A 57671-nucleotide genomic window follows, 5' to 3' on the forward strand; every position below is an offset into this window, starting at 1 on the left:
CAAAAGAAAAGCTGAAACAGGCAGGGCTTGTGAGTTGCTACGATTATTACATGGAACGTCATGCTTTGAAGTTATGTTGAACCGCCGTATGCCGAACGGCATGTACGGTGGTGTGAGAGGGGAGATTTAATCTCCCCTACTCGATTGTTTACGGTAATAAGATGTACACTCTGAAAGCTGCAAAAAACGGAAGCCAGATCAGCTGTTTTCATTTTCCAACAAATTTAACAAGACAATTCCAGCTCAGAATGTCCGGAGGAAAAGGGGAAAAGGCAGATACGGAGAATTCGACAAAGAAAGCTATTTCCAGAATGCATATTTGCTGCAGAATAAAGAAGAACTGAATCATCTGATCGAAGCATTGATGAACAGAAGAAGAAATGGCTTTTGGATCTGCAGAGTTAAGAAGTATATGAATTGAATAGTAAAAAACCTTCGGCTGCGGCAGAGAAAAAGCTGTTTCCGAAGGTTTTTATATTGTTTATGCGGAATGGGCCAAAGCTTGGCAGAGGAACAGGAATGTTTTATTCTTCTTCATCATCCTCGTCGTCTAAAATAGCATCAAAAGCAGCAGAAACCATCTCATATTCCTCGTCATCCTCAATATTGTCCAGCTGAACCTCATCATCCGGCAATTCTTTATAGCGGTAAAGAAGCAGTTCACTTTCTTCCTCATCGTTCTCAAGGTCTTTTACGGGAACCAGGGCGATATAATCCTGTTCTTCGATGCCGAAGATACAGATCACGGCGCAGTCGAGCTGGACACCATCCTCCATTTCCAGATGGATGATTGGATTTTCTTCTTCAAATACGTCGGCTTCTACGTTGATATCTTCACTCATAAGACTACCTCTTTTCTTAGAATCCGGCTTTGTGAGCACAGAAATTCTACTAATTTTATTTGCATTTTTGGGCTGTTCTTAATATACTAAATAATAAAGGAAAAAGCAAGGGGACAAAGAGATTGTTACAGGTTTGACAAGTGTTTTCCTGTGTGATACGATACCATCGAATATTGGCAGCGGAGGCTATTATTATGGAAGAATACAGATATTTATTGGATATAGCGGTGATACTGGTTTTGACAAAGTCTTTCAGCCTGTTCTCGAGAAAAGTAAACATGCCTCCTGTAGTCGGAGCGTTGATTGCGGGCATTATACTGGGACCGGTGATGCTGAACGTGATCAAACCGTCTGATACTATCCTGAGTCTGGCAGAGATCGGTGTTATTGTCCTGATGTTTCAGGCAGGGCTGGAGACCGACATCAGGGAACTGAAACGGAGCGGAAAAGCAGCCATGGTGATCGCGCTGTGCGGAGTTGTCGTGCCCCTGGCGGTCGGAGCGGTCATCTCTTTTATGTTTGAAAAGAATTTAATGGAAAATATTTTTGTGGGGGTTATTCTGACTGCCACGTCTGTTAGTATAACGGTAGAAACTCTTCAGGATATGGGAAAGCTTAAGGGCCGTGTCGGAACGGCAATACTCGGTGCGGCCATCATTGACGATATCCTGGGTATTATACTGCTTTCTGTGATGACAAGCATCGGCAGGGCCGGAACGGTTGAGGTCACAGGAGTTCTTATGATAATCGGCAAGATGGCTCTGTTTTTTGTGCTCTCAGGTGCCGGCGGAATTGTTGTGTACAAGTTTTTCCGCAGGATGTCCACGATGAAAGTAAACAACGAACAGGTCCACAGAAGACGGGTTCCGGTGCTTGCACTGGCATTCTGCCTGTTTCTGGCATTTTTGGCCGAATTATTTGGAATTGCAGACATCACCGGGGCATATCTGGCGGGGATCATCCTGTGCAGAATACCGGAGACTTACTATATTCACCGGAAGGTGGAGTGTATCTCATACATGCTGATCACCCCGATCTTCTTTGCCAGCATCGGCCTCAAAGTCGAAGTGGCGGGAATGACTCAGACGATGATCATCTTCACTGTACTTATCAGTATTGCCGCTGTCCTGACGAAGATCATCGGCTGCGGCATCGGGGCCAAGGTCTGCAGGTATTCCTATAAGGAGTCCCTAAAGATCGGAGCCGGCATGGTTTGCAGGGGAGAGGTAGCACTGATCGTTGCACAAAAAGGAATCCATGTCGGGCTGCTCAGGGAAGAGATGTTTGCACCTATGGTCATTATGGTGTTGGTGACAACCCTTTTGGCGCCGATTCTTCTCAAGCTGTTTTTTTCAGAGTGGTTCAGCGGATTGACGTACAGGACAGGAAAGAGATAACAGGATGATTGAGACAGTAGTATCAGTAAAGCTCCCGGTGCGGGAGACATTAAGGATTAAGAAGAATTCCCTGCATCCGGACGTGATGACGGGAAGAGAAAAGAGAATATGCCTCGTTTCAGGTTTATATGGAGATGAGCTTGGAGGGCAGTATATATGCGGAGAAATCATAAAGAGGATCAAAGAGGACTATGATTCCCTGTCAGGAATCGTGGACGTATATCCGTCGGTCAACCCTTTGGGGCTGGATGCCAGGAGCCGGAGCATCCCAGTTACACAGGAGGATTACAGCGCGGTTTTTCCGGGAGACTTAAAAGGGGAACTCGGGGAATATACAGCGGCCAAGCTGCTGGAGGATATGGAGAGTGCAGACTGTGTAATCGACATTCATTCCAGCAATATTTTCCTTCAGGAGATCCCCCAGGTGAGATTAAACAGCGATGCGGGCGAGGGCCTGCTCCGCCTCGCAGGATATATGAATACTGATCTGATTTGGATACATCCGTCTACGACAGTGAATGAGGGAAGCCTTTCCTATGCCCTGAATGAACGGGGAGTGCCTTGTATGGTCACAGAATCAGGGGCTGCATTCAGGATTAAATATGACTTCTGCAGACAGATCATAGAGGGAGTGTTTGCCATCATGAAGGAACTGGGCATCTGGAAGGGAACGTGTGCAGAACCGAAAAGGGCCCCGGTTGTCCATGATGACGGGATTCATTATCTGAACTGCGAGACGAACGGTCTGTTTGTCACTCACAAGAAGGTGAAAGATTATGTGAAAAAGGGTGAGATCATCGGCAGCATCACCAGTCCCATCCTGGGAGCGGTGGAGGAAGAAATCATTGCGCCGGTGGACGGTATCTTAATGACTGTCAGAGAACACCCGGGCGTGACGGAGGGGTCTCTGATCGCCAGAGTCGTGGGAGGTGCCCTGGTATGATCAAAGAGACATTGTATACGACAGATTCTTACCTCAGGGAAGAATTTAAAATAAAAGGATTTCGGTTCGGCAGTACAGGCGAAGACTCAGAACCGTCTGCCTGCATTGTCGGCTCCATGAGAGGCAATGAATTTCAGCAGCTTTTTATCTGCTCTCTGCTGGTAAAAAGACTGAAGGAGCTGGAAGCATCCGGCTCGATTGTGGGAAATCATGAGATCCTGGTCATCCCTTCAATGAATAATTCATCAATGAATGTAGGGATGCGGTATTGGGTATCGGACAACAGTGACATCAACCGGGAGTTTCCGGGGAATCCGCAGGGAGAGCCAACCAGCCGTCTGGCGGCCAATATATTTGAGAAAGTAAAGGGCTACCGCTATGGAATCCAGTTTCCTTCATTTTACCGGAAGGGAGATTTTATACCCCATGTGCGGATGCAGACTACGGGAAAGGAAAGTGCAAGTCTGGCAAATTTATTCGGACTGCCTTATGTGATCACAAGCAAGCCGAGAAGCTTTGATGTGAAGACGTTAAATTATAACTGGCAGATCAACGGGACAGATGCATTTTCAGTCTATTCCGGTGATACGGGACATATCAATGAGTTTTCGGCGAAACAGGCTGTATCTGCTGTTTTGCGGTTTTTAACCAGAATGGGAATTTTAAAATATAATTGCCATAACGGCTATATTGCAAGTATTATAGAAGAAGAGGACATGGCGGAAGTTAAGACGGAGGCACCGGGATTTTTCCGGCGTCTTGTCAATGTCGGAGAGGAAGTGCACCGGGGACAGCTCTTAGGAGAGATCCTGGACCCTTACGAGGGAGATATTATTTCTGCGGTGCATTCCACCGTGGATGGAATCGTTTTTTACGCGAAGAAAGATCCAATGATCTTGGAGAATGCTTCTGCGTTTCAAATCATAAAGAAGCTGCACGAATAGAGGAGGACCATATGGGACAAGTAAAGAGAGTTTATGTGGAAAAGAAACAGGACTATGCCATCAAAGCAAAGGAACTGCTGGAGGAAGTGAGGCAGTACTTGGGATTGGATGTGGAAAACATCCGCGTACTGATCCGCTATGATGTGGAAAATGTTTCTGAGGAAAGCTATCAAAAGGCGCTGGGCACCGTGTTCAGTGAGCCTCCTGTGGATGAAGTTTATGAGGAAGCGTTCCCTGCGGAAGAAGGGGAAACGGCTTTCAGCGTGGAATTCCTCCCGGGGCAGTTTGACCAGAGGGCAGACTCTGCCCAGCAGTGTCTGAAGCTGTTAAATGAAAGTGAAGAACCGGTCATCCGGAGCGCCACTACATATGTAGTAAAGGGAGCATTATCTGAGGATGAGATGGGTCAGATCAAAGATTACTGCATCAATCCGGTGGATTCCAGAGAGTCCTCTGAAGAAAAACCGGATACCCTTGTGATGGAGTTTGAAGAGCCGGAAGATGTAAAGATTGTGGAAGGATTCAGGGATATGGACGAACAGCCGTTTAAGGAACTTTATGATTCCCTGAACCTGGCTATGACCTTTAAGGATTTCCTGCACATCCAGAAGCATTTTAAAGAAGAGGAACAGAGAGACCCGTCCATGACCGAGATCCGTGTTCTGGACACATATTGGTCTGATCACTGCCGTCACACGACCTTTTCAACGGAACTTAAAAATATTAAGTTCCAGGAAGGCTTTTACCGTGCGCCTTTGGAGGCGACCTATGAGCAGTATATGCTGGATCACAAGAGCATTTTCCAGGGAAGGAAAGACAAATTTGTCTGCCTGATGGACCTTGCGCTGATGGCTATGCGCCGGCTCAAACGGGAAGGTGCCTTAAATGACATGGAAGAGAGTGAAGAGATCAACGCGTGCAGTATCGTAGTGCCTGTCTCCATAGACGGAGAAGAGGAGGAGTGGCTCGTAAGCTTTAAGAATGAGACGCATAACCATCCTACTGAGATCGAGCCGTTCGGTGGTGCGGCTACCTGCCTCGGCGGAGCGATCAGAGATCCGCTTTCCGGGCGTTCTTATGTGTATCAGGCTATGCGTGTGACCGGAGCCGGCGATCCTACTGTACCATTAAAAGATACTTTAAAAGGAAAACTTCCGCAGAGGAAGATCGTGACCGGAGCTGCTCATGGATATAGTTCTTACGGCAACCAGATCGGATTGGCCACTGGATTTGTAGATGAGATCTATCATCCGGATTATGTGGCAAAACGTATGGAGATCGGGGCTGTCATGGGTGCTGCGCCGAGAAAGAACGTCGTAAGGGAAAGCTCAGATCCCGGAGATATCATCGTTCTGCTCGGCGGAAGAACCGGACGTGACGGCTGCGGAGGAGCTACCGGATCTTCTAAGGTCCACACAGAAGAGTCCATCGAGACATGCGGCGCGGAAGTACAGAAAGGTAATCCTCCGACAGAGAGAAAGATCCAGAGACTGTTTAGAAGGAAAGAAGTCAGCAGGCTGATCAAAAAGTGCAATGATTTCGGTGCAGGCGGTGTTTCTGTGGCGATCGGAGAACTCGCAGACGGACTTACGATCGATCTTGACAAGGTGCCGAAAAAGTATGCGGGACTTGATGGAACAGAGCTTGCCATCTCTGAATCCCAGGAACGTATGGCGGTTGTCCTGGACCCAAAAGATGTGGATCAGTTCTTAGCCTTTTCCGAGGAAGAAAACCTGGAAGCAGTGGCGGTTGCCGTTGTAACCGAGGAGCCAAGATTAGTTCTCTCCTGGAGAGGAAAAGAGATCGTAAATCTGTCCCGTGCATTTTTGGACACGAACGGAGCCCATCAGGAAAATGATGTATATGTAGAGATTCCGCACCGCGTCAGCAGCTTCTTTGATAAGGAGATTCCAAAGAGTTTTACGGAAGCATGTATTAATACACTGAAAGATCTGAATGTATGCTCCAAGAAAGGACTTGTAGAGATGTTTGACAGCACCATTGGTGCAGGCAGCGTCACTCTGCCTTACGGCGGAAAATATCAGATGACACCGGTCCAGACGATGGTAGCCAAGCTTCCGGTGCTTCACGGAAAGACAGATACCGTGACCATGATGAGTTATGGATTTGACCCATACTTGTCCAAATGGAGTCCATTCCACGGAGCAGTTTATGCGATCACTCATTCCATCGCAAAAATCGTGGCAGCTGGCGGTGACTACAAGAAGATCCGTCTGACCTTCCAGGAGTACTTCAAACGCCTTGGAGAAGATCCGGAGCGCTGGGGACAGCCATTCGCGGCACTGCTCGGTGCATACCACGCACAGATCGGATTTGGACTTGCATCTATCGGAGGAAAGGACAGTATGTCCGGAACCTTCAACGACATTGATGTGCCTCCGACGCTCGTATCCTTTGCTGTAGATGTGGCAGACGGAAAACACGTGATCACTCCGGAACTGAAACGCGCAGGCAACCGTCTCGTGCGGATCTGTATTCCGAGGGATGTCTATAACCTTCCGGTTTACAGTGAGGCGAAAAAGGTTTACAAACGTATCCACAGGCTCATAGAAGAAGGTGCGATCAAATCCTGCTATGCCATCGGATTCGGAGGAACCATTGAAGCGGTTGCCAAGATGGCCTTCGGAAATGGCCTTGGAGTTATTTTTGACCAGGAAGTTGAAATCAAAGATCTTGTTGAGAACCATTACGGATCTTTCGTGGTGGAAATGGATACGAGGGATATCAGAAAACTTGCGATCCCAAGCCTTCTCCTCGGTGAGATCACCACAACACCGGAACTTGTATTAGGAAATGAAGTGGTTCCGCTGAAAGAGGCCGCAGATGCGTGGACCAAGCCTTTGGAAGAAGTCTTCCCGACCCGCTCTGAAGGAAGCCAGGATGTAGTAGAGACAAGAAACTACACCAAAGGCAAGGCGCATTTTGCCAAGAATAAAATAGCGAAACCAAAAGTATTTATTCCGGTATTCCCGGGTACAAACTGCGAATATGATTCTGCAAGGGCGTTTGAAGACGCAGGGGCAGAGGTCATTACTAAGGTATTTAAGAACCTGGACGCACAGGGAATCCGTGACTCTGTAGATGAGTTTGAAAAAGCAATCAAAGAGTCACAGATGATCATGTTCCCGGGAGGCTTCAGTGCAGGTGATGAGCCGGAAGGTTCTGCCAAATTCTTTGCAACAGCCTTCCGAAATGAAAAGCTCAAAGAGTCTGTCATGGACCTGCTGAACAATCGGGATGGTCTCGTGCTGGGAATCTGTAACGGGTTCCAGGCACTGATCAAACTTGGACTGGTACCGGAAGGAAAGATTGTGGAGCAGACAGAGCAGTCTCCGACGCTGACGATGAACCGGATTGGACGTCATATTTCAAAAGTAGCCTATACCAAAGTGACTTCAAACCTGTCACCATGGTTCCATGAAGTCAATGCGGGAGACATTTTCAGTATCCCTGTTTCACACGGAGAAGGACGTTTTGTGGCAAATGACGATGTGATCAAAAAGCTGTTTGAAAACGGCCAGGTGGCAACCCAGTATGTGGACTTGAATGGAGATCCTACTATGAATGAGGACTTTAATCCGAATGGTTCCTATTATGCCATCGAGGGTATCACAAGCCCGGACGGAAGGGTTTTGGGAAAGATGGGCCATTCAGAACGTATGGGACGTTTTGTTTCCAATAACATTGCAGGAAACAAAAACCAGAAGATTTTCCTTTCAGGAGTGAACTATTTTAAATAATCAGATCCCGGTATCATAATAAGAACCCCGCAGTGTACTCTGCGGGGTTCTTATATTTTAATGAAAAGAGAGGATTAAAAATATATATGAAAAACGATTGCCTCAGGGACATGCTGTGTTTCATGTCTTATGAGGTATGTTTTTAGTATAGCAGGATTACCGTAGGAAACAATGGATAGAAAATAAACAATTCTAAATGAAATATAAACAAATCTTATACCCAGAGGGCACCCCGTATTCTATACCCTTCGGGTGTAGAATTCTTGTGTTTCTGGAGAAAAAAAGGTTCATGTGAATGAGCTGATAATATTTTGGTTAAAATTCGGAATAAATATTGAAAATATTATCTAAATATACTAATATATAATCATTATGTAACCAACGACTTTCTCATGAAAGGAGTCTTCTTTATGTCAGATGCAAAAGGAAAACTGTTTGAAACTAATGAAAAATTCCCACAGACCGAATATTGGAACGATTCTTGTGCGGTAAAAGAACTGGAGTATGCCATCGACCGTGGAGCAACCGGGGCTACCACCAATCCTGTGATCGTAGGAAATGTATTAAATCAGGAGATGGATCTCTGGGAAGATACTCTTGTAAAGTGGATCGATGAAATGCCGGACGCAACAGAGGAGGAGGTTGCATGGCGCCTGATCGAACAGATGGCAGTGCGCGGAGCAAAACTTCTTAATCCGGTCTATGAAAAGACAAATCATAAAAAAGGGAAAATCTCCATCCAGACCAACGCAAAATTATACAGAAACGCAGACGCAATGGCAGAACAGGCAATCGGATTCGGGGACCTGGCACCGAATATCATGGTTAAAATGCCGACTTCCGCAGCGGGAATCAAGGCATTTGAGGAAGCTACCTTCGCCGGTATCAGCATCAACGCCACTGTATCCTTCACTGTGGCACAGGCCGTAGCAGTGGCAGAGGCAGTAGAGCGCGGATTAAAACGGAGAGAAGAAGCGGGACTTTCCAATGAGAATATAACACCGGTGTGCACCATCATGGTGGGACGCACCGATGACTGGATAAAAGAAGCTGTGAAACGGGACAATCTGTGTCTGGATCCATGCGCATTAGAGTATGCGGGAGTTGCAGCATTCAAGAATGCATATAAGATCTATCAGGAACGCGGATATAAGACAAGACTTCTGGCTGCCGCGTACAGGAATTATTTCCACTGGTCAGAGTTTATCGGCGGAGACGTGGTGCTCACCATCACACAGCCTTGGCAGGAGAAGATCAACGGAAGCGACGTGGAAGTAAAAGAGCGTATGAGCCGCCCGGTTCCCGAAAAATATCTAAATGAACTGAAGAAGATTCCTGATTTTATCATGGCATATGAGGAAGACGGCCTGAAACCAGAAGAATTTGTACATTACGGAGCCTTTGTAAAGACCATCAACCAGTTCCTGGGAGGATACGAAAGCCTTCTCGGGGTGATCAGAAAACTGATGGTGGGAGACCCTATTAGAAAATAAAATACATAGACAGCAAAACAGCAGGTATCCTATGGATCATACCTGCTGTTTTACTCTTTCATTGGTTCATTGGTTGTTTCATCGTTCTGCACGTGTACCTCACATTCTTTTCTTCGGCGGGATATAGTAATGACCGCCGTTCATTGCTGTGATCCCGGCGCTGATGATATCACAGTTATCAATAAAATATTTTTTCACTTTCTCCTTCAAGGACAGTTTTGCTGCATTCATCTGTACTGCTTTTGTATTTGTCATATCGGTTCCTCCTTTCTTAAATGATGTTTTTCTTTTACGGTTCCTATGATATCATTGTATACAAGGATTGATTAGATGATTTTTTGACCAGTTTTTAGGGCAATATTGACATGGAGGCTGGGTGATAGGAAAGGAAAGCGCTGACATATGTATGAAACACTCTACAGACTTGAAAAGACAGGTATAGATATCAAATATTGGACTAACAAGGGACAGTATACCCCTCCCCATTGGCATACGGCCATCGAGCTGATCTATGTGCTGAACGGCACGGGATCCGTGATCTTTGACGGGCAAGAGCATCTCACAAAAGCGGGGGATCTTCTGGTCATTGACTCCAATAAAATCCATGAGATGAAGTGTGCGGAAGTCTCCATGATGATCATAATCCAGTTTTCCAGGAAAAGAATGAAGAACTACGTCAAGGACATTGACAGCTTCCGCCTGTCCTGCAGCCGGGAGAGCGCGGAGCATGGAAAAGAAAAGGAATACCAGTCGGTCTGCGGGCTTTTGCGTAAGCTTCCCCTTTTGTATGTGAGGCAGCCCGTGGGATATGAGCTAAAAAGCCAGGCAGTCGCTATGGAGATCCTGTATGAGCTGCTGAATCATTTTGGGGAAGAAGATACCGGGAGGACCGCAGAGAAGGAAGGGGCTTTAAAGCGTCTGGGGGAGATCACGGACTATATTGAAGAACATTACAGAGATCCGATTCCGCTGGAGGAGATCGCTTCCCATTTTTATCTGAACCGTGAGTATTTCAGCCGCTTTTTTAAAAAGAATATGGGAGTGTCCTTCTCAAGATATGTCAACCAGGTCCGTCTGCTGCATATATACTATGATATCTGCAACACAGAAGAGGGGATCATGGATCTTATCGAGAAGCATGGATTTAAAAATTATAAACTGTTCATCAAAATGTTCCGGGAAATCTATGGGAGCACACCGAGGGAAGTCCGCAGTGAGAGAAAGGGACAGACATAAAACAAAAGCAAGCTTGCTTTTGTTTCTTTTATAGAAAACGTTTTTCCCATCGGTTATCTGTATACAAAGTCGGGAATTTGGAAAAGAGATAGACTTTTGGTAATGAAATGAGTATAATTAGAATATATATTTATAATATACTTGAATATTGTTAGGGAACTGTTGCGAATTATGAATATATTATGATAATTTTCTGAAACCGAGATTGGAAAGGAGAAACTATGGAAAAAACATTGATCACCATCAGCCGCCAGTACGGAAGCGATGGAACGAAGGTTGCGCAGGTTTTGGCGGACAAGCTGGATGTCTGGTACTATAACAGAGATATCCTGTATATGGCTGCTGAGAAGATCGGCGTGGATGATCTGGATGAGAAATCGCTGGAAGAGCTGAATTACAGAAAAAGCTCCCGATATGTGGAGGGACTGAGTGTCATGATGGGAACACCGGGACACATTCCGGTCTACAATCAGATGTTTAAGGAACAGTCCAAGATCATCCGCAAGCTTGCCGGATACGGCTCTGGAGTCTTTCTTGGAAGATGTGCAGATTACGTGCTGAAAGATATGGATAATGTTTATACAATATATCTCTATGCAGATGATGAATTCCGTATAGGTCATCTATCTGAGGCGGAAGGCCGCGAGGTCACAAAATCTGAACTGAAGAAGGAAGATAAGACAAGAGAATCATACTATAACTACTACACTGGACAGAAATGGGGCGATGTACAGAATTATGATCTGGCTGTTAATATGACGAAGATCAGTCCTGAAAACTGTGCGGAGTTAATTCTTGAGTACATTGAAAAGAGAAGAAAATAAGAATAATAAAAAGGCATCCTCAGAGTTTGTATTTAACTCTGAGGATGTGTTTGAATTTCTCTGGTGCTGTCATATATAAGAGTCACGGTTTTGTTTATGATACAAAAAACGTCTTACCTCCATAATTTTATTTGGGCTTTCATCGTCTATTACAACATAGTAAATCACAAAATTTTTAACATATATTCGATAATAAGGGTATCTTCTTTCCTTTAAAGAATGATAGACTTCAAAAGATTCTGCATTTGGAAGTCTTTCTATTATCTTTTTTTCCACCTCATCAAGTAAGTTGTTAGCAGCTTGAGGATTTTCTAATGTTGAAGAAATATAAGTCAGCTTTTCTTTCAGATCCTCATAAAATAATGGGAGATACCGCAAACTATATTTGCTATCAGTCATTTATTTTCCTTCTTAGCCCTTCAAAAACTTCTTCATGTGAATAACGCCTACTGTTATTTTGGGCGGCAGCATCAGCCTTATCCAGAGCAGTCTCTAAACCGTCTGTTAGATTGGAATATGCCTCCAGACTAAGAACTACCATAGAACCGTAACCATTTTTTGTAAGATACACAGGCTCCCCTTTGTTGACCAATTTTTCTATATCGGGAAACTTATTTCTTAAGTCAGAAACAGGTTTGATCTGTATCAAATCATCACTCCTTATCAATAATTTATCGTAATATTATCATTGTTTTTATTATAAGCTATCGACTCATAGATTACAAGTATTATAGAAAATATTTAATCATTATGGTAGATTAAAAGGAGAATACAAAAAATTATTTAGAAAAAGGAACATTGGACAGGAGATATCGCAAATGTTGGATAAAAAAAGAGACAAAAAGCAGGAACGGATTGAAAATTTTGAAAGTCAGAGAGAAAAAATGAAAAAGGCAGGGTACAAGGAATCCTCCGGGATCATTTCCGTGCTGAGGGCCAATGTTTTGGCGTTTGCTACTGCCGGACCAATCTGTATTGCAGCTTATATACTATATTTCATTCGCTGGGGAGAAAGTGGGTGGACCATGAATGGAAGAAATCTGATCTTCTTTTTTGCACTATTTTTTGCAGCCATATTTGTCCATGAACTGCTTCATGGTTTGGGGTGGAGTCTGAATTGTAAAGATGGATGGAAAAGTATTGCATTTGGTGTGATGGAGAGTTCGCTGACTCCATACTGCCACTGCAGAGAGCCGTTGAAGTTCGGCAGTTATTCGGTGGGCTTATATCTGCCTTTCTGTGTATTAGGTCTGGGCCTTTTTGCAGTTTCCATGATCGTTCCCAATAATACGGTTTTTTTGCTTGCAGTCCTGAATATGCTGTCTGCAGGCGGGGACCTTACCATCGGATGTTATCTTCTGAAGCATAAAAATGGGCTGATCCTGGATCACCCAACCAACTGCGGTTTTATTTCGTTTGAAAAATAAAGTATTGTATAAACCTGACAAGAGCCGGACTGATTTTTACATAAAGAATGATCAATTCACTAAAAATAAAATTTACTATAGTATTCTGGGGACTAATTGAGTATAATGAGAGCGAAAACAGAAAATCAAGAGCAATAATAGTGATAAGTCATAAATAAGCTGGGTATCTTATGGTATGCCCTTTCGGGTATACCCGCAAAAGTAAATCAGAAAGGAATCGAAAAATGAAAAAAACATTGATCACGATCAGCCGTCAGCATGGAAGCGGCGGAACCGAAGTAGCGCGGATTTTGGCAGACAGACTTGGGGTATGGTATTACAATAGAGAGATTTTATACATTGCGGCAGACAAGATTGGATTTGACTCCCTGGATGAGCAGGCCATGGAGGAGCTGAACTACAAGAAGAGCTCTAAGTATATGGAAGGCCTGAGTGTCATGATGGGAACTCCCGGTCATATTCCAGTGTATAACCAGATGTACAAAGAACAGGGAAAGATCATACAGAAGCTGGCAGGCTATGGATCCGGCGTCTTCCTCGGAAGATGCGCTGACTACATCCTAAAAGATTTTGATAATGTCACATCTGTTTATCTATATGCAGATGATGAATTCAGACAGAAGCGTCTTTCAGAAGCCGAGGAACGGGAAGTACCTATGGCTGACATCAAAAAGGAAGATAAGACTAGAGAATCCTACTACAATTATTACACGGGACAGAAGTGGGGCGATGTGACAAACTATGACCTTGCTTTGAACATGGGGAAGATCAGTTTTGAAGAAGCGGCAGATGTTATTTTGTCATATATTGAAAAACACAGATAATTATAAGTGATGTCTATTATGAAGACAGTATTTAGTTAAATTGACGAGCGAAGAGCAGGGAATATGGTCATTAGCCCTGCTCTTTTTCTGACATATCAATATTATGGTAATGACTGGGAAGGTATACCCAAAAGGGCATCCCGAATTTTATACCCTTCGGGTAGGCGCGCTTTGCGCGATAAGGTATACCCAAAAGGGCATCCCGCATTTTATATCCTTCGGGTGAACGCGCTTTGCGCGATAAGGTATAAGATGATCTACAACGCGGTTTATGATCTCTTCCAGACTATTTTTATTTGGTTGTTGATAGGAGAAATTATTTCTAACTATGATAAAAAAGGACAGAGCCGGTTTTGTCCGGCGCTGTCCTTGACTACTTGATACAGGACCTTTAATCAATGGTTTCCACTGTAATGGAATTGGAACGGCAGAAATCTGTATACTCTTCCTGGGGAAGCTGGTCCGTAAGGATATAATTGATCTTTTCCAGCGGGCAGTAAGTCATCAGAGAAAAGATGCCGAATTTTGAGTGGTCTGCCAGCACATATCGCTGCATGCTGTTGGAGACGACGGCTTCCTTTACCCGGTATTCCTCCTCAGACGCGTTTGTCAGGCCGTTTTCAATGGAAAGGCCGGTGCATGCCATAAAGGCTTTGCCGATATTAAAAGCCTTAAGATACTCAGAAATCTTTGTATCCACAAAGGAGAGGGTTTCCCTTTTTAAATAGCCTGGAAGGGAAATAACGGTCAGATTCTTATAAGGAAGGGCTTTCAGGGAAACCTGCAGGCTGTTGGTGATGATGGTGCAGCGTTTCTCTGAAATATAATCCACAATATTGTGGCAGGTTGTACCAGTGTCGATATAGATAATGTCATCATCTTCAATATGATCGGCTGCAAGGCGGCAGATGGCCTTCTTTTCTTCTACGAACTTTTCGTGGCGTTCTGCAAAAGGAAGCAGCTTTTTCGACGGAAGAGTGTCATTTAATGTGACTCCTCCGTACACTTTTTTTATTTTTCCTGCTTTTGCAAGCGTGTCAATGTCTCTTCGGATCGTATTTTTGGAGACCTGGAAAACCTCGCATAAGGTATCCAAGGAAACCGACTTTTCTTTTGTGATATACTGTTCTATTTCATCGATTCGTTTTGTACGCATATGAAAACTCCCTCTCGTTTATTCAAATTTAGGCCCAGTCTGGCCATAAAAATAAAAGCTTTGTTTTATTATAGTATATTATGAGTAAATTGAAAAGAAGCAAGTGGTAAGTTGTGATAAAGTTTAATGCTAATAACTTTAGTCCATACTTTTATCATCAAGGAGGTCTTTTCCTGACATTTTTTCTGAGGTATAATAAAGCAGAAACAAGCAACCTTAACGCGTGAAGTACAAGAATGTAAGGGTATAAAACATGCTGAAAGGAACAGTGGGGGACGGGATGAAAGAACAAGAAATTAAACTGATCGCCATGGATATGGACGGGACACTTCTGACCAGCCGGAAGGAAGTGACACAAAAGACAGTAAAAGTATTAGAAGCAGCAATGGACCGAGGGATCCAGATCGTCCCGGCAACCGGACGGTCAGTGAATGGGCTTCCGAAGGAGCTGACGGATCTTAAGAGATTAAGATACTGCATTCTGAGCAATGGGGCCAGGGTTTATGATTTACACGAACAGAGATCGATTTACAAAAACCAGTTTGACACAGATCAGATCCTCAAGCTTTTGGAAGCGGTCAAACCGTACCATGCTTTCCGGAGCATAGCAAAGGATGGAAAGGTATACTGTTATAAAGAAGAGCTGGACAGGCTGGAATCATTTCACCTGGGAGAGTATTCCGAGGAGATGATCCGTGCCTCCAGGACGCCGGTAGAGGATTTAAAAGAATTTATCCAAAAGGAAGGCGGAACTTCAGAAAAAATGACGCTGTTTTTTGAAGACCAGGAAGAACGGGCAAAGGCGAGGAAGGAGCTGACAGAATGTGGTTTATATGCTGTTGTGGCTTCCCTGAAGAATAACTTGGAGATTTCCCTTCATTCCTGCAATAAGGGTGATGCGCTGGCCCATCTGATGGAGCACCTGGACTTAAAGAAAGAAAATATTATGGCCTGCGGCGATGCGGAAAATGATTATCAGATGATCGAGGCGGCAGGGATCGGGGTTGTCATGGAAAACGGCAGTGATGAGATGAAAGAGATTGCCGATTATATAACTGACGATCACAACAGTGACGGAGTGGCCAAGGCAATTGAAGTCTTGGTTTTGAATAATTGAAGTGCGTTTCATGCTAATGAATGAGCCGGTTATAATCATTCCGGCAGTCGAGAATATATTCGTGTACACTGTATTAAGATATAAAAATACCTCTAAAGTAGTTTTGGCTGTCTGCCGTGTCCGCTTTAGAGGTATTTTATTGTGAGAGAAACCCTATTCCAGCTAGATTCGTTCAAAATCAGAAGCGCCGTGTTTGCAGATCGGACATATAAAATTGGCGGGGAGTTCTTCGCCCTCATAGATATATCCGCAGATTTTACAGCGCCAGCCGGTTTTCTTTGTTTCCTGCGGCTGGGGTTTGATATTCTTATGATAATATGCGTAAGTAACAGAAGGTACATTTGATAAGACTTCTCCGTCTGTGACATCGGCGATAAACATTGTGTGTGTGCCCAGATCAACCGTCTCTGCCACAGAAGCGCTGAGAAACGCGTTTGCATATTGGCTTAAATAAATGATGCCGCCTGATGAACGGTCATAGCCGGAGAAATCCTTCAGCTTGTCAACATCCCTGCCGCTCTGGAATCCGAAATGCTTAAAAATATCAAAGGGAACCTCCTCGGACAGGATGGATATATTAAAGGAACCGGTGTCCCGGATCATATCATGAGTGTAATTGCCTTTATTGACTGCTACGGAAATGCGGTTCGGTGTGGTCGTGACCTGCTGGACTGTGTTGACGATACAGCCGTTGTCCTTGTCTCCGTCTTTTGCTGACAGTACAAACAAACCGTAGCTCAGTTGAAACATTGCTGCTTGATTCATATAAAAACCCCTTTCTATACTTGATTATTATTGTCAATATACTCAAATTATAATCCCTTTATGACACATTTGCAATGCCCGAATGGGGATATTGCTTTACTTTTGAGAAATGCGCGGTTATAATAAAACAAATGCGTGCAATGTGTCAAATAAAAAGAAAAAGCGAGGAAAGCACATGGCAGGAACAATCAAAGAAATTGCAGAACGTGCCGGAGTCTCCCGTGGTACTGTGGACCGGGCGCTGAATAACAGGGGCAGGATTAAGCCGGAAGTGGCGGAGCGGATTCTGGCGATTGCCAAAGAACTGGACTACCATTCCAACAGAAAGTCTAAAAAGAACACGCAGAATCCGGACAAACATATAAAAATCGGAGTTATCACCCAGCTCTCCGAGGCTTCTTTTATGATTCCGGTCAAAGAGGGAATCCGGGATGCGGGGAGAGAACTTGAATATTTAGGAGTGGAACTTTTATTAAAGGATATAGAATCAGTAGATGAAGAGGCTCAGATGGAAGCGATTGATGAGTTGGAATCAAAAGGGATCGACGGCCTTGCGATCATGCCGGTGCAGTCAGAGTATGTGAGAGAACGGCTGAACCGCTTGATGGAAGAAAAAGAAATTCCGGTAGTAACATTCAACTCAGATATCGTTGGCACAAAACGATCTTGCTTTGTAGGCCTGGATAACAAAAAAAGCGGCCGTACTGCCGCGGGACTCATGGGAATGCTGACACGGGGAAAAGGGAAGGTCCTTGTGATCACAGGGTTTTTCACTAACAGTGTAAACAGCCTGCGTGTGGAGGGATTCGTACAGGAGATTAAGAATGCATATCCTGACATGGAACTGCTCGGAGTCCAGAGCAGTTTTGACGAGACGAGGGAAGTGCAGAAGATCATTGAGAATACGATGGCGATCGCCCCGGATCTTTCCGGTGTCTTTGTGGCATCCGGCGGGCAGGCCGGGGTGTGTCTGGCTTTCGAGAAACTGAAACTTGAGAAACGCCCTTATGTCATAGTGTATGACGCCACGCCGAAAAATACGAAAGCACTGAAAGAAGACCGGTATGATTTTTTGATTGATCAGGAAGGATACGAACAGGGATACCGGCCTCCGAATCTTCTGTATAACATGATCCAAAAAGGACAGATGCCGGAGACGGACCATATCTATACAGATATAAAGATAAAAAATAAATATAATGTATGACATTTTCCACATGATTTCCGTTCGGCTCTTAGAATGCCTCACTCCAATCATGTGGAAAATGGACTTAATATCTACTGGATAAGTATCCATTAAACAAACAGAACGATTCAACGACAGTTTTTTATTACTATTTTCGTCACGTTTTGAAATGGGCTCCTCCAATCGTGCTAAAAAATTTACGTTGGAATATGTGGAACATGGCCGCAGAGTCTGCTGAAGATGACAGCTTAACAAGAGAAGGTGTTATTTTGCCATAGTTGAATAAGGATTGAAACATAGAATCATAGTGTTTCAATCCTCTTTTTTTGTATTTTTGCGTGCTTATGCGTGCTATATAATTGTGCAATAATACTCAAGAAGCGTGTATACATTTGTGAAATGTAGCAAAAACAATCTTTTTTATAAAAAGTGCTTGCACACAAATAGCGTGCGTGATAATATAAACACATAAAGAAAAGCACACAAAACGCATTTTAAAAGAGTGAATAAAACAATAAAACACGCAAATAACACGCAGTGAGCGTGGAAAACAAAACTGAGGTGAAAGTTATGAAGTATGTTGAATTTGACCAGACAAGACCAATGGATTTAGTGCTTATCGGAAGGGTAGCCATCGACTTTAATCCGGTAGACTATTTCCATCCGTTATCCGAGTGCACCACATTTAAGAAGTATGTGGGAGGATCACCTGCAAACATCGCGGTGGGGATCACGAGACACGGAAAGAAAGCAGGATTTATCGGAAAAGTGTCCGACGACCAGTTCGGAGAGTACGTAGTAGATTTTTTTGATAAAGAAGGAATCGATACATCCCATATTTCAAAATGTACCAACGGAGAAAAACTTGGACTCACCTTTACAGAAATCCTCTCCAGAGAGGAAAGCAGTATCTTAATGTACCGCAACTGTATCGCAGACTTGCAGTTATCTGTGGATGACATCGACGAAGAATACATAAAGAACACGAAAGCAATCTTGGTTTCCGGAACTGCATTGGCGCAGAGCCCGTCCAGAGAAGCGGTGTTAAAAGCAGTGATGCTTGCTAAGAAAAATGATACAAAGATCATCTTCGATATTGACTATAGAGAATACAACTGGAAAAATTCTGATGAAATCTCAATCTACTACTCTTTAGTAGCCAGAGAGGCAGATATTATTATGGGATCCAGAGAAGAATTTGACCTGACAGAAAAACTGATAAAACCGGGCAGATCAGACAAAGAATCTGCACAGGCATGGAACAATGAGAATGCAAAGATCGTTGTCATCAAGCACGGTAAGAAGGGATCTACAGCATATACCAATGACGGAAATGACTATTCAATCAAACCGTTCCCGGTTGAGGCATTAAAAGGCTTCGGAGGCGGAGACGGCTATGCATCCGGATTCTTATATGGAGTCTTTGAAGGATGGGATATGATCGAGTGTCTGGAATTCGGAAGCGCGGAAGCGGCTATGATGGTGAGAAGCCATTCCTGTTCAGAAGAGCTTCCAAACCCTCAGGAAGTCAAAGATTTTATCCGAGAGACAAAAGAAAAATACGGCGAAATGATTGCGAGAGTATAGGAGGATATGAAAATGAGTACAGCCAGAATGACAGTAGCACAGGCTCTTGTGAAGTTCCTTGACAATCAGTATGTGGAATTTGACGGGGAAGAAACAAAATTTGTAGAAGGCATCTTTACCATCTTCGGACACGGCATTGCCGTTGGATTGGGAGAAGCCCTGGACACCAACCCGGGAAGTTTAAAAGTTCTCCAGGGGCGAAATGAGCAGGGAATGTGCCATGTTGCAACAGCTTATGCAAAACAGAACAATAGAAGAAAAATCATACCATGTGCGTCTTCCGTAGGACCTGGAGCAGCAAACATGGTGACAGCAGCGGCTACGGCAACCGTCAATAATATCCCGCTTTTGGTCCTGCCTGCCGATACATTCGCCACAAGACAGCCGGACCCGGTGCTTCAGCAGTTAGAGAAAAGCGACAGCCTTTCAATAACAACAAATGATGCATTCAAACCGGTCTGTAAATATTGGGACAGAATCATCCGTCCGGAACAGCTGATGACAGCTATGGTAAACGCAATGCGTGTTCTCACAGACCCGTCAGAGACAGGTGCCGTCTGCATCGCACTTTCCCAGGACGTAGAAGGAGAATCTTATGATTTCCCTGACTACCTGTTTGAAAAACGTGTACATAGGATCACAAGACCCTGCGCAGTAAAAGAAGAGATCGAGGACCTTGTTAATATTATTAAAGAAGCAAAGAATCCGTTAGTGATCGTAGGCGGAGGCGTGAAGTATTCTGAGGCAGGAGAAGCTGTAGAAAAATTCTGCGAAGACTTTAACATTCCGTTCGGAGAGAGCCAGGCAGGAAAAAGCGCCTGCAAGTCAAGCCACCCTTACTGCTTAGGAGGAATTGGTGTAACAGGAACCCTGGCTGCCAATACCATCGCTGATGAAGCTGATGTGGTCATTGCAGTGGGAACCAGGCTTTCAGACTTTACAACAGGATCCAAAGGACAGTTCAAAAATCCTGATGTGAAAATAGTGACGATCAACAACAATAAATACCATGCATATAAAATGGATGCAGTGAAAGCTGTCGGAGACGCGAAAGTGACAGTGGAAGCTCTTTCTGCCAGACTAAAAGAGGAAGGATACAAGTCTGCTTACACAACAGAGATCCAGGACGCAAAGGCAGCCTGGGATAAAGAAATGGACCGCCTTGCGAATATTGAGTATACAGGAGATAACTTTGAGCCGGAGATCAAAGCGAGAGATCCGCGTACGATTCCTGAATACGTAAAACTTACAGGGGGACTTATCACTCAGACTGCCGCACTGTGCAAAATCCGTGAGGTCATTGATGAAGACGCTAATATTGTGACAGCAGGGGGAAGTCTGCCGAGCTGTATGCAGAGGATCTGGACTACGGACAAACGGGGCGGATACCATGCTGAATATGGTTACTCCTGCATGGGATACGAAGTGGCAGGCGCTCTCGGAGTGAAGATGGCAGAGCCTGAGCACGAATCCTATGTGGTCGTCGGAGATGCCAGCTTCCAGATGCTGCACAGTGAGATCATGACGGCAATGCAGGAAAAACAGAAGATCAATATCCTCGTGTTTGACAACTGCGGATTCGGATGTATCAACAACCTTCAAATGAACCATGGTGTGGGAAGTCTTGCGACAGAGTTCAGATACCGCGACGAAAAAAATGAAATCAAAGGGGATCTGATCCCGGTTGACTATGCAAAAGTCGGAGAGGGATACGGACTCAAGACATACAGTGTAAGAACGATCAAAGAACTGGAAGAGGCGCTGATCGACGCAAAGAAACAGGATGTTGCGACTCTGATCGACTTAAAGGTAATCCCTAAGACGATGACAGATGGTTATAAATCCTGGTGGAATGTAGGCATTGCAACAACTTCTGAGAAAGAAAGCGTGCGAAAAGCATGTGAAGGAGTATTAGAAGGCCGTGCAAACGCAAGACAGTATTAGAAAAGAGGTATGATAATGGGAAAGGTATTCGGCTATCCTGAATTTGATGCAAACGGGGAAAAAGTTTTAACAACATACGATAATGAATATAAAGAAATGCTGATGGATATTCGCGTCTTCCGCTTAAATGCGGGGGATGTGAAGACCTTCTGCAGGGCAGGGGAAGAGACGGCGGTCCTCCTGCTGAAAGGAGATGTAGTTTTCTCATTTGATGAAACTTCCAAAGAAGTTACAAGAAAAGATGTGTTTACAGAAGGACCTTGGGCAGTTCATATCTGTACAGGAGCCAAAGTCATAGTGGAAGCAAAAGCAGACTCTGAAATCTTGGTACAGTCCACAATGAATGACCAGACATTTGAGAGTAAACTGTATGCGCCGGAAGATGCTCCTTGGGGATATTCCTGCGTAGGAAAGTTCGGAAATGTTGCGAAACGCCGTGTCAATACCATCTTTGACCATGACATTGCGCCATACTCTAACATGGTATTGGGTGAGGTTTTAAATGACCGCGGGAACTGGTCAGGATATCTTCCTCACAGACATCCGCAGCCGGAAACTTATTACTTCCTGTTTGACCATCCGGAAGGATTCGGGGCGAGCTTTGTGGGTGACCAGGTATTCAGGAGCACAGACGGAAGCTTTTCGGCGATTCCGGGAGGAGAACTCCATCCCCAGGCAGTTGCTCCGGGATACCAGATGTATACCTGCTGGATGATCCGCCATCTCGACGGAAATCCGTGGCTCCAGACAGACAGAAATGAAGATGAGCGCTACGTATGGCTTCATGATGCGGAATTTTAAACAGAAAAATATCAGAAAGCATAGGAGGATAAGAATATGGCAAGAGAATTTATCGCGCCGGGCCAGATTTATACTGGCGAAGGCGCACTCGATATGGCAGAAGGAAAATTAGGAACTCTCGGCAAAAAGGCGCTGATTGTTACAGATAAGGTGATGGTCGAGCTTGGAAACGCAGCAAAAGTAGAAACTGCTTTAAAAAACCAGAACATTGAATATGTGATCTACAGTGAGATCAACGGTGAGCCGACCGACACAATGATCGAAGAGGGCCTTAATCTTTATAAAGAAGAAGGATGTGACTTTATTGTCGCTCTTGGAGGCGGCAGCCCGATTGACTCTATGAAAGCGATCGGTGCACTGGTAACCAGCGGCGGACAGATTTCTGATTACATGGGAAAAGTGATCACAGAGGAAACACCGACACTTGTTGCCATTCCTACCACAGCGGGTACAGGTTCTGAGGCAACTCAGTTTACCATCATCACAGATACAAAAAATGATATCAAGATGCTGCTCAAAGGCGCTGTTTTAATGCCGGATCTTGCCATCATCGATCCTCAGTTTACAATGACTGCACCTCCTAAGATCACTGCGGCTACAGGACTTGACGCCCTGACTCATGCGGCAGAGGCTTATACATCAAAGCTGGCACAGCCATTATCCGATACATTTGCGCTTTCTGCGATCAAAAGAATTTTCAAGTATCTTCCTGCCGCATTCAAAGACGGAAAGAATGTTGAGGCGAGAGAGCAGATGTCCATTGCCGCGCTGGAAGCGGGAATTGCATTCAACAATGCGTCCGTTACTCTGGTTCACGGAATGAGCCGTCCGATCGGTGCTATGTTCCATGTTGCCCATGGACTGTCCAACGCAATGCTCTTGAAAGAATGTTTTGTTTATGCATTAGACGGTGCATATGACCGCTTCGGAGAGCTTGGAAAAGCCATAAATGCGGCAGAGGAGACAGACTCTGACAAGGCTGCCAGTGAGAAATTCCTTCAGGCGGTTGTGGATATCTGTGATGAATTAGAGACTCCTTCCTTAGAAGAATACGGAATCGACAAGGAAGAATTCTTTAACGTGATTGATAAGATGGCAAATGACGCCATGGACAGCGGAAGCCCGTCCAACACAAGAAAAGACATCACTGCAGAAGATGTCAAAGAAATTTACCGCAATCTGTGGTAAATTCCAACGCAGTAAGTACGTGCGTTTTACGTACTTAAATATAGATCAATGCAGATTTATGCCACTGAAACTCCTAAAAATAAAAACAATCAAAAGATATACTTAAAGCCAAACCCTCCAATACCTGGCTTAAAATGAATTGTTAAGTATTGATCTGCATAGTAAGAAGCATGGACCTTTCTTTCTCCTGGGTCCATGCTTCTTTTTAAAAAATCAATCTTTATCTAACCCTTTTTTGAGGACAAGGTTCTTATAGAGACAAAATTTATTTATTGCCCGAAAGAGCGCGCTGAAAGGCAATGGAAAGGATGAGAAAGAATGAAGAAACCATGGGAAAGACGGATCGTGGCGGCCGCACTGATTCTGGCTGTGGGAACCGGAGCCGGAACGATTTTGAGAGCAGAAGATCAGGAAATGTCTGGAAAATCCGGGAGGGGGTATTTACGGAACTGAAGTACATCAATTAACCCGGGAACCGGAACAGACAAAAACAAAAGAAGCAGCGAACACGGAGGAAATACCGGAGCTGAAGGAATCGTTTAAAGATGAATCCGAATTGAAAACTGAGGAGAAATCAGGAAAACAGAGAAAGCATGCAGTAAAGAAAGCAAAGGACGGGCAGGTTCTTCTGGATGTAAGCAGAGGGAATATCAGGATCACTGCCACCGGTGCTCTGGTAGGCGATACTCCGGCTGACAGCGGTGCCCTGAATCCGCAGGGATACCGGATCACCGGGAAGACTACAAAATACAATATTGTCGTTGAGCCTAAAGTGAAGACAGAGCTAACATTTGAAAATTCAGACATTTCCTGTGCCACAACGGATAGTCTGAATGTTTCTCATGCAGATGTGACTATTACGTTGGTTGGAAAAAACCGCCTATATTGTACAAAAGAACAGAGCAATGCGCTTACAAAGGACGGCATGGATGGAAGTCTTACACTGAGGTGTGTAAACAGCGGACAAAAAGGGCACAAATGCGATGCAGCCTGCGGAAGTATCACGGTACAAGGCGTAGGATATCATGTGGGAGCTTTGGGAAACAGCATAAAGAACCGAACGAATCCAAAGGAATCCGGTTTTTGTAATTTTACGATCGAGGGAGGTAATGTCACAGCTCTTGGAGGTGAACACTGCCCGGCGATCGGGGCTGCCTGCTGGACGGAACATTATGTTTCATCATGTTATGCCAAAGATATTTATATCAAGGGAGGAAATGTAGAAGCCATAGGGACAAGCCATGGTTCCGGCATCGGATCAGGATATGGGACCAAAGTCGATGGAGTTTACATCAGCGGAGGGGTTGTCAAAGCCCGGGGAGGAGAAAATGCCCCGGGAATCGGCGCTTCCATGGGAGATCCTGGTGATTCTATGATCACACGCAATATCCGTATCAGCGGAGGAGATACAGTTGTGACAGCCATCGGCGATTCTAAGTCAAAAATGCCTGGAATAGGATCTGCGGCAGGAAACGGAAAGGTATCAGGGATTACGGCTGCACCGGAAACCGGTTATCAGGGATACGTACAGGATGGGACATCTCTGACGGACTTTATATTTACAGAGAACACCCCGTTTGCAGCGGAGAGTTCTTTTTCGGTGGGAAACTTTTTCACACAAGTATATTTTGGACCATTCAGGGACAGCAACAGTATTGATTCTGCAACAAAAGAACAGATCGGCGCAAATCATGTCATCAGCAGGACAGGCGGAGAGGGATTCAGCCGGGAACAGATCACGACTCTGGCGAAAGTCACTGCAAAAGACAAAAACGGAAATACTATAGATGACCAGAAATTGCTTCTGGATGATGAAAGCCAGCTTAGTGCGGTCAATCAGGCTAAGAAGGAAGGAAATAATATAGAACTGAAAGATTTTCAGCTTGATCAGGAACAAGTGCAGAAGATTAACAAGACGAAGGCAGATGGAAAATCCGGAATTTTTGATCTTACTTTTTCGGCTCCGGACGGTGTTTCTGTTACGGTCAGGGTTACGTTAAACGGTACGTTTGATGAAGCCGAAGAGAATCCTGACAATGGGGAGATTATCAAGGCTAAAAATATCATAAGCAAAACCGGAGGAGAGGCATTTACAGAGGAACAGCTGAAAGAGATTTCCAGGGTAAAAGCAGAGGATAACACGGGTCAGAAGATTGCTTTAAAAGACATTGGATTTGCGGATTTGGAAGAAGTTAAATGTATCAATGATGCTAAAATAGCAGGTGAGATTGGGGGATATCCGCTTACGTTCCGGACGCCGGAGGGAACAGATGTGAAGATTACCGTTTTTCTGCGTCAGAGAGGCAGTGACAGCGCAGATTACGGCAAAGAAAATATCAATCCGTTTATCGGCGCCAATGATGTGGTTTTGGAAACAGGAGGAGAACAGCTTGCCGTAAAAGATATGATTGATTTATGTGAGGCAAAGGGCAAAGATCAATATGGCGACAATGCAGACCTGTGCGTTGACGAAAAGCAGCTTCAGATAATCAATGAGGCTAAGGCAGCAGGAAAGACAGGAACTTTTGATTTCACATTTGTAATAGAGGGAGGCAGTGCCTCAGTCAAAGTAACATTGACAGGAAGCCATGTGGTAAGTTTTGATCCCAACGGCGGCGAAAATGCTCCGCGGGACCAGATCATTGAAGGCGGAAAGACAGCAGTAGAGCCAAAGGACCCTGTAAGAGAAGGCTATACATTCAAAGGATGGTATGTTACAGATGATGATGGCAGAGAAGTACTATGGGATTTTAACATGCCGGTCCATCAGAATATAGTTTTAAGAGCAAAATGGGAGATCACACCGGAAGAAGATCCGGCTGACAGTGAAAACACTTCAGAAAAAACGGAGACAACAGACCGGGAGAGCGGGAATACATGGGGATACAGAGAGGTACCTGAAAAGAAGAAAGTAGAGAGAACTATCGCAGAGACGAGCGACGGGGGAAAAGGGTATCTTTTGATTTTATGTACAGTTTCAGAAGCGGGGCTGGCATGCGGACTTTGGAGAAGAACAAAGAAATAAACTTGCAGACAGGCAGTCAATGTTCTTTTAGTGGCTGCCTGTCTGGGCTCTGAGTAATTTAGAGGTCTCCGGTCAGAAACTGGGCTTTCCCGAATCCGAAACTCCAGTCGGCATCGCTGTTTTCTGTTATGGAGACGAGCAGGTCTTTTGGCGGAATCCCACAGTTTACATTTAGTCTTTCACAGAGCAGGGAGTAAAGTTTTTCTTTTTTCTCCCGGGGTCTCTGTTTGCTTGTGACACGGACCACGATTTGATCCTTTGTGCGCTCAAATCCAAGGCCGGTATCTAGGAGGATCATTTCTTCCGGATCGTGCTGACTGACGATCTGATAGCGGTCCCGCTCCGGTATTTCAAAGGCTTCAACCGCACATTCGTGAATGGTATCCAAAATATTTTTCAGTCTTTTTTTATCATCTTGTTTTTGTAAGTCTACTTGAATCAATGGCATAACAGAATCCTCACTTTCTATCGTTGACAGATAAAAATAATGGTGGTAATATAACAGTGACAATTAATTAGCATACGAACTAATGGGATGCAAATTAATTTGCATGGGTATCATAGCACAGCAGTTTTTCAGAGTCAACAACTTTATTTGAAATAAACTTCGGATTAAGGCTGGGAAGGGAGTGAAAAAAGGTTGAACATATTGGTTTATTTAAAAGAAGTTCCGCCAAAAGAGGAACAAGTGAAATATCAGACTGCGGAAGGGATCAGCGACAGTGATAAAAATGTTTTGAAAGAAGCTCTGAATCTGAGAGATCAGGAGGGGGGCACAGTGACAGCCATGGTGATCGGGCCGCCGGAAGCAGAGAAGACTGCGCGGGAGGCTTTGACATGGGGAGCGGACAGAGCGGTTCTGGTCCTTAAAAAGGAAACAGGAGATATCAGCCACAGTGCAAAACTGCTTGCCGGGGCGATAGAGGCAGAAGATATGTTCGACATTATCCTGTGCGGCCGTCAGGCCATTGACGGGGATGCCGCCCATATGGCGGCCATGACGGCATTTTTCCTGAAGATTCCTCTGATTGCCTATTCAAAAAAAATGAAAGTTTCAGACAAGAAAATATTTAATTGGTGTATGGCTGGAGAGGGAACAGAGCGGACAGAGAGTTCTTTGCCTGCCCTGGTTCTCTCGGTAAGAGAAGACAATGCGCTGAGACACCCGAATGTTGCTGACATTATGTCCGCATATGCAGAGAGTACGGTGATTCCTGTTTTGAAAGGTGAACAGGGGAAAACAAAAAAGATCATAAAACAGGTTCGGGAGTATATACCGGATGAGGCGCCGAAAAACAGACAGATGCTGACCGGCAGAGACGAGCAGGAGCTGGCGGAAAAGCTTTGGCAGCTGATCAAAGAAAAGGAGGCCGTATGAAGAAAACATCAAAAATTTTGATCATAGGAGAGATACAGAATCAACATGCGGCCCACGTGACAGTTGAGCTTCTGGGAGAAGGCAGGAAGCTGGCAGATTCTCTGGATGCAGAATTGATTTTGACAATCGTGGGAAATGATGTCGAAAAAACATGTAAGGATCTTCTCAGGTATCCCGCAGACCGAATCATAGCGGCGGATCATCCAAGTCTTAAACAAAAGCAGCTGGAGACTCACAGCAGGATTCTGTATGAGATTGTTAAGGAGCAGAAACCGGATATGATTCTGGGAGGGGCAACGTTGTTCGGAAAGACACTGCTGCCGACTCTGGCCGCCATGCTTGGAACAGAAGTGATGACGGATGCTGTCGGATTGGAGATTGACAAGGAAACAGGGAAACTGCTGGTAACTAAGCCTGCTTTTGACGGGAAGAGCATGTCTGTGGTTTCGATGCCGGAGGTTCCTGTGCAGATGGCGCTGGCAAAGCCGGGAGTATTTAAAAAGGCCTGTGAGACAGACGGCAGACAAGGAAAGTTTACTGCGTTTTCGGCAGACTGGCTGCAGGAGATAACAGAGAGAAAAAGAACACTGGATCTTATAAAAGAAGAAAAGAAGATTTCCCTGGAAGATGCACATATCATTGCGGCCGGGGGAAGAGGGCTGAAAGGTCCGGAGGGATTTCGGCTGCTTTTACAGTTCGCCGAAAGGATCGGAGCACAGGCCGGATGCACAAGGCCGTGTGTGGATGCAGGGTGGATGCTTCCGGAGCAGCAGATCGGACAGACAGGGTGTATAACGAAACCGGACATTTATATAGCATTTGGAATTTCCGGGGCGGTTCAGCACATGACCGGAGTCAGGGCCGGGACAGTGATCGCAGTGAACAGTAACCCGAATGCAGCTGTTTTTAAATACTGCGATTATGGCATTGTGGGAGATGCAAAAAAGATATTGGAAGAATTTTTGAAACTGCCGTTGTAAAAAAGAAGACCCGGAGGACCGGATCTTCAATGTTAAGTTTATAGTCCAAAAGAAGCTAAGACGATAAAGATTCCGCAGGATATAAATGGTATGATAATCTGCGTAACCGCAATATCCCAGTAAGCTTCTTTATGGGTCATTTTACAAATGCCGAGCAGTGTGATCTGCGCTCCCTGATGAGGAAGTGTATCTAAAGTACCGGCTGCGATGGCGGAAATCCTGTGCACATAAGGCAGCGGGATTCCCATTTTAATATAGGTAGACTTCAAAGCATTAAAGGCAACCCCCATACCGCCGGAAGCAGAGCCGCAGGCTCCTGCACAGACAGCCACGGTGATCATTACAAACACCAGAGGAGGCATGCTCATGTCTTTCAGAGCGGCAACCAGGTCGGTAAAGCCCTGGGTTTTCTGTACAACGCCTCCAAAACCTACAACGATTGCAGTATTTAAGATAGCAACGCCGGAGTCAGAAGCACCTTTGTTAAATACGTTGATCCATTCGTTGATGCCCTTGATCCTGTTAAACATCAGAATGGTTGCCAGGGCTACACCTGCAAATACAGATGTCTCCACAGGAAGCTTCACGATGTTGAAGAGCACCAGAATGAGCACAATCGGAAGGACAGCGATAGCAACGTGGGGAAGATTTTTATCTTCATCGATGGCCATCTCTTCTTCACTCAGCTGATATTTTAAGGACTTATCGATAAAACGATATCCCTTTTTCGTAAACTTTCTTGCCCGCATTTCCAGCCAGACAAAAATCATGATAAACATAGCCGCAGTCGTGATCAGAGATGGAACAAATGCGGCTGTTGCCGGTGTGCCAAGATTATCCATGGCAATGACATTCTGAATAGAAGGAGAACCGGGACCGCTCATGGACCAGGTCCAGCATCCGGCAGAGATTGCGGCCGGGATGAGCCTTCTTGTAAGATTCGCTTCCTTGAATAAGTTTAATGCGATTGGATAGATAACAAAAAATACAACGAAGCCACTGACTCCTCCAAAGGTCAAAAGACCGGTGATGATCATGATGATCGGTGCCACGAATTTTCCGCGGCAGAGCCCTGCGATCGCTCTGGCTATGGATTCTGCGGCTCCGGTATATTGATAAACGGAGCCGAACAGTGCGCCGACAAAGAATACGAGAAAATACTTTGTCACGTAGTCGGATGCTGCAGGCATAAATGCATTTTTCAGCGAGTCCAGGATTGGAAGCCTGGAGCAGATAACCACGAAGATCGTGACAAGCGGAGCCAGGATCAGGGCACTCATCTGTTTAAAAGCTAAGACTCCGAACAGGACAATCGCCAGGACTAAGACTAAGATTTGTAAATTCACAAAAACCCTCCTTTATTTGTGGATTGCTAATCGTGTTTCAGACCCATCAGCTCATCTCTGAAAATTCTTTCATCCATAAGCTTTGGCGTACCGTCCATTTTAGGAGTGAATCCCATATGGTCGATGATCTGTGTTTGGATATCGATGCCAGGGGCAACTTCTGTCAGATAGACACCGTCTTTTCTCAGTTCAAAGACAGCGCGCTCTGTGATATAGAGAACCGGCTGGCCGACTTTATTTGCGTACTCGCCGCTGAACGTAATCTGTTCTACCGTGTCCAGGAACTTATTAGATTTTCCTTCCTGATCAATGATAAGCTTTCCATCTTTTACAGACGTTTTTAAACCGCCGGCAGTAAAGGTTCCGCAGAAGTAGCAGCGTTTTGCATTCTGAGTAATGTTTACAAATCCGCCGCAGCCTGCAATCCTCGGACCGAACTTGCTGACGTTGATGTTTCCGTCTTTGTCTGCCTGTGCAAGGCCTAAGAATGCATAGTCAACTCCGCCTCCGTCATAGAAATCAAACTGGTACGGCTGGTCTAAAATACATTCGGGATTGACGGAACCTCCAAATTTGGCTCCTCCCTGAGGCACGCCGCCGACAGGCCCTGCCTCTACGGTCAGAGTCATATAATCTCCGATGCCTTCCTCATTGGCAACCATAGAGATATATTCAGGAATACCGATTCCTAAGTTGACCACGGTATTTTCCGTCAGTTCCATGGCAGCTCTCCGGCCGATGATCTTTTTTGCGGAAAGAGGAGGATATTCAAGGCTGCTTAAAGGAATACGGAAGTCTCCGGTCATTGCACCGTCATAGTCACATCCTACACACTGTTCGTGGTCTTGCATATTTTCCACTTCCACGACTGCATCCACATAGATTCCGGGGATCTTGACTAATTTTGGATCTAAGGTACCGTCTGCGACGACCTTTTCCACCTGCACCACAACTTTTCCGCCGCTGTTCTTCACTGCCTGAGCCATGGTTGTGACTTCTGTTGTACAGCATTCATGGGAAAGTGTCACGTTGCCGTGCTCGTCAGCATATGTACCCCGGATGAATCCGATGTTCAGCGGAAAAGATTTATATAGTAATTTATCTTCTCCTAAGATTTCTACCACATCTACGATGTCCTCGGTCGTAATGTCATTTAATTTGCCGCCTTCAATGCGCGGGTCGGCAAATGTATTTAATCCCACATGAGTGATCACGCCGGGTTTGTGACCGGCGATGGCACGGTAGAGCTGTGCCAGAGTGCCCTGCGGCAGATTGTATCCTTCAATTTTGTTATCAAGGACCAGCTGTCCAAGCGTCGGGACCATGTTCCAGTGTCCGCCGATGACACGTTTGGTCATTCCTTCGTGGGCAAAATGATCCGCACCGCTTCCGTCACGGTTTCCCTGGGCAGCAGCGTAAAATAAAGTCAGGTTTTTCGGAGAACCGGTTTCCAAAAATCTTTTTTCCAGAGCTTTTGTAAGGGCTTCCGGCATTCCGCTGGCAACAAATCCGCTGGTAGTGACGGTTGTATTATCTTCTACCAGGGCAGCGGCCTGATCTGCTGTAATAATCTTAACTTTTCCCATAGTTTTTCTCCTTCATTTATTTTAGAAATCTTTTAAATCTGCTTTGCGTTTTTCAAGAAATGCAGTCATGCCTTCTTTTTTGTCTTCCGTAGAAAATGCGAGTCCGAATAAATCTGCTTCTAATGTAAGTCCGCTGCTTAAATCGGTGTCCATGCCTGTGTTGATCGCTTCTTTTGCAAGAGAGATTGCATAGCTTCCTTTGGACATGATCTTAGCTGCCATCTTTTTGCAGTAATCAATCAGTTCTGCCTGAGGAACTACCTTGTTTGCAAGTCCGATCCTGTAAGCTTCTTCGGCGTCGATCTGGTCACAGGTAAAGATAAGTTCTTTTGCACGTCCTTTTCCGACTAAGCGGGAGAGACGCTGTGTTCCTCCGAATCCCGGGAGGATTCCGAGGCCTGTTTCCGGCTGTGCGAATCTTGCATTTTCTGCGGCTACACGGATATCACAGGCCATGGAGATCTCACATCCGCCTCCGAGAGCATATCCATTGACAGCGGCGATCGTTACCTGAGGCATTGTCTCTAATTTAAGGAATGCTTCCTTTGCCAGCAGACCCATCTGTCTTCCTTCCGCAGGAGTGGCATTGACCATTTCAGAAATATCGGCTCCGGCTACAAATGATTTTTCTCCTGATCCTGTAAGGATAACGACTCTGATGTCCTTGCGGCGGGAGATCTCGGAAAAGCACTGGTCTAATTCTGCTAATGTCTCACTGTTTAAGGCATTTAAAGATTTTGGTCTGTTGATTGTAACTACTGCGATCTCGTTTTCTACTTCCATTAATAAATTGTTCATTCTAAATCCTCCTTGAAATGACATATACATTACACTTAATCAGCTCTTGTTAGAAAATTAACATATTGGCGTGCAAATATTTAGGATACAAAATATTATTTATGCTTCTAATATGGACTATATTTGCATGTTTGTCAATGGTTTATCAATATATTTTATTTAAATTGTATAATTCTATAAAAGATTATAAAAATTTATTGACAATATGCACAAGGGGTGATATATTTAGCTTACAAAATATTAGTATGCAAATATAGGGGAACAAAATGGTAAATTTATGTTAAGTTTGGTGAAAGGAGTGATTATTTATGAATTTTGAATTAACGGAACAGCAGGCAGCCATTCAGGAGACAGCAAGAAACTTTGCTCAGACAGAGTTACAGCCGGGAGTGCTCAAGAGAGATGCCAACAGTGAATTTCCGGTAGATCTCTATAAGAAGATGGGAGAACTGGGACTGATCGGACTTCCTTATCCGAAAGAAGTCGGAGGCCAGGGAGCCGATTACCTGTCTTATGTATTGGCAGTGGAGGAGATCTCTAAAGTAGATGCTTCTGTGGGTATTTCTTATTCTGTATCCACTTCTTTATATGGAGGAAGCATCATGAACTCTGACGCTCCGGTCGAGAAAAAGAATGAATTTCTGGCGCCGGTATTGTCCGGACAGCACTTCGGATCTTTCGGACTCACGGAACCAAATGCGGGATCTGATGCGGGCGGATGTGTAACCGTTGCTGAAAAAGACGGGGATGAGTACATATTAAACGGTATGAAGTGTTTCAATACGAATGGACCTTTAGCCGATTATACGGCAGTATATGCCCTGACGGAACCTGAGAAAAAAGCCAAGGGACTGTCCTGTTTCGTGGTGAAGAAAGGAACTCCCGGATTTTCAGTGGGCAAAGTGGAAGACAAGATGGGAATCCGTTCCGCACAGGTTTCAGAGATGATCCTGGAAAATGTACGGGTGCCGGCAGAAAATATGATCGTTCCTTCCGGAGACGGATTTAAACTGGCTATGAAGACTCTGGACGGAGGCCGTATCGGTGTTGCCGCACAGGGACTTGGAATTGCAGAAGGTGCATTTGAGATTGCAAAAGAATATTTAAAGACGAGAGAGCAGTTCGGCAAACCATTATACAGGAACCAGTATCTTGCATTTAAGATGGCGGAACTTGAAATGGAAATTGACGCTGCAAAGCTCATGCTTTATAAAGCTGCTGCCGACAAACAGGAAGGAAGACCATATTCTATTCCGGCCGCAAAGGCAAAATACCTCTGTACAGAGGCGGCAATGCATGTGACAACAGAGGCGGTGCAGATGCTGGGAGGAAACGGTTACATGAAGGGATACCATGTAGAGCGCATGATGAGAGACGCCAAGATCACTCAGATCTACGAGGGAACCAACGAGATCCAGAAACTCGTGGTCAGCGGAGCGATTTTCAGATAGTCTGTTTTTGGAATATGAATCCTAAGTTTTCAGGGATGTCAATTATGGCATCCCCTTTTCATGCTTTACAAGGATGACTTTGCTTTAGGATAAAAGCCTTAAAATTATAGTATGTCTTCTTGACAGAAGTTTTTGTAACAGATATGATGAAATATATAGTATGCAAACAGTTTGAAGTGTTTGTATGTAGTTTTGTGTAGGAGGGAAAAGGAACGGATGGAATTGAATCAATGTATCAACTATCTTTTGACCACTGCCCAGCACGCGGTGTTTCAGGAGATGAGCGCACAGCTCTCTAAATTTGACGTGACTCCGGTACAGTACGGTGTTATGTACTGTCTTTGGGTGAAGAAGAAAAACAGCCCGAAGGAGATCGCAGAAGAACTGAGGCTGGAAAACTCTACGATCTCAGGTGTTCTTGAGAGAATGGAGAAAAAGGGATTGATCAAGAGAAAAGTCAGCAAAGAAGACCGACGTTTTGTAGAGATTATATTGACTGATAAAGGGAATGACTTGGAAGAACCGATTCTGGAAACAGTGGAAGAGGTCAACAGGATCGTGTTGAAAGATATGGGACAGCAGGAGCAGGAAGCGCTGAAGGCATCCTTAAGGCATCTGGCTGGGATCTGAGCTTTAAAGATTTTATAACGAAAGAATATGCAGCAGAAAGGAGCCTTTCTGACTGCTATTTTTTTGTTATAAAATATTATTAGATTATGTTTATGAGGATTAGATTTAATGGTGGTTGATATAGTTATATATATTGACAAGATGAATTTGAAGGAATATAATAACATAAATTATAAAAAATAGAATTATATTAAAAAATTATAAAAAAGGAGGAAATAATAAAAATATGAAAGAGAATCTATTATTTCCAGTAATTTATATATTGGTATTATTTTTGAGTGTTTATTTTCAGTATCATATATCTTCAAAAAATATCAAAAAGGGGAGAATTATCCCCTTTCTTTTAATTGCATTTATCGTTGTTATTTGGATTACAAATGGTTTTGACGTAATGAAGTGCTTACCTGTATCTATAATTTTAGGATTTATCTGTATTATCAATATCCTGATATGGATTTTTTCATATCATAAATACTGAAACCATTTTTGAAGGAAAGTACACTTTGAAAGATGGGGGAGCTACAACGATTACGCTTAAAGATGAAAAGGAACACGAACTATTATCAACGGGATCATATACAAAAAATACTGTACGAACGAAAAAATTTGGAAACAGGATGTTTACAGCAACTGTTGTTGTTGAACATACACTTTATCCTGACTCTAAGCTTCATCTTAAATTTCATTATTCCATTGGAAAATACGGATTAAGGGCAAGATATGCCGAATCAGGTTCTGATTCGTTTGGAGTAGTCACGGTGTCAGAAGGGACACCTAAAATTACTGACAAATAAGGGTCTTTTTTCTTTATATGGATGTGCAGTCATAATGAAGGTTCGACACACCTTTCTTTTCATTCACTGTTTTGCTAAAATAGATAGAAAAGATTTCATATGACAGATAAGTTGAGAAGGAGGCAGAACATGTCAGATCAGATTAACCGGCAGCTGTTTAAGTTTATTGAAAAAAGTCCGTGCAGTTATCACGCTGTGGAGCAGATCAAAAAAGAGTTGACCGAAAATGGATTTCTGGAACTGAGAGAGCAGGAGACCTGGGAAGTAGAAAAGGGCGGTAAGTATTTTACCAGCAGAAACGGTTCTTCTTTGGCTGCTTTCTGCGTACCGGAGAAAAAATTAAAAGGGTTTCATATTACCGCGTCCCATACGGACTCACCTGCTTTTAAGATAAAAGAGAATGTGGAATTACAGGCGGAAAAGCATTATACAAAACTGAACACTGAAAAATATGGGGGAATGCTGATGGATTCCTGGCTTGACCGGCCACTTTCTGTGGCAGGAAAGATCATCGTGAGAGACGGGGAAAAACTTACGGAAAAGCTAATTCATATAAAGAAAGATCTCTTAATGATCCCAGGGCTGGCAATCCATATGAAAAGAGGAGCAGAGGATGACGCACTGAATCCCCAGATTCATATGCTTCCCGTCTTCGGAGACCAGACAGCCGAAAAGGCATTTATGCGGACAGCTGCATCCGAGGCGGGTGTAAATGAAAAAGATATCCTCGGTACAGATCTTTACCTATACAACCGGATGCCGGGAACTGTATGGGGAGCAAACGGCGAGTTCATGTCGGCACCGAGGCTCGATGACCTTCAGTGTGTATTCGCATCTTTGCAGGCTTTTGTCAACAGTGAGGGAAAAGAGTATATGAATGTCTTTTGTGCATTTGACAATGAGGAGGTCGGCAGCGGAACAAAACAGGGAGCCGGATCTACATTTTTAGAAGATGTCTTGTGGCGGGTAAATGAGGCGCTGGGGAGAACCGGGGAGCAGTACCGGATGGCCGTGGCGGAGAGCTTCATGATCTCTGCGGACAATGCTCATGCGGTGCACCCAAACCAGCCCGGCAAGGCAGATCTTACAAACCGGCCGTATATGAATGAAGGAATTGTGATCAAGTACAGTGCCAATCAAAAATATACGACGGATGCATACTCCGGTGCGATGATGAAACATATCTGCGAAATAGCCGGAGTCCCTTATCAGACCTTCCACAACCGTTCAGACTTGCCGGGAGGCTCAACTCTCGGAAATATTCTGACGGGCAGTGTGTCGTTAAAAGCCGTGGATATCGGCCTTGCCCAGCTTGCCATGCATTCTGCCTATGAGACGGCAGGAGCCAGAGACACAGAATATATGATCAGGGCCCTTCAGGAATTTTATCGCGGTTAAGGGAGGCAGATTCAGTGAAACAGCATAAGAAGATCCAGATGTCCGAGGCCTTTCAGCTGGGTGCCGTTTTGGCTGTTGTCGGGGGATTTCTGGATGCGTACAGTTATCTTTTCAGGGGAGGGGTGTTCGCCAATGCCCAGACAGGAAATATCGTACTGCTGGGCATCAGCCTGCAAAAAGGAAAGTGGCAGGGGGCTGTCCATTACGCCATCCCTATTCTGGCCTTTGCGGCCGGAGTCATTGTGGTGGAACTCATCAAGAAGTATTTTAAACAGCATCCCAAAATCCATTGGAGACAGATCATTGTCATGATTGAAGCGGCAATGATCTGCCTGGTTGCCTTTATCCCTTCGGGAGAAGCGGATATGATCGCCAATGTTATCATTTCTTTTGTCTGTGCCATGCAGGTGGAGACCTTTCGGAAGGTACATGGAAATGTCTATGCGACGACCATGTGCACAGGAAACTTAAGAAGCGGAATGGAAATCCTGTTTAAATACTTCCAGACGAAAGACCGGGAACTGCTGAACAGGAGCCTGAAATACTTTGGGATTATTTTGTTTTTCATAGTAGGTGCGGCAGCAGGCACGGCGGCAGGAAATGTGCTTTCTCACAATGCCGTTCTGATCTGTTCTGCACTTCTTCTGGCAGTATTTTTCATGATGTTTATGGAGACAAAGAAAATTAATTGATAAAGTGTTGAATATCCAACAGATTTTTAAGGCTCACTCCTGTATACTCAAGGAACAAACTCAAATATAAGAAATTTCAGGAGGATAGAGCGATGGATAAAAAGATGTTTTGTTTTCAGTGTGAACAGACGGCAGGATGCAGCGGATGTACAGGAGCAGCAGGGGTCTGCGGGAAAGATGCAGAGACTTCAGAACTCCAGGACCGGCTGACCGGCGCTTTGATCGGCCTTGCCCGTTCCGCAGAAGGAAACCGGACTTTTGACAGCACGGACAGAGCCATGCTGTCAGGTCTGTTTACGACAGTGACCAATGTGAATTTTAACCCGGAGACGATCAGGAAGCAGATCAGTCTGGTGCACAGGGAGAAAGAAAAATTAGTGCCTTCCTGCGGCGGGTGTTCTTCACCCTGTGGGAAAAACGATGACTATGTGATGAAGCAGCTCTGGGAGGAGCAGGAAGATATACGGTCCTTAAAATCCCTGATCTTGTTTGGACTGAGGGGAATGGCAGCCTATGCTTATCACGCCATGGTGCTGGGCTATTCGGATCAGACGGTAAACCGGTTCTTCTATGAAGGCATGGCATCCATAGGCTACGATCTTCCCAAAGAACGGCTTTTATCACTTGCACTGAAGCTTGGAGAAGTGAATTTACAGTGTATGGAACTTCTCGATAAGGCAAACACAGAAACATTTGGGAACCCAGAGCCTGTATCCGTTCCTTTTAAGGTGGAAAAAGGACCGTTTATCGTCATAACCGGACATGATCTTTACGATCTGAAACTTCTTTTGGAGCAGACGGAAGACAAGGGGATCAATATTTATACTCATGGAGAAATGCTCCCGGCCCATGCTTACCCGGAACTTAAAAAGTATCCTCATCTGAAAGGCAATTTCGGCACTGCGTGGCAGAACCAGCAGAAAGAATTTGACCATATCCCGGCTCCGGTGCTGTTTACGACCAACTGCCTGATGCCGGTAAAACCGTCCTATGCAGACAGAGTCTTTACGACGGAAGTCGCCTCCTATCCGGGAATGATTCACATCGGTGAGGACAAAGATTTCACCCCGGTGATCGAAAAAGCGCTGGAACTGGGAGGGTATGCAGAAGACAGAGAATTTACAGGAATCAACGGCGGCAGCAGTACGGTGACCGGCTTTGGGCACAATACAGTACTGTCTGTGGCAGATACGGTCGTGGATGCGGTGAAAAAGGGCGAGATCAGTCATTTCTTTCTTGTCGGAGGCTGCGACGGGGCACACAAGGAGCGGAGTTATTACACGGAATTCGTAAAACAGACTCCGAAAGACAGCATCATCCTGACGCTGGCCTGTGGAAAATACCGGTTCAATGATATGGACCTGGGAGAGATCAGAGGACTGCCCCGGATCATGGATATGGGACAGTGCAATGACGCATACAGTGCCGTCAAAACAGCCCAGGCTCTGGCAGAAGCCTTTTCCTGCGGGATCAACGACCTGCCGCTGACCCTGGTACTGTCATGGTATGAACAAAAGGCGGTATGTATCTTGCTGACTCTTCTTTATCTCGGCATGAAGGATATTTATCTTGGACCGAAACTGCCGGCATTTTTATCACCGGGCGTACTGGATATGCTGGTAAAGGAATACCGGATACATCCTGTTTCAGACCCGGAAAGTGATCTGAGAGAAATACTGGGTTAATGATTCAATACTTTTTCACAGAAGGAAGATCTTTATCAAGGGATCTTCCTTCTGTTTTTTTACCAACATTTAACATGATGTTCAAATGAATTCAAACTTTCGGTGATAGACTTGGTCTTGTTCAAAGAAATGATATCGATTGAGAAAGGAATGGAAGTTTATGCTGAAATTACAAAATATAAAGAAATCCTATGACGGCACTACGGTGTTGGACGGAATATCTCTGGAGATTCCGGATGGAGAGATTGTTTCCATCCTGGGGCCGTCCGGCTGCGGAAAGACAACACTTTTAAATATGATCCTTGGGATCACGGAACCGGACAGCGGAAGCATTGAGTTTAACGGAAAGGATATCACTGATTCACCGATGGAAAAACGGGGATTCAATATCGTGTTTCAGGATTATGCCCTGTTTCCGAATCTGAATGTATATCAGAACATTACTTACGGACTGAAAAACAAGCCGGACATCTCTTCAAAAGAGGAGGTGGAGGAACTGATCGGCCTGCTTGGCCTGAAGGAACATCTTCCGAAGAAGATTGAGCAGCTTTCAGGGGGACAGAAGCAGAGAGTGGCCCTGGCAAGAACTTTGGTCATGAAGCCTAAGATCCTTCTCTTAGATGAGCCTTTAAGTGCACTGGACGGAGTGATCAAGGAATCTATTAAAAACAGAATTAAGACGATCGCGAAGGAATTTCATCTGACTACTGTCATCGTGACACATGACCCGGAAGAGGCGCTGACTCTGTCTGACCGGGTGCTGATTGTAAACGAGGGACGGATTTCCCAGTACAGCGAGCCGGAACAGATCGTCAACGCGCCCCGGAATGACTTTGTGAAGAATTTTATCCTGAACCAGCTGGAGATCAAAAAAAACAATATTTTTACGCTGTTTAAAAATCAGCTGAATATACAGCCCGGAAAGGAAAGCCTTGTTTCGTAAGGCGGCAGAAATCAGATGAAACATAGAAAAGAAAAAGAGATTAAAGTCATATTTGCCGGGATCGCACTGATCTTTCTTACATTTTTAGCAGTCCCGATGGTACAGCTTCTTATGAAGTCGTTTACCACAGAAGGAGGAGGACTTACCTTACAGAATTTTCAGTCTGTTTTTGCGCGGGAAGACTTTTTTGAGATTTTGAGAAACAGCTTCGGCGTTGCCGGACTGAGCGCGGCAGTTACGACCCTGCTGGCATTTTTCCTGGCCTGTACGATTCACTATACAAATATACCGGACTGGATCAAAACATTGATAAAAGGAGCCGCTGTGCTGCCCATGTTTCTGCCGACGATCACCTACGGTTTTGCGATCATATACTCTTTCGGGAAACAGGGGCTTCTGACCCGTCTGTTCGGGAAGCAGCTGTTTGAAATCTACGGGATCAGAGGCCTTTTGATGGGCTACGTCATTTATACTCTGCCTATCTCATTTATGCTGATCAATAATACGATGGGCTACATAGATAAAAAATATATGATTGTGTCCAGAGTTATGGGTGACAGTGCCTTTGCAAATTTCAAAATGACAGTGCTTCGTCCTCTTTTAGGTACGCTGGCCGCATCCGTGATCCAGTCTTTCTTCTTAAGTTTTACGGATTTCGGTATTCCGGCGGCAGTGGGAGGAAAGTTTAAGACCATCGCATCTCTGCTTTACAGCGAGATGCTCGGCAGCATACCGAATTTCCAAAACGGTGCGGTAGTGGCTGTTGTAATGCTTGTGCCGTCTGTTGTCAGCATTACGGTTTTAAAAGTATTGGAAAAATATCAGATCCGCTATCACAAGATATCCAATATCGAGCTGAAAAAAAACAAGCTCAGAGACGGCCTGTGCGGCGGAGCCGGTATTCTTCTGATCGTCGGCGTCTTATCTGTATTTGCAGTCATTTTTGTGATTCCATTTGTGGAAGAATGGCCTTACAGGCTTAGTTTTACACTGGACAATTTCAGAAATGTCTTTGAGGACCCGAACCTTTTCAACGTCTACACAAATTCATTGTTTGTAGCCGCGGCCACGGCTGCCCTCGGAACCATAGCCGCATATGGAAGCGCGCTGGTGACAGCCAGGAGCAAGATCAGCCAAAAGGCAAAAGACATGATAGAAGGAATTGCCCTGGTGACAAACACGATACCCGGAATGGTGCTGGGCCTCGCATTTTTATTCTTATTTTCAGGCACCGGTCTTCAAAATACATTTTTGCTTATCATTATCTGCAACGTGGTCCACTTCTTTTCCACGCCTTATCTGATGATGAAGAGTTCTCTGGGGAAAATGAACGCCTCATGGGAGACAACGGCGATGCTTATGGGAGACAGCTGGGCAAAAACCATTTTGAGGATCGTAACGCCCAACGCATTGAGTACGATCATCGAGGTATTCAGCTATTACTTTATCAATGCCATGGTGACGATCAGTGCGGTCATCTTTATCGCAGGGGCCAGGACAATGGTCATCACGACAAAGATCAAAGAACTGCAGTATTATAACAAATTTAACGAAGTATTTGTGCTTTCTCTTTTAATCCTTGCGACAAATATTATCGGTAAGTTTGCATTTACCAAGCTTGCAGGGGTCACAGAAGGAGGAGCGGCTGGACAATTCTTTAAATTACATATTAGAAAAAACAAGGAGAGAAGTTTATGAGAAAGACATGGTTAAAAAGAGCATCGGTGATGTGTATGGCTGCCCTTCTGACAGCGACCGGAGTGTTTACTTCCGGGTGTTCCGCCAAAAAACAGGATGAGCAGGTAGTAATCTATTCCAACGCGGACGACGAAGCTGTGGAGGCAATGAAAAAAGCACTGGACGGAAACGGATACAAAGGGAAATATATTCTTCAGACGTTTGGAACCTCAGAACTCGGAGGAAAGCTCATAGCAGAGGGCAAAAATATAGAGGCTGATATGGTGACAATGAGTACTTTCTATATTGAGAGTGCCCAGAAGAAAAATAAGATGTTTACAGATCTTGGTTTCGACAGGAACTTAAAGAAGGAATCTGATTTTCAGAAATATGAGTCACCGATCACGGCACAGGAAGGAACACTGATCCTGAACACGGAAGTAATGAAGGAAAAGAAACTTCCGAAACCTGAATCCATCAAAGACCTGGCAAAGCCTGTGTATAAAGGAGCTATTTCTGTGACGGATATCAAAGCCTCTTCCACCGCATGGCTTTTGCTCCAGGGTCTTGTGTCTGAATATGGGGAGAAGGAGGCAAAAAGTATCCTCCATGACATTTACCAGAATGCAGGAGACCACATCGAAGATTCAGGCTCCGCTCCGATCAAGAAGGTCCGGGCAGGGGAAGTGGCCATCGGATTTGGTTTAAGACAGCAGGCGGTGGCAGACAAAAAGGACGGTCTTCCGATTGATTATGTAGACCCGAAAGAAGGAAACTTTTCTCTGACAGAGTGTGTTTCCGTAGTGAACAAAAAAGACAGCGACAAGAAAGAACTTGCCCTTGAGATGGCAGAGTGTATCATCAAAAAGGGAAGAACAGACTTGATCAGGACTTATCCGATCCCGATTTATAATGGCGAAGACGAATCAGGTGAAAATAAATCCGGAAATCCAAAAGTATTTAAAGAAAAGCTGACTTTGGATCTTCTGGAAAAACATCAGAAATTATCAGAAAGCGCAAAATAAGAGAAAGGTATAAAAATGAACCAGTATAAGCTATTAACCCCCGGTCCGCTTACAACCACGGATACTGTAAAACAAGAGATGCTTTTCGATCACTGCACATGGGATGAAGATTATAAAAATATCACCCAGAAGATAAGGAAACAGCTGCTTTCTCTGGCCCACGTATCAGAGGACGACTATACGGCCGTTCTCATGCAGGGCAGCGGAACATTCGGGGTGGAATCAGTGATCACCAGTGTAATAGCTGAGAACGGAAAGCTGCTGATCATTGCCAACGGTGCATATGGGGAGCGCATGGCGGACATTGCAGAGCATGCAGGGATACCTTATGAAATTTATCGGGAAGATTATAGAAAGGTTCCCCGGGCAGCAGTTGTTGAAAAGATACTGAGAGAAGATCCTGCAATCACTCATGCGGCTATGGTGCACAGTGAGACGACTTCCGGCATTCTCAATGATATTGAGGCCATTGCTTCTGTGGTGAAGAAACACAATAAGATATTGATTGTCGATGCTATGAGCAGTTTCGGAGGCGTGGACATTGAAGTCGGACAATTAGGCATTGATTTTCTCATAAGCAGCGCAAATAAATGTATTCAGGGTGTCCCAGGCTTTTCTTTTATTATTGCCGATAAAAAGAAGCTGTCAGACAGTAAAGGAAACGCCAGAAGCCTGTCTCTTGACTTATATGACCAGTGGGAAACGATGGAGAAGGATGGAAAATGGAGGTTCACTTCCCCTACCCATACTATCCTGGCCTTTGCAAAAGCGCTTAAAGAGCTGGAATCAGAAGGCGGAATCCCAAAAAGAGCGGCCCGATATCGGGAAAATAACCGTATTTTGATCGAACGGTTTCGCTCAATGGGCATGCTGCCTTATATTGACGGCACTCATCAGGGTCCGGTCATCACTACGTTTTTGTATCCGGAAGATGCAGATTTTACGTTCAGTGAGATGTATCATTATATCAAAGAGCGCGGGTATGCGATATATCCGGGAAAGGTGACGGAAGCCGAGACGTTCCGCATCGGCACCATCGGAGAAATATACCCGGAGGATATTGAGAAACTCTCAGAAATCATGGAGCAATTTTTAAAGGAGAAGAAACAATGAGCAGATGTATAGAAGCAGTCATTTTTGACTGGGCCGGTACAACGGTAGATTATGGATGTTTTGCACCGGTGCAGGCTTTCGTGGAAGTGTTTAAACATTTTGGGATCGAACCGACGATGGATGAGGTGAGAGAACCTATGGGAATGCTGAAGATCGATCATATCAGGACGATGCTTTCCATGCCGCGGATTCATGATCTGTGGGTGAAGGAACATGGATCTGAACCTTCCGAGAATCACGTACTTCAGATGTATGACCTTTTTGAATTCAAACTCATGAGTATTTTGGACCAGTTTACAACACTCAAGCCGTATGTGCCGGAAACTGTGGAACTTCTCCGGGAGGATGAAATTAAGATCGGTTCCACTACCGGATATACGGATGCCATGATGGAAGTCGTGACAAAAGGTGCAAAGGAGCAGGGATATGAGCCTGACGCATGGTTTTCACCGGATTCCACAGGAGGCATCGGACGTCCTTATCCTTATATGATCTTTAAGAATCTGGAAGCATTAAAGGTCTCTTCGGTAAAAAATGCAGTAAAGATCGGAGATACGATTTCCGATATTAAAGAAGCACGGCATGCGGGAGTCATTTCTGTGGGCGTGGTGGAAGGAAGTTCAGAGATGGGACTGACAGAAGAGGAATATGAAACTATGACGGATGCGCAGAAAGAAGCTGTGTGCAGAAAAGTAAAGGAAACCTTTAAAAGTGCCGGTGCCCATTATGTGATACAAAATTTGTCGGGACTTGAGGAGCTTTTGATAAAACTGACTCAGTAAAGGACTATATGTTTTCACAAGATTGCATATAATATAGAAATATGTCCGTTTATTTTTAACGAAAAGAAAAGGAGTGGGATATATGGAAGCTTTAAAGTGGGCGGCCGGAGGTACGGGATTTACATTTTTGATGACAGCCCTCGGCTCAGCCACTGTTTTTTTCTTAAAGAAAGATGTGCAGGAAAATATGCAGAGGGTCTTTTTGGGATTTGCCGCAGGAGTTATGGTCGCAGCGTCTGTATGGTCCCTGCTCATCCCTGCTATCGAAGAGGCAGAAGCTAATGGGCAGATCGGCTGGATACCAGCTGCCGGAGGCTTTATCCTCGGGGGAGTTTTCCTGCTTTTGATGGATCGGCTGATGCCTCATCTGCATCTGGGGGAGAAACATCCGGAGGGACTTTCCTCCTCGTTTAAAAGGACGACCCTGCTCGTCCTTGCCGTCACCTTACACAACATTCCGGAGGGTATGGCTGTCGGTGTGGCTTTCGCCGTGGCAAGCGGACACGGAGGAGTGGGATTCAGCGGTGCTGTGGCCCTGGCCATCGGGATCGGGATTCAGAATTTCCCGGAAGGGGCGGCAATTTCTCTTCCGCTAAGGAGAGAAGGTTTTTCTAAAGGAAAGGCATTTTTGTTCGGGGCACTGTCCGGTGCGGTGGAATTTGTGTTCGGTGTGCTGGCCGTGCTGGCGGCGGAAGGACTTGGAACTTATATGCCGTGGCTTTTGTCTTTTGCCGCGGGAGCTATGATCTATGTGGTAGTGGAAGAACTGATCCCCGAGGCACACCTTGGGGAACACTCCCACACGGGAACCCTGGGCGTCATGGTTGGATTCCTGATCATGATGGTACTGGATGTGGCTTTGGGATAGCCGGTGCATAGCTGCTTTACGGATCGGGCTCAGAGAACGAAAACAGGCGTGAGATATTTATCTCACGCCTGTTTTTTCGTTCTCTATATCAATATCAATGGTATCTTTAAATACCTGTTCTACCAGACAGCAGTACTCTTTGTATTCGTGATAATCAGAAAACTCTTCAAAACACTCGATCATGCTTTTGTAATACCAGCCCTGCATATTCTTATCTTTCATATTAAAGCGCTGCCACAGCTCGTCTCCCAGAAGCTTGTAGTCTCTGGCCAGAGAACGGACGTTGGCAAGCTTGTCCCCAAGGGCAATGACTTTGGCAGGACGTTTGGCGCGGTGTTTTAAGAAGTCCACAGTATGACGTTTTCTCTCAATCCAGGATCTGCTCTTGTCCTCACTCTCCATCAGGACATAATCCGCTACTTTGTCCCCAAATTCCCTCCGTATATCCTCTCCGGTCACATCTTTGCAGTCTTCGATGACATCGTGGAGGACCGCGGCGCACATCATCTCTTCATCCGGCGTAATGCCGGCAACGATCGAGGCAACTTCCAGGGGATGGATCATAAATGGGATATCGGTTCCCTTTCGCTTCTGGCCGGAATGGGCTTTCGCTGCAAAGATAATTGCTTTCTCAAACATGGGTTTCTCCTTTTTTGCGGACATTTTTACATACTTATCATAAATCATTTTTATGATGCGGTCAATGAAGGAATTCTCTGCTTTGATGCTTTAAAGTGACGATGTGTTGACTTTTCCCCATCGCCACGGTAAAATGAACCATATCAATCAACACAAGGAGAGCGATCTATATGTCAACAGAGACGAATTTTACAATAGGATTTATCGGGCTTGGACTCATCGGAGGGTCCATTGCCAAAAATGTACGCCGTGTATTTCCGAACTATACGGTGATCGGATATGACACAGATAAAGAAGCCCTGAAAAAGGCTGTGGAGGAAGGAGTTCTCGACCGCCCGGCGGCGGAACTTAACAGTGATTTTTCCGAATGCAGCTATATTTTTCTATGTGCGCCGGTGCAGCATAACCTCCAGTTTTTAGAGCAGCTGAAGCCATATTTGAAAGAGGGATGCATCGTGACGGATGTGGGAAGCGTAAAAGGCGGGATTCATAAAAAAGTAAAAGATCTGGACATGGAGACCTGCTTTATCGGGGGACATCCCATGGTTGGTTCAGAAAAAGCCGGATTTTCTTACAGCTCTGACCGTTTGATTGAAAATGCCTATTATTTTATTACGCCGACAGAAAAAGTAAATACCGAGAAGGTAAAAGAATTTACATCTTTCATAGAAGAACTGGGTGCATTGACGATCCTGCTGGATGCAAAGCGCCACGACGCTTTTACTGCCGCGATCAGCCATGTTCCGCATATTATGGCGGCAGAACTGGTACATACGGTGAGAAATATGGACACCGAAGACGGCATCTTAAAACAGCTGGCAGCCGGCGGGTTTAAAGATATCACAAGGATTGCATCATCCTCTCCTGTTGTCTGGGAGCAGATCAGTCTTTCCAATAAGGAAAACATAAGAGAGCTTTTAATGCAGATCAAAGACAGCATTTCCGAAATGATCCATGCGCTGGACAGAGACGACCACAGTTATCTGAACGAGTATTTTAGAGAGGCAGGGGAGTACCGGGAGACCGTTCCGGACAGTGCCGTGGGACTGATGGAAAAATCTTATGAGATATTTGTAGATATTCCGGATGAGCCGGGAACATTGTCTACGACTACGACCCTGCTGGCGCTTAATAACATCAGTATTAAAAATATCGGAATCATCCATAACCGGGAGTTTGAGGAAGGTGTCTTAAAGATTATGCTCTATGATGATGTCTCCGCCAAACGCGCCAGAGAGATACTGCAGGATAAAAATTACAGTGTATATGAAAGGAACTAGAAATGAAACTTAAGAAAGTAGAAGGACTAAAAGGCACGATATCCATACCGGGAGATAAATCCATCAGCCACAGGGCGGTCATGTTCGGCTCTCTGGCAAAGGGAACGACACATATCACAAACTTCTTATCCGGTGCGGACTGCCTGGCTACCATAGACTGTTTTCGGGCAATGGGAGTCAGGATAGAACAGGACGGCACAGAGGTCACGGTACACGGCAACGGCCTCCACGGACTTAAAAAACCTGAGAAACAGCTGGATGTGGGAAACAGCGGGACGACGACCCGGCTGATCTCCGGGATTCTCTGCGGACAGGATTTTGAAGTTACGCTTTCAGGCGATGCATCTTTAAACAAACGCCCCATGGGGCGCATCATGAAACCGCTCTCTATGATGGGAGCAGAAATTGAGAGTATCAGCGGAAATGGATGTGCTCCGTTAAGGATTAACGGAAAACCGCTGAAGGCGGTCCACTATGAATCACCGGTGGCATCTGCCCAGGTGAAATCCGCAGTTCTTCTCGCCGGACTTTATGCAGACGGCAAAACAAGTGTCACAGAGCCTGCACTGTCCAGGAACCATACGGAACTGATGCTTGAGTCTTTCGGAGTTCAGGTAATGTCTGAGGGTACAACGGCATCCGTGATGCCGCCAAAAGAGATGACGGCCACGGACATTGCAGTGCCGGGCGATATTTCATCTGCAGCGTTTTTCATTGCTGCGGGACTTGTGACCCCGAATTCCTGTATTACTCTAAAACAGGTTGGTATCAATCCTACCAGAAATGGCATTTTAAAAGTATGCGAAGCTATGGGGGCAGATCTTACGATGTCCAATGTAAAAGACGATAACGGAGAACCGACGGCAGATATTACAGTAAAAACAAGCAGGCTGAAAGGCACGGAGATCGGCGGAGAGCTGATTCCCACACTGATTGATGAAATCCCTGTCATTGCATTGATGGCGGCTTTTGCAGAAGGCGAGACCGTCATCAAAGATGCGGCAGAACTTAAAGTGAAAGAATCTAACCGGATTGATCTGACCGTGGATAACCTGGTGAAAATGGGAGTCAATGCCGAGGCCACCGATGACGGAATGATCATCCGCGGCGGAAATCCACTGAGGGGAGCGTCTATCCACTGCAAGTATGACCACCGGATCGCCATGACATTTTCTGTCGCAGGGATCAATGCACAGGGAACGACGGTCATTGAGGATGCAGAGTGTGTGGACGTGTCATATCCCAACTTTTATGAGCAGTTACATATGCTCGCCGGACAATAGGATTCTTCCATTGACAAGCTGGAAAATTCTTCATACAATGGAGACAGCAGTGACAGAAAATTGACAGAATCAAATAGTGGGAAGGGAAGGATCGCAGAGTATGAAAGAATCAAGAGTGAAGATCCTGCGTCTGACAGCGTGGCTGGTTGCCAGTGCCATGTTTGTCAGTTTAAGCAGTGAGGCAGTGGTGCGGGCTGCCCAGAGAAGAAACAGGATCGCAAAAGTACAGCCAAAGACCGCTGTGACAGAAACAGAACAGAAGGCAAAGACAACAAAAGCATCAGAAGAATATAAGGCTTTTTGGTTCTCGTTTTATGATTACGATGAATATCGTGACACCTATAAAAAGAATAACGCATCAAATTTCAAAAAGTATTTTACAAAAGTTGTAAACAAGGGAAAGAGCCTTGGCATGAACCGTGTGATCGTTCAGGTAAGGCCGTTCGGTGATGCCATCTACAAGTCCAAGTACTTCCCATGGTCCAAATATATTTCAGGAAAACAGGGCAGAAGCCCGGGATATGATCCGTTGAAGATTATGGTATCCGTGGCACATTCCAAAGGAATGGCTATTGAGGCATGGGTGAATCCTTACAGGGTGACCAAGGGCAGCACCAGCTATAAAAAGTTGTCAAAGAACAACCCGGCCAGAAAGTGGAATGCAAAGAAATCTACAAGGAGGAATGTACTTTCCTACGGAGGAAGCCTTTATTACAACCCATCCAAAAAGAGCGTTCAGAACCTGATCGTGAACGGGGCAAAGGAGATCGTCCAGAAGTATGATGTGGACGGTATCCATATGGATGACTACTTCTATCCGAGTTTTACAAAGAAGAATGTCAAGAAAGCATTCGATGCAAAAGAATACAACAAGTCTTCCTACAAAAAGAAGAAAAAAAGCATTTATACATACCGAAGGGCTCAGGTAAATAACCTGGTCAAGAGGATGAAAAAGACGATCAAAAGCGTGGACCCGAACGTGACCTATGGCATCAGTCCGGCTGGAAACATTGACAATCTGACCAGCAAGTATTCTTACTATGTAGATATTTATAAGTGGCTGAACTCCACGGCTTATGTGGATTATATCTGTCCTCAGATCTACTGGGGATTCAAACATCCGACGGCTGCATTTGACAAAGTGACGAGACGATGGGTGAAGGCTGCAAAGAAGAAAAAAGTGAAGCTCTATATTGGGATCGGAGTCTACCGGGCAGGCCACAATGCGGGACAGAACCGGGCAGAGAGAAAAGAATGGAAGAGTGACACGAAGGTGCTGAAAAAACAGGTACAGTATGGCCGCAAGTACAAAGTGGACGGATTCGCATTTTTTGACTACCAGGACCTTAAGAGCAAGGCAAGCAGAAAGGCAGTGAACCAGCTGAAGACAGTATTAAAGTAAAGGAAAAATTTTCAGAGATTATTCAGAATTATAAAATTCTGAATAATCTCTTTTTTTGTAATATAGATCGATGCTGTGCCCGGTCTTCTTCACAAAGATCAGCGGTGCTGTTTTTTCTGCCTTCTGGAAATAACAGAATCAATCAGACCATATTTTAGTGCTTCTTCAGCACTCATAAAATGATCCCTGTCAGTATCTCTTTCAATTTCTTCGATACTGCGTCCTGTATTTTCAGCTAATATTCTGTTTAATCTTTGTTTGTTTTTTTGCATATAATCAGACATTATTTTTATATCGCTTGCTTGTCCTTGAATACCATTACCATGTATAGCCGGCTGATGTATCATAATTTCAGCATTGGGTAACGCCATGCGCTTGCCCTGTGTGCCTCCGGCTAACAAAAAAGCTCCAAAACTTGCAGCTAAACCAACGCATATTGTGGCAACATCACATTTAATGTATTTCATGGTGTCATAGATTGCAAAGCCGGCAGTTACGGAACCTCCCGGACTGTTAATATAGAATTGAATATCTCTGCCTGGGTCCTGGGCTTCCAGAAAGAGCATTTGTGCTACAATTAAACTGGCAGAAGTATCACTTACTTCTTCACCTAGAAAAATAATTCTGTCTGACAGCAAACGTGAGAAAATATCATAGCTTCGTTCTCCCCGGTTCGTTTGCTCAGTGACATAAGGAATTGTACTCATGCGGCCAGCTCCTTTTCTTTAACCCTGCGGATAAATCTAATATTTTGTGTATAATAGAAATTTCCACACAAGGAGATTCTGTTTTGCTTTGGCACAAAAACCTTCATATTTCTATAAATTTTGGGCGGATATACATATAACTGCTTAAAAGCAAGTGAAAATGCCTGCTGAGAGTCATATCCGGCTTCATAAGCAATTTCTGTAATAGGCTCGTTTGTTTTTATCAGTTTTTCCGCAGCAATGGTAAGCCTGCGGCTTTGCAGGTATTTATAAATGGTAATTCCGGTACGTTCAGAAAATATGCGATTCAGATAAAATTTTGAGTAACCAACATTTTTAGCAATTATATCTACACTAATTTCTCTTTTGATATTATCCTCAATGTAATTCACGACTTTTTCTACAATCTCTTTTTGCTGTTTCATAGTTTCACCTCCTTCCATCATTATAATTAGTATGAGTTTCCGTGTCTTAATAAAAAATGCTGTTTTACTGCCCACTTTACTTTTTCATGATATGTCACAAGTCTGCAACAATCATCTCTTTCGCACTGTTTTGAATACTTTTGGCATCCTCAGCCAAAATATTGGAATCTGTGATCAGCAGGTCAACGTCACGGACCGGATTTCCCTGAAATGCTTTGTGAAGTCCCTTGTCCGGTTATCAACGTAACATCATTTATAACAGGGACACGGAAAGATAAAACAGTGCTTAGAATGCTGGAAAACTAAAAAATGGACTGCCGTATGATTGGAAGACAACATCTAAAAGGGGCATATCACATAAAATAATCTGTGTGATATGCTCCTTTTTCACGGACAAAAAAAGTATTTGCATTGACATATTATAAGAAAGAGTATATTATATATCATATAGTATTAATAAAAGTATAATATGGGAGCGTGTCTATGGTATTTAATACAGGAGCTGCTTTGCTGGACGCCATTGTCCTGGCAGTAGTCTCAAAAGAAGAAGAAGGGTCCTATGGGTATAAGATTACCCAGGATGTACGAAGAGTCCTGGATGTATCAGAGTCTACTTTGTATCCCGTGTTGCGCAGACTCAGAAAAGAAGGCTGCATGGAGGTTTACGACAGGCAGTGCGACGGGAGAAACCGAAGGTACTATAAAGTGACCAGTCAGGGTATGATTCAACTGAACTTATATAGGACAGAGTGGAAATCTTACTCATTTAAAATTACGAAAATATTTGAAGGAGGGGCAGTCCATGAGTAAAAAAGAATTTCTGGACCAACTGGCATATTTGCTTCAGGACATTGCGCCGGAAGAACGGGATGATGCAATTGGATATTATGTGGATTATTTTGAGGAGGCGGGACCGGAACGTGAGCAGCAGGTGATCGAGGAATTGGGGAGCCCTGAAAAAATTGCCGCCATGATCCGGGATTCACTGAACGGGACGACCGGAGAAGAAGAATATACAGAAAACGGATATCACAATCAGAGATATGACGAGAACACGAAAATGCCTGAGAAGGCAAAGAAAGAATCAGGATTTCATTTCAAAGGGAACCGGGACCGGAATCTGATCCTTATCGTTTTGATCGTTGTGGGCACAGTGGTACTCGGTCTTCCCCTGATCGGTGTGATTGGAGGAACTGCGGTCGGGATCGTCGGTATATTTTTCGGCTTCATATCCGGGGTTGCCGGAATCAGTGTGGGGCTTCTGGCAGGAGGGTTCGGTGTATTCGCTGCCGGAATCGTAAAGATGTTCACGCAGCTTCCCACAGGATTTATGATGTGCGGCGGCGGTTTGATCATGATGGCAGTGGGCCTCTTGTTCTGTGTACTTTTTGTCTGGATACTCGTAAAAGTATTTCCTCCTTTGATCAGAGGAGTCGTAGATCTGATCCGGAGGCTGTTTCATAAAGGGGGAGAAGAAGCATGAAAAAATTTTATAAGATCTGCCTGATCATCTGTCTGGTATTTACTGTTGCAGGAGCTGGCTGCATTATCGCAGCGGCGGCTATGGGTTTTTCCTTCACGGATACTTATGACTATGTCAGAGACAAAATAAACGGGTACACAGGCAGATATGAAAATGATGAGGCAGAGCGGCTGGAATTTCCGAAAGCCAAAGTAAAGAAGATAAAAATAGCGGTTGGAAGCAGGGATTTGTCCATCGTCAGAGGAGAGGGGAGTCAAATTGTGTTCACAACAAAAGGAAGCCGAAAATTGTTTCAATCCCGGCTTGATGAAGGCCTCAATGAACTGACCATCCGGTCAAAATCTTCGGTTCACCGTCCCTTTTTCTTTGATTATGGATATGAACAGGCAGTTTTGAGCATACCAAAAGATATGAATCTGGATGTTTTCAGTGTGGATGTAGGAAGCGGAGATTTTTCATCAGAGGAGTTGTCTTCCAAAAACATGAAGATCCAGTGCGGAAGCGGAGACATCAAATTGTCTGGTCTCAGGTCTGATAATATTGATATCCAGTGTGGAAGCGGGGATGTGGACGCAGATATATGGGACGGCAGAGAGAACTACAAATATAATATTAGTGTGGGAAGCGGAGATGTGGTCTTTGACGGACACGAACTGGAACACAGCAATAAAGAGGGTTCCTGGGGAAATGGGACGAAATTCATAGGTGTTGAATGTGGAAGCGGAGATATCGACATCAACTTTTTGAACAATGTATAAGGAGGAGATTTTCATGAGCAGTAAACGATTATATAAATCAAGAGAGGACAAAATGGTCTGCGGCGTATGCGGAGGAATCGCAGAATATTTCGATGTGGACCCGACCTTGGTACGATTGGGCGCCGTACTGTTGGGCTGTTCAGGAACCGGAATATTGGTTTACATCGTGGCGGCAGTCATCATACCCGAGAGAAGGTATTAAAAATAGTAATTGCATCTGTTGTCAAAGCTATGATATAATATTATCCGAAAAAGACCAAGTCAAAAGGCTTGGTCTTATATTTTGACAAAGAGGAGAAATCATATGAAAACACCAATTTTGATCGCCATGATTGCCTACATGGCAATGGTTGTGTACATCGGAGTGATTTACAGCAAGAAGAATAAGACTTCTGAAGACTATTTTCTGGGAGGAAGAGGACTCGGTCCCTGGGTTACGGCAATGAGCGCCGAGGCTTCCGACATGAGCAGCTGGCTGTTGATGGGGCTTCCGGGACTGGCTTATGCATCCGGCTTCAGCCAGGCGGGATGGACTGCCATCGGCCTGATTTTAGGAACCTATTTAAACTGGAAGATCGTTGCAAAACGTCTCCGCCGCTATACGGAAGTTTCCAACAACTCTATCACGGTTCCCGACTTTTTCAGCAACCGTTTCAAAGATGAGAAGAAGATTTTAATGTTTGTCTCATCCATCATGATCCTGATCTGTTTTACGGTATATACAGCATCCGGATTTGCGGCCTGCGGAACTCTGTTTAATTCAGTATTCGGGCTCAATTACCAGGCAAGCATGATCGCCTGCGCGGCAGTTATTGTCATCTATACATCGATCGGCGGATTCCTTGCCGCCAGTACCACAGACCTGATCCAGGGGCTTTTAATGTCCTTTGCGATCGTCACAGTCCTGATCGTGGGAGTCGCGGCTGTGGGAGGCGTCGGAAATGTTGTGGAACACGGCAAGGCTATGGAAGGATTCTTTGATGTCATGAAATATCATGATCCGGCCACCGGACATGCCGTATCCCAGGGTGTAATTCCCATCCTTTCAGGACTTGCATGGGGACTTGGATACTTCGGCGTACCGCATATCCTGGTACGTTTTATGGCCATCAAGAATGTAAATGAGATCAAGAAATCCAGAAGGATTGCTATGGTATGGGTGATGATCTCACTGACTGTGGCTGTGTGCATCGGATTTACCGGAGCGGCTCTTTATCCGAACGTAGCGGAGCTTGCAGGCAGCGGAAACCAGAGGATTTTTATCTATATGACGATGCACCTGTTTAAAGGAATTATTCCTTTGCTTTTTGCAGGTATTATTTTGTCAGGAATTCTGGCAGCAACCATGAGTACATCAGATTCCCAGCTATTGATCGCTTCTTCCTGTGTCGCGAAGAATATGTATCAGGGATTCTTTAAGAGAAAAGCTTCCGAGAAAAAAATTCTTATCATTTCCAGGGCTACCACAGTTGTCATCGCGGCCATCGGAGTTATCATTGCACTGGATGAAAACAGCTCCGTATTTAAGCTGGTGGAAAATGCATGGGCAGGATTTGGCGGAGCGTTTGGTCCGTTGATCTTATTTGCACTGTTCTGGAAACGCACCAATTTAAAAGGAGCAGTTGCAGGTATGGTCAGCGGCGGTGTCATCGCCCTTGTTTGGCCGTATACGTTTGCAAAGCTTGGCGGGATTTTTGAAATTTACTGCCTGCTGCCTGCATTTATCGTGTCTTCTCTGATGATCATCGTTGTCAGCCTTTTGACAGAAGAACCGACCAAAGAAATGCAGGAAGAATTTGAAGAAGCAAGAAAGCCTCTTTAAAGTTTGAAAATAATGCGTTATGATATGGATATGGTAAGTTTTACATAAAGAAAGGGGAAAAAGCAGTATGTTAAATGAAAAAGTAGCACAATTGATGAACGATCAGATCAATAAGGAGTTTTATTCTTCCTATCTGTATTTAGATATGTCCAATTACTATGTGGACAAAAATCTGGACGGATTTGCCAACTGGTTTAAGATTCAGGCACAGGAAGAAAGAGATCATGCCATTTTATTTATGGAATATCTTCAGGCAAACAGCTGCAAAGTAACACTGGAGGCAGTCGCAAAACCGGATAAGAGCTTTGAAGAACCGGTGGACCCGCTCAAAGCAGCATTGGAGCATGAGCAGTATGTTACTTCTCTGATCAACAATATTTATGATGCGGCATATCAGTGCAAGGACTTCAGGAGTATGCAGTTCCTGGACTGGTTTGTGAAAGAACAGATGGAAGAGGAGAATAATACCGATTCCCTCGTACAAAAATTTGAAATGTTTGGGACTGACCCGAAAGGCTTATATATGCTGGATGCAGAGCTTCAGGCAAGAGTCTATGCCGCTCCATCACTGACTGTTTTATAAATTTCATAAAATTTTCCGGGATTGCCTTTTTGTTAGGCAATCCTTTTTTTGGCGTTCATGACTCTGATTCCATAATATAAATAAAAGCTGATCTGCACATTCTATGGATGTTCACATAAACTGATATTAACAGAAATGAAAGGAGATATTTCGTTGGAAAAATACAATCAGCATAGATGCTCATGCGGACAGCCGGCACCATATGAGATGGAACGTACCTGCGGGTACAATTCAAAAATGAAAAGAAATGGTAATTACGGTCACCGCCACGACGGCGTGGATTCCATGGCACTCGCAATGGCATATGTGCCGTGGCAGCATTGGGATCAGATCTATTGCCCTGAAGAGGGATTGGCATGCGGTACCATTTTCCCGGAACTTAAAAAACCATTTTATGGGAAAGCGGGGTGCAGACGATGAATAAATATGATCAGGAAAAATTATTGAGATATATTGATGCAGTCAGCTTTGCCTTGATTGATACGACACTGTACCTGGATACCCATCCGGATGACCAGGAGGCAATCAGTCACTTTAATCAGTACCAGTGTGCCAGAAATAAGGCTGTTAAAGAGTATTCCCAATACTTTGAGCCATTAACAATTGATTCTGCAGAGATTACTGACACTTTCACCTGGGCAACCACGAAATGGCCTTGGCAGAAGGAGGGATGTTAGCCTATGTGGAATTATGAAAAACGTTTGGAATATAAAGTCAACATCAGAAAATGTGATCCAATGCTTGCGAAAGTGATCATCACTCAATACGGCGGACCGAACGGTGAACTGGGCGCTTCTATGCGCTATCTGTCACAGAGATTTGCGATGCCCTATAAAGAAGTATGCGGCGTGCTTACAGATGTGGGAACAGAAGAACTTGCCCATCTGGAGATGGTTTGTTCCATTGTTCATCAGCTCACACGTGACCTTACGCCCGAGCAAATACAGGCAGCCGGGTTTGACCAGTATTATGTAGATCACACAACCGGTATCTGGCCACAGGCAGCCAGCGGAGAACCATTTACCGCAGATTTCTTCCAGTCTGTGGGAGACCCAATTACAGACTTGACAGAAGATTTGGCTGCTGAGCAGAAAGCAAGAACAACGTATGACAACCTGCTCCGTCTGATTAAAGATCCGGATGTCAGAGATCCGATTGCTTTCCTCAGAGAGAGAGAAATTGTCCACTTCCAGCGGTTTGGTGAAGCTCTGAGGAGAGTTCAGGATCATCTTGATTCTAAAAACTTCTACGCTTTCAACCCCGCTTTCGACTGCAAAACCAAATAATTACGCAGTTTTTTCTCGTTTTAATCGGCAGGACCTTTGTTCTGCCGTTTTTCTTTTTCGTGAATTTTTAAGAAATTCTCTATATTATAAATGGTCTTTTCATTTATAAAGTGTTCTATTTTTTCTACCTGTTCCAGTTCATCTTCGCTTTCATTGATCATGCACAGGAACCGGTTCAGGATATCATGCCGGAATAAAAGATAATCCCCGGCTTTTCTGCCTTTGTCGGTGAGCCGGATATATCCGTATTTTTCAGATAACAGATATCCCAGGTCCTTTAAATTTTTTACCATCTTTGATGCAGAGGAAGGCTTGACATGGAGCATGTGGGCCAGCTGGTTTACCCTGACGACTTCTTCTGTCAGGAGCAGGCGGCAGATCATTTCCAGATAGTCTT

General features: G+C 44.7%; 57 protein-coding genes (1 of these 57 running past the window's edge). 43 read left to right on the top strand and 14 right to left on the bottom strand.

Annotated elements, in window-relative coordinates:
* Positions 1-524: 524 nt before the first annotated feature.
* Entirely contained in the window at positions 525-842 is a 318-nt protein-coding gene (locus tag QGT46_RS10440; protein WP_024728190.1) for a DUF1292 domain-containing protein, read from the bottom strand.
* Positions 843-1036: 194 nt separating this feature from the next.
* Between QGT46_RS10440 and QGT46_RS10445 the strand changes: the two genes are divergently transcribed.
* From QGT46_RS10445 to QGT46_RS10465, 5 genes are all read left to right on the top strand, one after another.
* A complete protein-coding gene (locus tag QGT46_RS10445) occupies positions 1037-2239 on the top strand; it encodes a cation:proton antiporter (RefSeq protein WP_024728189.1) in 1203 nt (400 codons plus the stop codon).
* A gap of 4 nt (positions 2240-2243) precedes the next feature.
* A complete protein-coding gene (locus QGT46_RS10450) occupies positions 2244-3182 on the top strand; it encodes a M14 family metallopeptidase (protein WP_148458872.1) in 939 nt (312 codons plus the stop codon).
* Positions 3179-4126 (top strand): M14 family metallopeptidase, encoded by a 948-nt coding sequence (locus QGT46_RS10455; RefSeq protein WP_024728187.1) that lies wholly within the window; start codon positions 3179-3181, stop codon positions 4124-4126. Before QGT46_RS10450 ends, QGT46_RS10455 begins: the two co-directional genes overlap by 4 nt.
* Before the next feature lie 11 nt (positions 4127-4137).
* A complete protein-coding gene (locus QGT46_RS10460; RefSeq protein WP_148458871.1) occupies positions 4138-7887 on the top strand; it encodes a phosphoribosylformylglycinamidine synthase in 3750 nt (1249 codons plus the stop codon).
* Positions 7888-8297: 410 nt separating this feature from the next.
* The gene (locus QGT46_RS10465) at positions 8298-9380 is read left to right on the top strand and encodes a transaldolase family protein (protein WP_301590725.1); all 1083 of its coding nucleotides are present in this window, start codon (positions 8298-8300) and stop codon (positions 9378-9380) included.
* Between the two features lie 99 nt (positions 9381-9479).
* Here the strand turns inward: QGT46_RS10465 and QGT46_RS10470 are convergent, their stop codons facing one another.
* Positions 9480-9635: a hypothetical protein gene (locus tag QGT46_RS10470; protein ID WP_301590727.1), complete on the bottom strand. Its 156-nt coding sequence runs from the start codon at positions 9633-9635 to the stop codon at positions 9480-9482.
* 147 nt (positions 9636-9782) lie between these two features.
* Between QGT46_RS10470 and QGT46_RS10475 the strand changes: the two genes are divergently transcribed.
* Positions 9783-10616 carry an AraC family transcriptional regulator gene (locus tag QGT46_RS10475; protein ID WP_148458869.1) on the top strand — a complete coding sequence of 278 codons (834 nt, stop codon included), beginning with the start codon at positions 9783-9785 and terminating at the stop codon, positions 10614-10616.
* Positions 10617-10837: 221 nt separating this feature from the next.
* On the top strand, positions 10838-11440 hold the full coding sequence (locus QGT46_RS10480) for an AAA family ATPase (RefSeq protein WP_148458868.1): 603 nt from the start codon (positions 10838-10840) through the stop codon (positions 11438-11440).
* A gap of 69 nt (positions 11441-11509) precedes the next feature.
* On the opposite strand, the gene QGT46_RS10485 is transcribed toward QGT46_RS10480, so the two are convergent.
* Positions 11510-11839: a type II toxin-antitoxin system RelE/ParE family toxin gene (locus QGT46_RS10485; RefSeq protein ID WP_148458867.1), complete on the bottom strand. Its 330-nt coding sequence runs from the start codon at positions 11837-11839 to the stop codon at positions 11510-11512.
* A complete protein-coding gene (locus tag QGT46_RS10490) occupies positions 11832-12089 on the bottom strand; it encodes a type II toxin-antitoxin system Phd/YefM family antitoxin (RefSeq protein WP_148458866.1) in 258 nt (85 codons plus the stop codon). Before QGT46_RS10490 ends, QGT46_RS10485 begins: the two co-directional genes overlap by 8 nt.
* 169 nt (positions 12090-12258) lie before the next feature.
* Here QGT46_RS10490 and QGT46_RS10495 point away from each other — a divergent pair, with 169 nt between their 5' ends.
* Together QGT46_RS10495 and QGT46_RS10500 are read left to right on the top strand one after the other, a co-directional pair.
* Complete coding sequence (locus tag QGT46_RS10495; protein WP_148458865.1) at positions 12259-12867, top strand: DUF3267 domain-containing protein; 609 nt, start codon at positions 12259-12261, stop codon at positions 12865-12867.
* A 224-nt stretch (positions 12868-13091) separates the two neighbouring features.
* Complete coding sequence (locus tag QGT46_RS10500) at positions 13092-13691, top strand: AAA family ATPase (RefSeq protein WP_148458864.1); 600 nt, start codon at positions 13092-13094, stop codon at positions 13689-13691.
* 391 nt (positions 13692-14082) lie between these two features.
* Here the strand turns inward: QGT46_RS10500 and QGT46_RS10505 are convergent, their stop codons facing one another.
* Entirely contained in the window at positions 14083-14847 is a 765-nt protein-coding gene (locus tag QGT46_RS10505; protein WP_148458863.1) for a DeoR/GlpR family DNA-binding transcription regulator, read from the bottom strand.
* A gap of 280 nt (positions 14848-15127) precedes the next feature.
* On the opposite strand from QGT46_RS10505, the gene QGT46_RS10510 reads away from it, so the two are divergent.
* Entirely contained in the window at positions 15128-15964 is an 837-nt protein-coding gene (locus QGT46_RS10510; RefSeq protein ID WP_148458862.1) for an HAD family hydrolase, read from the top strand.
* Between the two features lie 162 nt (positions 15965-16126).
* On the opposite strand, the gene QGT46_RS10515 is transcribed toward QGT46_RS10510, so the two are convergent.
* Positions 16127-16729, bottom strand: a complete 603-nt coding sequence (locus tag QGT46_RS10515; RefSeq protein ID WP_148458861.1) for a flavin reductase — start codon at positions 16727-16729, stop codon at positions 16127-16129.
* Between the two features lie 175 nt (positions 16730-16904).
* Between QGT46_RS10515 and QGT46_RS10520 the strand changes: the two genes are divergently transcribed.
* From QGT46_RS10520 to QGT46_RS10550, 7 genes are all read left to right on the top strand, one after another.
* Positions 16905-17936: a LacI family DNA-binding transcriptional regulator gene (locus QGT46_RS10520; RefSeq protein ID WP_118476453.1), complete on the top strand. Its 1032-nt coding sequence runs from the start codon at positions 16905-16907 to the stop codon at positions 17934-17936.
* A 549-nt stretch (positions 17937-18485) separates the two neighbouring features.
* Positions 18486-19502 (top strand): 5-dehydro-2-deoxygluconokinase, encoded by a 1017-nt coding sequence (iolC, locus tag QGT46_RS10525; protein WP_039947039.1) that lies wholly within the window; start codon positions 18486-18488, stop codon positions 19500-19502.
* A 6-nt stretch (positions 19503-19508) separates the two neighbouring features.
* Entirely contained in the window at positions 19509-21446 is a 1938-nt protein-coding gene (gene iolD / locus QGT46_RS10530) for a 3D-(3,5/4)-trihydroxycyclohexane-1,2-dione acylhydrolase (decyclizing) (RefSeq protein ID WP_118476451.1), read from the top strand.
* A 15-nt stretch (positions 21447-21461) separates the two neighbouring features.
* Positions 21462-22247, top strand: coding sequence for a 5-deoxy-glucuronate isomerase (locus QGT46_RS10535; protein WP_148458860.1), 786 nt, complete (start codon positions 21462-21464; stop codon positions 22245-22247).
* Between the two features lie 36 nt (positions 22248-22283).
* A complete protein-coding gene (locus QGT46_RS10540) occupies positions 22284-23435 on the top strand; it encodes an iron-containing alcohol dehydrogenase (RefSeq protein WP_148458859.1) in 1152 nt (383 codons plus the stop codon).
* A 318-nt stretch (positions 23436-23753) separates the two neighbouring features.
* The gene (locus QGT46_RS10545; RefSeq protein ID WP_256129239.1) at positions 23754-23888 is read left to right on the top strand and encodes a hypothetical protein; all 135 of its coding nucleotides are present in this window, start codon (positions 23754-23756) and stop codon (positions 23886-23888) included.
* 103 nt (positions 23889-23991) lie between these two features.
* The gene (locus QGT46_RS10550) at positions 23992-26460 is read left to right on the top strand and encodes an InlB B-repeat-containing protein (RefSeq protein WP_148458858.1); all 2469 of its coding nucleotides are present in this window, start codon (positions 23992-23994) and stop codon (positions 26458-26460) included.
* Positions 26461-26518: 58 nt separating this feature from the next.
* Here QGT46_RS10550 and QGT46_RS10555 read toward each other — a convergent pair whose 3' ends face one another.
* Positions 26519-26908, bottom strand: coding sequence for a tautomerase family protein (locus QGT46_RS10555; protein ID WP_006568752.1), 390 nt, complete (start codon positions 26906-26908; stop codon positions 26519-26521).
* Positions 26909-27100: 192 nt separating this feature from the next.
* On the opposite strand from QGT46_RS10555, the gene QGT46_RS10560 reads away from it, so the two are divergent.
* Both QGT46_RS10560 and QGT46_RS10565 read left to right on the top strand, forming a co-directional pair.
* Positions 27101-27838 carry an electron transfer flavoprotein subunit beta/FixA family protein gene (locus tag QGT46_RS10560; RefSeq protein ID WP_009288836.1) on the top strand — a complete coding sequence of 246 codons (738 nt, stop codon included), beginning with the start codon at positions 27101-27103 and terminating at the stop codon, positions 27836-27838.
* Complete coding sequence (locus QGT46_RS10565) at positions 27835-28818, top strand: electron transfer flavoprotein subunit alpha/FixB family protein (RefSeq protein WP_009288835.1); 984 nt, start codon at positions 27835-27837, stop codon at positions 28816-28818. The genes QGT46_RS10560 and QGT46_RS10565 overlap by 4 nt, the downstream gene beginning before the upstream one ends.
* 38 nt (positions 28819-28856) lie before the next feature.
* On the opposite strand, the gene QGT46_RS10570 is transcribed toward QGT46_RS10565, so the two are convergent.
* The 3 genes from QGT46_RS10570 to QGT46_RS10580 are packed head-to-tail and all read right to left on the bottom strand — an operon-like array spanning position 28857 to position 32548.
* Positions 28857-30164, bottom strand: coding sequence for a GntP family permease (locus QGT46_RS10570; RefSeq protein WP_009288834.1), 1308 nt, complete (start codon positions 30162-30164; stop codon positions 28857-28859).
* Positions 30165-30190: 26 nt separating this feature from the next.
* Complete coding sequence (locus QGT46_RS10575) at positions 30191-31750, bottom strand: acyl CoA:acetate/3-ketoacid CoA transferase (protein WP_009288833.1); 1560 nt, start codon at positions 31748-31750, stop codon at positions 30191-30193.
* A 21-nt stretch (positions 31751-31771) separates the two neighbouring features.
* Positions 31772-32548: an enoyl-CoA hydratase-related protein gene (locus QGT46_RS10580; RefSeq protein WP_009288832.1), complete on the bottom strand. Its 777-nt coding sequence runs from the start codon at positions 32546-32548 to the stop codon at positions 31772-31774.
* Between the two features lie 308 nt (positions 32549-32856).
* Between QGT46_RS10580 and QGT46_RS10585 the strand changes: the two genes are divergently transcribed.
* From QGT46_RS10585 to QGT46_RS10640, 12 genes are all read left to right on the top strand, one after another.
* The gene (locus tag QGT46_RS10585) at positions 32857-33999 is read left to right on the top strand and encodes an acyl-CoA dehydrogenase family protein (RefSeq protein WP_148458857.1); all 1143 of its coding nucleotides are present in this window, start codon (positions 32857-32859) and stop codon (positions 33997-33999) included.
* 216 nt (positions 34000-34215) lie between these two features.
* Positions 34216-34629, top strand: coding sequence for a MarR family winged helix-turn-helix transcriptional regulator (locus QGT46_RS10590; RefSeq protein ID WP_024728147.1), 414 nt, complete (start codon positions 34216-34218; stop codon positions 34627-34629).
* 503 nt (positions 34630-35132) lie between these two features.
* The gene (locus QGT46_RS10595; RefSeq protein ID WP_148458856.1) at positions 35133-35423 is read left to right on the top strand and encodes a hypothetical protein; all 291 of its coding nucleotides are present in this window, start codon (positions 35133-35135) and stop codon (positions 35421-35423) included.
* Positions 35424-35552: 129 nt separating this feature from the next.
* Entirely contained in the window at positions 35553-36821 is a 1269-nt protein-coding gene (locus tag QGT46_RS10600; RefSeq protein WP_148458855.1) for a M18 family aminopeptidase, read from the top strand.
* Positions 36822-36835: 14 nt separating this feature from the next.
* Positions 36836-37513, top strand: coding sequence for a YoaK family protein (locus tag QGT46_RS10605; RefSeq protein WP_024728143.1), 678 nt, complete (start codon positions 36836-36838; stop codon positions 37511-37513).
* A gap of 92 nt (positions 37514-37605) precedes the next feature.
* Positions 37606-39198 (top strand): hydroxylamine reductase, encoded by a 1593-nt coding sequence (gene hcp, locus QGT46_RS10610; protein WP_301590754.1) that lies wholly within the window; start codon positions 37606-37608, stop codon positions 39196-39198.
* Positions 39199-39358: 160 nt separating this feature from the next.
* Positions 39359-40141: an ABC transporter ATP-binding protein gene (locus tag QGT46_RS10615; RefSeq protein WP_148458854.1), complete on the top strand. Its 783-nt coding sequence runs from the start codon at positions 39359-39361 to the stop codon at positions 40139-40141.
* Between the two features lie 15 nt (positions 40142-40156).
* Positions 40157-41839: an ABC transporter permease subunit gene (locus tag QGT46_RS10620; protein ID WP_148458853.1), complete on the top strand. Its 1683-nt coding sequence runs from the start codon at positions 40157-40159 to the stop codon at positions 41837-41839.
* Positions 41836-42843, top strand: a complete 1008-nt coding sequence (locus tag QGT46_RS10625; protein ID WP_148458852.1) for an extracellular solute-binding protein — start codon at positions 41836-41838, stop codon at positions 42841-42843. The genes QGT46_RS10620 and QGT46_RS10625 overlap by 4 nt, the downstream gene beginning before the upstream one ends.
* Before the next feature lie 15 nt (positions 42844-42858).
* Positions 42859-43956 (top strand): 2-aminoethylphosphonate--pyruvate transaminase, encoded by a 1098-nt coding sequence (gene phnW / locus QGT46_RS10630; protein ID WP_148458851.1) that lies wholly within the window; start codon positions 42859-42861, stop codon positions 43954-43956.
* The gene (gene phnX, locus QGT46_RS10635) at positions 43953-44738 is read left to right on the top strand and encodes a phosphonoacetaldehyde hydrolase (RefSeq protein ID WP_148458850.1); all 786 of its coding nucleotides are present in this window, start codon (positions 43953-43955) and stop codon (positions 44736-44738) included. The genes phnW and phnX overlap by 4 nt, the downstream gene beginning before the upstream one ends.
* A gap of 82 nt (positions 44739-44820) precedes the next feature.
* A complete protein-coding gene (locus QGT46_RS10640) occupies positions 44821-45606 on the top strand; it encodes a ZIP family metal transporter (RefSeq protein WP_024728138.1) in 786 nt (261 codons plus the stop codon).
* A 57-nt stretch (positions 45607-45663) separates the two neighbouring features.
* Here QGT46_RS10640 and QGT46_RS10645 read toward each other — a convergent pair whose 3' ends face one another.
* The gene (locus tag QGT46_RS10645; protein ID WP_148458849.1) at positions 45664-46245 is read right to left on the bottom strand and encodes an HD domain-containing protein; all 582 of its coding nucleotides are present in this window, start codon (positions 46243-46245) and stop codon (positions 45664-45666) included.
* A 170-nt stretch (positions 46246-46415) separates the two neighbouring features.
* On the opposite strand from QGT46_RS10645, the gene QGT46_RS10650 reads away from it, so the two are divergent.
* The 3 genes from QGT46_RS10650 (at position 46416) to QGT46_RS10660 (ending at position 50210) form a co-directional block, all read left to right on the top strand.
* Entirely contained in the window at positions 46416-47525 is a 1110-nt protein-coding gene (locus QGT46_RS10650) for a prephenate dehydrogenase (protein ID WP_148458848.1), read from the top strand.
* 2 nt (positions 47526-47527) lie between these two features.
* Positions 47528-48808: a 3-phosphoshikimate 1-carboxyvinyltransferase gene (aroA, locus tag QGT46_RS10655; RefSeq protein WP_148458847.1), complete on the top strand. Its 1281-nt coding sequence runs from the start codon at positions 47528-47530 to the stop codon at positions 48806-48808.
* A gap of 100 nt (positions 48809-48908) precedes the next feature.
* Positions 48909-50210, top strand: a complete 1302-nt coding sequence (locus QGT46_RS10660) for a glycoside hydrolase family 10 protein (RefSeq protein WP_148458846.1) — start codon at positions 48909-48911, stop codon at positions 50208-50210.
* A 98-nt stretch (positions 50211-50308) separates the two neighbouring features.
* On the opposite strand, the gene QGT46_RS10665 is transcribed toward QGT46_RS10660, so the two are convergent.
* Complete coding sequence (locus QGT46_RS10665; protein WP_148458845.1) at positions 50309-50917, bottom strand: ATP-dependent Clp protease proteolytic subunit; 609 nt, start codon at positions 50915-50917, stop codon at positions 50309-50311.
* Positions 50914-51342, bottom strand: coding sequence for a helix-turn-helix domain-containing protein (locus tag QGT46_RS10670; protein ID WP_148458844.1), 429 nt, complete (start codon positions 51340-51342; stop codon positions 50914-50916). The genes QGT46_RS10665 and QGT46_RS10670 overlap by 4 nt, the downstream gene beginning before the upstream one ends.
* Positions 51343-51825: 483 nt before the next feature.
* On the opposite strand from QGT46_RS10670, the gene QGT46_RS10675 reads away from it, so the two are divergent.
* The 9 genes from QGT46_RS10675 (at position 51826) to QGT46_RS10715 (ending at position 57274) form a co-directional block, all read left to right on the top strand.
* Positions 51826-52152 (top strand): PadR family transcriptional regulator, encoded by a 327-nt coding sequence (locus QGT46_RS10675; RefSeq protein ID WP_148458843.1) that lies wholly within the window; start codon positions 51826-51828, stop codon positions 52150-52152.
* A complete protein-coding gene (locus QGT46_RS10680; protein ID WP_148458842.1) occupies positions 52145-52825 on the top strand; it encodes a DUF1700 domain-containing protein in 681 nt (226 codons plus the stop codon). Before QGT46_RS10675 ends, QGT46_RS10680 begins: the two co-directional genes overlap by 8 nt.
* The gene (locus QGT46_RS10685; protein ID WP_024728129.1) at positions 52822-53583 is read left to right on the top strand and encodes a DUF4097 family beta strand repeat-containing protein; all 762 of its coding nucleotides are present in this window, start codon (positions 52822-52824) and stop codon (positions 53581-53583) included. The genes QGT46_RS10680 and QGT46_RS10685 overlap by 4 nt, the downstream gene beginning before the upstream one ends.
* Positions 53584-53596: 13 nt before the next feature.
* Positions 53597-53785 carry a PspC domain-containing protein gene (locus QGT46_RS10690; protein WP_006568789.1) on the top strand — a complete coding sequence of 63 codons (189 nt, stop codon included), beginning with the start codon at positions 53597-53599 and terminating at the stop codon, positions 53783-53785.
* 102 nt (positions 53786-53887) lie between these two features.
* Entirely contained in the window at positions 53888-55405 is a 1518-nt protein-coding gene (gene putP / locus QGT46_RS10695; protein WP_024728128.1) for a sodium/proline symporter PutP, read from the top strand.
* Between the two features lie 67 nt (positions 55406-55472).
* Positions 55473-55988, top strand: coding sequence for a ferritin (locus tag QGT46_RS10700; protein WP_148458841.1), 516 nt, complete (start codon positions 55473-55475; stop codon positions 55986-55988).
* Positions 55989-56141: 153 nt separating this feature from the next.
* On the top strand, positions 56142-56408 hold the full coding sequence (locus tag QGT46_RS10705) for a spore coat associated protein CotJA (RefSeq protein ID WP_301590771.1): 267 nt from the start codon (positions 56142-56144) through the stop codon (positions 56406-56408).
* Positions 56405-56665: a spore coat protein CotJB gene (locus tag QGT46_RS10710; protein WP_006568793.1), complete on the top strand. Its 261-nt coding sequence runs from the start codon at positions 56405-56407 to the stop codon at positions 56663-56665. The genes QGT46_RS10705 and QGT46_RS10710 overlap by 4 nt, the downstream gene beginning before the upstream one ends.
* 3 nt (positions 56666-56668) lie before the next feature.
* Positions 56669-57274 carry a manganese catalase family protein gene (locus QGT46_RS10715; RefSeq protein WP_024728125.1) on the top strand — a complete coding sequence of 202 codons (606 nt, stop codon included), beginning with the start codon at positions 56669-56671 and terminating at the stop codon, positions 57272-57274.
* A 20-nt stretch (positions 57275-57294) separates the two neighbouring features.
* Here the strand turns inward: QGT46_RS10715 and QGT46_RS10720 are convergent, their stop codons facing one another.
* A protein-coding gene (locus QGT46_RS10720; protein ID WP_024728124.1) for a metal-dependent transcriptional regulator crosses the window boundary here: on the bottom strand, positions 57295-57671 show its 3' portion. 76 nt of this gene lie beyond the right edge of the window; only the last 377 of its 453 coding nucleotides appear in the window; its start codon lies off the right edge, out of view — the gene reads right to left on this strand; its stop codon occupies positions 57295-57297.

The organism is Anaerostipes faecis (assembly GCF_910574135.1).
In the GTDB taxonomy this organism is placed as follows: Bacteria; Bacillota; Clostridia; order Lachnospirales; family Lachnospiraceae; genus Anaerostipes; species Anaerostipes hominis.

Excerpts from the sequence above, each read along its gene's own strand:
- QGT46_RS10520 (WP_118476453.1), top strand. The coding sequence starts at position 16,905 with ATGGCAGGAACAATCAAAGAAATTGCAGAACGTGCCGGAGTCTCCCGT.
- QGT46_RS10470 (WP_301590727.1), bottom strand. The coding sequence starts at position 9,635 with ATGACAAATACAAAAGCAGTACAGATGAATGCAGCAAAACTGTCCTTG.
- QGT46_RS10480 (WP_148458868.1), top strand. The coding sequence starts at position 10,838 with ATGGAAAAAACATTGATCACCATCAGCCGCCAGTACGGAAGCGATGGA.
- phnX (WP_148458850.1), top strand. The coding sequence starts at position 43,953 with ATGAGCAGATGTATAGAAGCAGTCATTTTTGACTGGGCCGGTACAACG.
- QGT46_RS10500 (WP_148458864.1), top strand. The coding sequence starts at position 13,092 with ATGAAAAAAACATTGATCACGATCAGCCGTCAGCATGGAAGCGGCGGA.
- QGT46_RS10625 (WP_148458852.1), top strand. The coding sequence starts at position 41,836 with ATGAGAAAGACATGGTTAAAAAGAGCATCGGTGATGTGTATGGCTGCC.
- QGT46_RS10445 (WP_024728189.1), top strand. The coding sequence starts at position 1,037 with ATGGAAGAATACAGATATTTATTGGATATAGCGGTGATACTGGTTTTG.
- QGT46_RS10455 (WP_024728187.1), top strand. The coding sequence starts at position 3,179 with ATGATCAAAGAGACATTGTATACGACAGATTCTTACCTCAGGGAAGAA.
- QGT46_RS10465 (WP_301590725.1), top strand. The coding sequence starts at position 8,298 with ATGTCAGATGCAAAAGGAAAACTGTTTGAAACTAATGAAAAATTCCCA.
- QGT46_RS10540 (WP_148458859.1), top strand. The coding sequence starts at position 22,284 with ATGGCAAGAGAATTTATCGCGCCGGGCCAGATTTATACTGGCGAAGGC.
- QGT46_RS10670 (WP_148458844.1), bottom strand. The coding sequence starts at position 51,342 with ATGAAACAGCAAAAAGAGATTGTAGAAAAAGTCGTGAATTACATTGAG.
- QGT46_RS10710 (WP_006568793.1), top strand. The coding sequence starts at position 56,405 with ATGAATAAATATGATCAGGAAAAATTATTGAGATATATTGATGCAGTC.
- QGT46_RS10495 (WP_148458865.1), top strand. The coding sequence starts at position 12,259 with ATGTTGGATAAAAAAAGAGACAAAAAGCAGGAACGGATTGAAAATTTT.
- QGT46_RS10535 (WP_148458860.1), top strand. The coding sequence starts at position 21,462 with ATGGGAAAGGTATTCGGCTATCCTGAATTTGATGCAAACGGGGAAAAA.
- QGT46_RS10700 (WP_148458841.1), top strand. The coding sequence starts at position 55,473 with ATGTTAAATGAAAAAGTAGCACAATTGATGAACGATCAGATCAATAAG.
- QGT46_RS10555 (WP_006568752.1), bottom strand. The coding sequence starts at position 26,908 with ATGCCATTGATTCAAGTAGACTTACAAAAACAAGATGATAAAAAAAGA.
- QGT46_RS10665 (WP_148458845.1), bottom strand. The coding sequence starts at position 50,917 with ATGAGTACAATTCCTTATGTCACTGAGCAAACGAACCGGGGAGAACGA.
- QGT46_RS10680 (WP_148458842.1), top strand. The coding sequence starts at position 52,145 with ATGAGTAAAAAAGAATTTCTGGACCAACTGGCATATTTGCTTCAGGAC.
- QGT46_RS10485 (WP_148458867.1), bottom strand. The coding sequence starts at position 11,839 with ATGACTGATAGCAAATATAGTTTGCGGTATCTCCCATTATTTTATGAG.
- QGT46_RS10640 (WP_024728138.1), top strand. The coding sequence starts at position 44,821 with ATGGAAGCTTTAAAGTGGGCGGCCGGAGGTACGGGATTTACATTTTTG.
- QGT46_RS10645 (WP_148458849.1), bottom strand. The coding sequence starts at position 46,245 with ATGTTTGAGAAAGCAATTATCTTTGCAGCGAAAGCCCATTCCGGCCAG.
- QGT46_RS10580 (WP_009288832.1), bottom strand. The coding sequence starts at position 32,548 with ATGAACAATTTATTAATGGAAGTAGAAAACGAGATCGCAGTAGTTACA.
- QGT46_RS10440 (WP_024728190.1), bottom strand. The coding sequence starts at position 842 with ATGAGTGAAGATATCAACGTAGAAGCCGACGTATTTGAAGAAGAAAAT.
- iolD (WP_118476451.1), top strand. The coding sequence starts at position 19,509 with ATGAAAATGAGTACAGCCAGAATGACAGTAGCACAGGCTCTTGTGAAG.
- putP (WP_024728128.1), top strand. The coding sequence starts at position 53,888 with ATGAAAACACCAATTTTGATCGCCATGATTGCCTACATGGCAATGGTT.
- QGT46_RS10620 (WP_148458853.1), top strand. The coding sequence starts at position 40,157 with ATGAAACATAGAAAAGAAAAAGAGATTAAAGTCATATTTGCCGGGATC.
- QGT46_RS10590 (WP_024728147.1), top strand. The coding sequence starts at position 34,216 with ATGGAATTGAATCAATGTATCAACTATCTTTTGACCACTGCCCAGCAC.
- QGT46_RS10685 (WP_024728129.1), top strand. The coding sequence starts at position 52,822 with ATGAAAAAATTTTATAAGATCTGCCTGATCATCTGTCTGGTATTTACT.
- QGT46_RS10660 (WP_148458846.1), top strand. The coding sequence starts at position 48,909 with ATGAAAGAATCAAGAGTGAAGATCCTGCGTCTGACAGCGTGGCTGGTT.
- iolC (WP_039947039.1), top strand. The coding sequence starts at position 18,486 with ATGAAGTATGTTGAATTTGACCAGACAAGACCAATGGATTTAGTGCTT.
- QGT46_RS10585 (WP_148458857.1), top strand. The coding sequence starts at position 32,857 with ATGAATTTTGAATTAACGGAACAGCAGGCAGCCATTCAGGAGACAGCA.
- QGT46_RS10460 (WP_148458871.1), top strand. The coding sequence starts at position 4,138 with ATGGGACAAGTAAAGAGAGTTTATGTGGAAAAGAAACAGGACTATGCC.
- QGT46_RS10475 (WP_148458869.1), top strand. The coding sequence starts at position 9,783 with ATGTATGAAACACTCTACAGACTTGAAAAGACAGGTATAGATATCAAA.
- hcp (WP_301590754.1), top strand. The coding sequence starts at position 37,606 with ATGGATAAAAAGATGTTTTGTTTTCAGTGTGAACAGACGGCAGGATGC.
- QGT46_RS10650 (WP_148458848.1), top strand. The coding sequence starts at position 46,416 with ATGTCAACAGAGACGAATTTTACAATAGGATTTATCGGGCTTGGACTC.
- QGT46_RS10565 (WP_009288835.1), top strand. The coding sequence starts at position 27,835 with ATGAAGAAAACATCAAAAATTTTGATCATAGGAGAGATACAGAATCAA.
- QGT46_RS10545 (WP_256129239.1), top strand. The coding sequence starts at position 23,754 with ATGAAGAAACCATGGGAAAGACGGATCGTGGCGGCCGCACTGATTCTG.
- QGT46_RS10715 (WP_024728125.1), top strand. The coding sequence starts at position 56,669 with ATGTGGAATTATGAAAAACGTTTGGAATATAAAGTCAACATCAGAAAA.
- QGT46_RS10690 (WP_006568789.1), top strand. The coding sequence starts at position 53,597 with ATGAGCAGTAAACGATTATATAAATCAAGAGAGGACAAAATGGTCTGC.
- QGT46_RS10675 (WP_148458843.1), top strand. The coding sequence starts at position 51,826 with ATGGTATTTAATACAGGAGCTGCTTTGCTGGACGCCATTGTCCTGGCA.
- phnW (WP_148458851.1), top strand. The coding sequence starts at position 42,859 with ATGAACCAGTATAAGCTATTAACCCCCGGTCCGCTTACAACCACGGAT.
- QGT46_RS10450 (WP_148458872.1), top strand. The coding sequence starts at position 2,244 with ATGATTGAGACAGTAGTATCAGTAAAGCTCCCGGTGCGGGAGACATTA.
- QGT46_RS10505 (WP_148458863.1), bottom strand. The coding sequence starts at position 14,847 with ATGCGTACAAAACGAATCGATGAAATAGAACAGTATATCACAAAAGAA.
- QGT46_RS10615 (WP_148458854.1), top strand. The coding sequence starts at position 39,359 with ATGCTGAAATTACAAAATATAAAGAAATCCTATGACGGCACTACGGTG.
- QGT46_RS10510 (WP_148458862.1), top strand. The coding sequence starts at position 15,128 with ATGAAAGAACAAGAAATTAAACTGATCGCCATGGATATGGACGGGACA.
- QGT46_RS10515 (WP_148458861.1), bottom strand. The coding sequence starts at position 16,729 with ATGAATCAAGCAGCAATGTTTCAACTGAGCTACGGTTTGTTTGTACTG.
- QGT46_RS10575 (WP_009288833.1), bottom strand. The coding sequence starts at position 31,750 with ATGGGAAAAGTTAAGATTATTACAGCAGATCAGGCCGCTGCCCTGGTA.
- aroA (WP_148458847.1), top strand. The coding sequence starts at position 47,528 with ATGAAACTTAAGAAAGTAGAAGGACTAAAAGGCACGATATCCATACCG.
- QGT46_RS10600 (WP_148458855.1), top strand. The coding sequence starts at position 35,553 with ATGTCAGATCAGATTAACCGGCAGCTGTTTAAGTTTATTGAAAAAAGT.